46 protein-coding genes, 1 tRNA gene and 1 rRNA gene (1 of these 48 cut by a window edge) are annotated in these 57238 nt (G+C 72.2%); 17 read left to right on the top strand and 31 right to left on the bottom strand.

Annotated features, from left to right (window positions below):
• Nucleotides 1–217, bottom strand: the start of a protein-coding gene (locus tag ACZ4MU_RS24935) for a diaminobutyrate--2-oxoglutarate transaminase family protein (RefSeq protein ID WP_467880565.1). 1193 nt of this gene lie to the left of the window's left edge; the window shows 217 of its 1410 coding nt (coding positions 1–217); it begins with the start codon at nt 215–217; its stop codon lies beyond the left edge, outside the window.
• Nucleotides 218–611: 394 nt separating this feature from the next.
• Here ACZ4MU_RS24935 and ACZ4MU_RS24930 point away from each other — a divergent pair, with 394 nt between their 5' ends.
• A complete protein-coding gene (locus tag ACZ4MU_RS24930) occupies nt 612–1835 on the top strand; it encodes a trypsin-like serine peptidase (RefSeq protein ID WP_467880563.1) in 1224 nt (407 codons plus the stop codon).
• A gap of 206 nt (nt 1836–2041) precedes the next feature.
• Nucleotides 2042–3211 (top strand): trypsin-like serine peptidase, encoded by a 1170-nt coding sequence (locus tag ACZ4MU_RS24925; RefSeq protein WP_467880560.1) that lies wholly within the window; start codon nt 2042–2044, stop codon nt 3209–3211.
• Between the two features lie 103 nt (nt 3212–3314).
• On the opposite strand, the gene hflX is transcribed toward ACZ4MU_RS24925, so the two are convergent.
• The 6 genes from hflX to miaA all read right to left on the bottom strand — a co-directional run bounded on the left by hflX (nt 3315) and on the right by miaA (nt 11370).
• Nucleotides 3315–4820, bottom strand: a complete 1506-nt coding sequence (gene hflX, locus ACZ4MU_RS24920) for a GTPase HflX (RefSeq protein WP_467880557.1) — start codon at nt 4818–4820, stop codon at nt 3315–3317.
• Between the two features lie 178 nt (nt 4821–4998).
• Nucleotides 4999–6468, bottom strand: coding sequence for a M1 family metallopeptidase (locus ACZ4MU_RS24915; RefSeq protein ID WP_467880554.1), 1470 nt, complete (start codon nt 6466–6468; stop codon nt 4999–5001).
• Between the two features lie 80 nt (nt 6469–6548).
• Nucleotides 6549–8636, bottom strand: coding sequence for a RelA/SpoT family protein (locus ACZ4MU_RS24910; protein WP_467880551.1), 2088 nt, complete (start codon nt 8634–8636; stop codon nt 6549–6551).
• Nucleotides 8637–8776: 140 nt separating this feature from the next.
• Nucleotides 8777–9670 (bottom strand): diaminopimelate epimerase, encoded by an 894-nt coding sequence (gene dapF, locus ACZ4MU_RS24905; RefSeq protein WP_467880548.1) that lies wholly within the window; start codon nt 9668–9670, stop codon nt 8777–8779.
• A 70-nt stretch (nt 9671–9740) separates the two neighbouring features.
• Complete coding sequence (locus ACZ4MU_RS24900) at nt 9741–10325, bottom strand: hypothetical protein (protein ID WP_467880953.1); 585 nt, start codon at nt 10323–10325, stop codon at nt 9741–9743.
• Nucleotides 10326–10431: 106 nt separating this feature from the next.
• Nucleotides 10432–11370 (bottom strand): tRNA (adenosine(37)-N6)-dimethylallyltransferase MiaA, encoded by a 939-nt coding sequence (miaA, locus tag ACZ4MU_RS24895; RefSeq protein WP_467880545.1) that lies wholly within the window; start codon nt 11368–11370, stop codon nt 10432–10434.
• Nucleotides 11371–11553: 183 nt separating this feature from the next.
• Between miaA and ACZ4MU_RS24890 the strand changes: the two genes are divergently transcribed.
• The gene (locus tag ACZ4MU_RS24890) at nt 11554–11817 is read left to right on the top strand and encodes a hypothetical protein (RefSeq protein WP_467880543.1); all 264 of its coding nucleotides are present in this window, start codon (nt 11554–11556) and stop codon (nt 11815–11817) included.
• A gap of 253 nt (nt 11818–12070) precedes the next feature.
• Here ACZ4MU_RS24890 and ACZ4MU_RS24885 read toward each other — a convergent pair whose 3' ends face one another.
• On the bottom strand, nt 12071–12790 hold the full coding sequence (locus ACZ4MU_RS24885) for a class III extradiol dioxygenase subunit B-like domain-containing protein (RefSeq protein ID WP_467880542.1): 720 nt from the start codon (nt 12788–12790) through the stop codon (nt 12071–12073).
• Between the two features lie 229 nt (nt 12791–13019).
• Entirely contained in the window at nt 13020–14516 is a 1497-nt protein-coding gene (gene miaB / locus ACZ4MU_RS24880) for a tRNA (N6-isopentenyl adenosine(37)-C2)-methylthiotransferase MiaB (protein WP_467880539.1), read from the bottom strand.
• Nucleotides 14517–14613: 97 nt separating this feature from the next.
• Here miaB and ACZ4MU_RS24875 point away from each other — a divergent pair, with 97 nt between their 5' ends.
• Entirely contained in the window at nt 14614–15609 is a 996-nt protein-coding gene (locus ACZ4MU_RS24875) for a TAXI family TRAP transporter solute-binding subunit (RefSeq protein ID WP_467880536.1), read from the top strand.
• A 27-nt stretch (nt 15610–15636) separates the two neighbouring features.
• On the opposite strand, the gene ACZ4MU_RS24870 is transcribed toward ACZ4MU_RS24875, so the two are convergent.
• Nucleotides 15637–17037, bottom strand: a complete 1401-nt coding sequence (locus ACZ4MU_RS24870; RefSeq protein WP_467880534.1) for a sensor histidine kinase — start codon at nt 17035–17037, stop codon at nt 15637–15639.
• Nucleotides 17038–17052: 15 nt separating this feature from the next.
• On the bottom strand, nt 17053–17757 hold the full coding sequence (locus tag ACZ4MU_RS24865) for a response regulator transcription factor (RefSeq protein WP_467880532.1): 705 nt from the start codon (nt 17755–17757) through the stop codon (nt 17053–17055).
• A gap of 252 nt (nt 17758–18009) precedes the next feature.
• Here ACZ4MU_RS24865 and ACZ4MU_RS24860 point away from each other — a divergent pair, with 252 nt between their 5' ends.
• From ACZ4MU_RS24860 to ACZ4MU_RS24825, 8 genes are all read left to right on the top strand, one after another.
• A complete protein-coding gene (locus ACZ4MU_RS24860; RefSeq protein ID WP_467880530.1) occupies nt 18010–18795 on the top strand; it encodes an amino acid ABC transporter ATP-binding protein in 786 nt (261 codons plus the stop codon).
• A 98-nt stretch (nt 18796–18893) separates the two neighbouring features.
• Entirely contained in the window at nt 18894–19814 is a 921-nt protein-coding gene (locus tag ACZ4MU_RS24855) for a glutamate ABC transporter substrate-binding protein (RefSeq protein ID WP_467880527.1), read from the top strand.
• A gap of 141 nt (nt 19815–19955) precedes the next feature.
• Complete coding sequence (locus ACZ4MU_RS24850; RefSeq protein ID WP_467880525.1) at nt 19956–20603, top strand: amino acid ABC transporter permease; 648 nt, start codon at nt 19956–19958, stop codon at nt 20601–20603.
• On the top strand, nt 20600–21514 hold the full coding sequence (locus ACZ4MU_RS24845) for an amino acid ABC transporter permease (protein WP_467880522.1): 915 nt from the start codon (nt 20600–20602) through the stop codon (nt 21512–21514). The genes ACZ4MU_RS24850 and ACZ4MU_RS24845 overlap by 4 nt, the downstream gene beginning before the upstream one ends.
• A gap of 143 nt (nt 21515–21657) precedes the next feature.
• Entirely contained in the window at nt 21658–23262 is a 1605-nt protein-coding gene (locus tag ACZ4MU_RS24840) for an FAD-dependent monooxygenase (protein WP_467880519.1), read from the top strand.
• A complete protein-coding gene (locus ACZ4MU_RS24835; RefSeq protein WP_467880516.1) occupies nt 23169–23381 on the top strand; it encodes a putative leader peptide in 213 nt (70 codons plus the stop codon). The genes ACZ4MU_RS24840 and ACZ4MU_RS24835 overlap by 94 nt, the downstream gene beginning before the upstream one ends.
• Before the next feature lie 79 nt (nt 23382–23460).
• Nucleotides 23461–24021 (top strand): cupin domain-containing protein, encoded by a 561-nt coding sequence (locus tag ACZ4MU_RS24830; RefSeq protein WP_467880513.1) that lies wholly within the window; start codon nt 23461–23463, stop codon nt 24019–24021.
• Nucleotides 24018–24416, top strand: a complete 399-nt coding sequence (locus ACZ4MU_RS24825) for a rhodanese-like domain-containing protein (protein WP_467880510.1) — start codon at nt 24018–24020, stop codon at nt 24414–24416. The genes ACZ4MU_RS24830 and ACZ4MU_RS24825 overlap by 4 nt, the downstream gene beginning before the upstream one ends.
• Nucleotides 24417–24582: 166 nt before the next feature.
• Here ACZ4MU_RS24825 and recX read toward each other — a convergent pair whose 3' ends face one another.
• The 4 genes from recX to ACZ4MU_RS24805 form a co-directional block, all read right to left on the bottom strand.
• Nucleotides 24583–25239 (bottom strand): recombination regulator RecX, encoded by a 657-nt coding sequence (gene recX / locus ACZ4MU_RS24820; protein WP_467880506.1) that lies wholly within the window; start codon nt 25237–25239, stop codon nt 24583–24585.
• A gap of 3 nt (nt 25240–25242) precedes the next feature.
• A complete protein-coding gene (recA, locus tag ACZ4MU_RS24815) occupies nt 25243–26364 on the bottom strand; it encodes a recombinase RecA (RefSeq protein WP_467880503.1) in 1122 nt (373 codons plus the stop codon).
• A 232-nt stretch (nt 26365–26596) separates the two neighbouring features.
• Nucleotides 26597–27967: an AI-2E family transporter gene (locus ACZ4MU_RS24810; protein ID WP_467880500.1), complete on the bottom strand. Its 1371-nt coding sequence runs from the start codon at nt 27965–27967 to the stop codon at nt 26597–26599.
• A 52-nt stretch (nt 27968–28019) separates the two neighbouring features.
• Nucleotides 28020–28214, bottom strand: coding sequence for a DUF3046 domain-containing protein (locus tag ACZ4MU_RS24805; protein WP_467880497.1), 195 nt, complete (start codon nt 28212–28214; stop codon nt 28020–28022).
• Between the two features lie 79 nt (nt 28215–28293).
• Between ACZ4MU_RS24805 and ACZ4MU_RS24800 the strand changes: the two genes are divergently transcribed.
• Nucleotides 28294–29244, top strand: a complete 951-nt coding sequence (locus ACZ4MU_RS24800) for a hypothetical protein (protein WP_467880494.1) — start codon at nt 28294–28296, stop codon at nt 29242–29244.
• A 75-nt stretch (nt 29245–29319) separates the two neighbouring features.
• Here the strand turns inward: ACZ4MU_RS24800 and ACZ4MU_RS24795 are convergent, their stop codons facing one another.
• Genes ACZ4MU_RS24795 through ACZ4MU_RS24785 form a run of 3 tightly spaced genes read right to left on the bottom strand, consistent with a single transcriptional unit; the run spans nt 29320 to nt 31335 of the window.
• The gene (locus ACZ4MU_RS24795) at nt 29320–29628 is read right to left on the bottom strand and encodes an AzlD domain-containing protein (protein ID WP_358834141.1); all 309 of its coding nucleotides are present in this window, start codon (nt 29626–29628) and stop codon (nt 29320–29322) included.
• A complete protein-coding gene (locus tag ACZ4MU_RS24790) occupies nt 29625–30470 on the bottom strand; it encodes an AzlC family ABC transporter permease (protein ID WP_467880491.1) in 846 nt (281 codons plus the stop codon). The genes ACZ4MU_RS24795 and ACZ4MU_RS24790 overlap by 4 nt, the downstream gene beginning before the upstream one ends.
• A gap of 25 nt (nt 30471–30495) precedes the next feature.
• Complete coding sequence (locus tag ACZ4MU_RS24785) at nt 30496–31335, bottom strand: AraC family transcriptional regulator (RefSeq protein ID WP_467880489.1); 840 nt, start codon at nt 31333–31335, stop codon at nt 30496–30498.
• A 56-nt stretch (nt 31336–31391) separates the two neighbouring features.
• Here ACZ4MU_RS24785 and ACZ4MU_RS24780 point away from each other — a divergent pair, with 56 nt between their 5' ends.
• The 3 genes from ACZ4MU_RS24780 to ACZ4MU_RS24770 all read left to right on the top strand — a co-directional run bounded on the left by ACZ4MU_RS24780 (nt 31392) and on the right by ACZ4MU_RS24770 (nt 38218).
• Entirely contained in the window at nt 31392–36041 is a 4650-nt protein-coding gene (locus ACZ4MU_RS24780; RefSeq protein WP_467880487.1) for an ATP-dependent helicase, read from the top strand.
• A gap of 513 nt (nt 36042–36554) precedes the next feature.
• The gene (locus tag ACZ4MU_RS24775; RefSeq protein ID WP_467880484.1) at nt 36555–37349 is read left to right on the top strand and encodes an Fpg/Nei family DNA glycosylase; all 795 of its coding nucleotides are present in this window, start codon (nt 36555–36557) and stop codon (nt 37347–37349) included.
• A 104-nt stretch (nt 37350–37453) separates the two neighbouring features.
• On the top strand, nt 37454–38218 hold the full coding sequence (locus ACZ4MU_RS24770; RefSeq protein ID WP_467880481.1) for an SDR family NAD(P)-dependent oxidoreductase: 765 nt from the start codon (nt 37454–37456) through the stop codon (nt 38216–38218).
• Here the strand turns inward: ACZ4MU_RS24770 and ACZ4MU_RS24765 are convergent.
• From ACZ4MU_RS24765 to ACZ4MU_RS24720, 10 genes are all read right to left on the bottom strand, one after another.
• On the bottom strand, nt 38166–38381 hold the full coding sequence (locus ACZ4MU_RS24765) for a hypothetical protein (protein WP_467880951.1): 216 nt from the start codon (nt 38379–38381) through the stop codon (nt 38166–38168). The two genes, ACZ4MU_RS24770 and ACZ4MU_RS24765, sit on opposite strands and share 53 nt — an antisense overlap.
• A gap of 199 nt (nt 38382–38580) precedes the next feature.
• Nucleotides 38581–39051, bottom strand: coding sequence for a Dps family protein (locus ACZ4MU_RS24760; protein ID WP_467880478.1), 471 nt, complete (start codon nt 39049–39051; stop codon nt 38581–38583).
• A gap of 249 nt (nt 39052–39300) precedes the next feature.
• Nucleotides 39301–39684, bottom strand: coding sequence for a helix-turn-helix domain-containing protein (locus ACZ4MU_RS24755; RefSeq protein WP_067165033.1), 384 nt, complete (start codon nt 39682–39684; stop codon nt 39301–39303).
• Between the two features lie 109 nt (nt 39685–39793).
• Nucleotides 39794–40303, bottom strand: coding sequence for a CinA family protein (locus ACZ4MU_RS24750; protein ID WP_467880475.1), 510 nt, complete (start codon nt 40301–40303; stop codon nt 39794–39796).
• Nucleotides 40300–40989 (bottom strand): CDP-diacylglycerol--glycerol-3-phosphate 3-phosphatidyltransferase, encoded by a 690-nt coding sequence (gene pgsA, locus ACZ4MU_RS24745; RefSeq protein WP_467880473.1) that lies wholly within the window; start codon nt 40987–40989, stop codon nt 40300–40302. Before pgsA ends, ACZ4MU_RS24750 begins: the two co-directional genes overlap by 4 nt.
• Nucleotides 40986–42461, bottom strand: coding sequence for a 30S ribosomal protein S12 methylthiotransferase RimO (gene rimO / locus ACZ4MU_RS24740; RefSeq protein ID WP_467880470.1), 1476 nt, complete (start codon nt 42459–42461; stop codon nt 40986–40988). Before rimO ends, pgsA begins: the two co-directional genes overlap by 4 nt.
• A 94-nt stretch (nt 42462–42555) precedes the next feature.
• A complete protein-coding gene (locus ACZ4MU_RS24735; RefSeq protein WP_467880467.1) occupies nt 42556–43416 on the bottom strand; it encodes a helix-turn-helix domain-containing protein in 861 nt (286 codons plus the stop codon).
• 256 nt (nt 43417–43672) lie between these two features.
• Entirely contained in the window at nt 43673–46474 is a 2802-nt protein-coding gene (locus ACZ4MU_RS24730; protein WP_467880464.1) for a DNA translocase FtsK, read from the bottom strand.
• Between the two features lie 183 nt (nt 46475–46657).
• Entirely contained in the window at nt 46658–47338 is a 681-nt protein-coding gene (locus ACZ4MU_RS24725) for a response regulator (protein ID WP_467880461.1), read from the bottom strand.
• A 274-nt stretch (nt 47339–47612) separates the two neighbouring features.
• Entirely contained in the window at nt 47613–53072 is a 5460-nt protein-coding gene (locus tag ACZ4MU_RS24720; protein WP_467880458.1) for a HAMP domain-containing protein, read from the bottom strand.
• A gap of 300 nt (nt 53073–53372) precedes the next feature.
• On the opposite strand from ACZ4MU_RS24720, the gene ACZ4MU_RS24715 reads away from it, so the two are divergent.
• The gene (locus ACZ4MU_RS24715; RefSeq protein ID WP_467880456.1) at nt 53373–56075 is read left to right on the top strand and encodes a SpoIIE family protein phosphatase; all 2703 of its coding nucleotides are present in this window, start codon (nt 53373–53375) and stop codon (nt 56073–56075) included.
• A gap of 112 nt (nt 56076–56187) precedes the next feature.
• On the opposite strand, the gene ACZ4MU_RS24710 is transcribed toward ACZ4MU_RS24715, so the two are convergent.
• The 3 genes from ACZ4MU_RS24710 to rrf all read right to left on the bottom strand — a co-directional run.
• A tRNA-Thr gene (locus ACZ4MU_RS24710) sits at nt 56188–56260 on the bottom strand.
• 112 nt (nt 56261–56372) lie between these two features.
• Nucleotides 56373–57050, bottom strand: a complete 678-nt coding sequence (locus ACZ4MU_RS24705) for a DegT/DnrJ/EryC1/StrS family aminotransferase (protein ID WP_467880453.1) — start codon at nt 57048–57050, stop codon at nt 56373–56375.
• A gap of 97 nt (nt 57051–57147) precedes the next feature.
• Nucleotides 57148–57238: ribosomal RNA gene (gene rrf / locus ACZ4MU_RS24700) — 5S ribosomal RNA — on the bottom strand; the annotation flags it as partial.

Raw genomic sequence — 57238 nt, 5'->3', positions numbered from 1 at the left:
CCGCGAGGCAGTCGAGGTAGCGCCGCCCGTCGGCCCCCTCGATGGTCAGCCCGCGGGCGCGCACGGGCACGATCGGCAGCGAGCGGGCGTACGTCCGGGCCGCCGACTCGCGCAGGGACTGGCGCCGCAGGATCCCTTCCTGGGTGGGCGGGGTCCGCGGCGATGTGGTCGGAAGCTCGGCCGGCGGTGGCACCGGCGCGGATTCGGTCACGGCCACGAGTTCTGGTCCTCCCACGGTGCGCGCTGCGCTGTGCGTGCCAGCCGTGCCGGGAGCCTGTGACGGTTCCGTGGCACGTCCGTTGCCCGGTGCGAACGGCGGGGCTGAAGGCTGGCGCGGTGTCCCCCGTACGTACCAACGACGCCGGGGCCGGAGGATCACGGGCAACCGCGAAGATCCTTGGCGGAGGAACCGCGGCCCTGCCGCAGACCGTCCCCACCGGCACCGGCATAGTGGGGGCCGCGCTTCGGCCAGTGGTTTCCGGCCGGGGCGGGGTGGACCGACGGCTTCCAGCAGGCCGGCGGTTCGCCGTGGTAATGGCTGGCGGTGCGGCAACGGTGGCTGCACCGCGCATCAGCACTTTCAGTACCGAAGTCCCAGGGGGATCAAGAACATGCGACCGATACGTCCGAATTCCGCGGCACGTGGCGGGAGGGGCGCGCAGCGGCGCACCTCCCCGGTGCTGGCCGCGCTCGGCCTCACGGCCGCTCTCGCCCTGACCGCCACCGCGTGCGGTCCGGGCGGTGACGACAAGGCCGACGCCAAGCCGACCGCTTCGGCGACCGCCGGCGACGACGGCCTCCAGATCCCGGACGACATCAAGGACCGGCTCAAGAAGCACGGCATCGACCCGGACAAGTGGAAGAACGGCGAGTGGAAGAACTGGGACAGGTCCAAGTGGCTGCGTGAGGCCAGGGACTTCGTCAACCCGATCATCCAGGACCTGTGGGACCCGGACCGGATGCGCAAGGCCGAGAAGCCCCCGCAGAAGCCCGTCCCCAATGACATCTCCGGCGACAAGGGCGTGACGGACCCGACCCCGAAGCCGGTCAAGGCGCGGGCCCAGAAGGCTCCGTACCACGAGAGCCTGCCGGAGCTCGGCAAGCTCTTCTTCGACGGCCCCCAGGGCTCGATGGTCTGCTCCGCGACCGTGGTGAAGGACCCGGCGCACCCCGGCAGGTCGAACATGGTCTGGACAGCGGGCCACTGCGTCCACGCGGGCGCGAAGGGCGGCTGGTACCGCAACATCGCCTTCGTCCCCTCGTACAACAACGCCGACATGCCGCTCGCGCAGTTGCGCAAGGCGACCCGTCAGCAGATAGCACCGTACGGCGTGTTCTGGGCGGACTGGGCGCAGACCTCCAAGCAGTGGATCCAGGGCGGCGGCCCGACCGGTGGCCAGGGCGCGCCGTACGACTTCGCGGTGCTGCACGTCACCCCCGAGAAGGGCAAGGGCGTCAAGTCCCTGGAGGAGACCGTGGGCGCGGCCCTGCCGGTGGAGTTCAACGCCCCGGCCGTGCCGAAGATCGCGAGCATGACGGCGAACGGCTACCCGGCCGCGCCGCCGTACGACGGCCAGAAGCTGTACCAGTGCAAGGACAGGCCGGGCAGGCTCTCGCTCGACGCCGGCGCCCCGACGATGTACCGCCTGGGCTGCACCATGACCGGCGGCTCCTCCGGCGGCGGCTGGATCGCGGCGGGCGCCGACGGCAAGCCCGCGCTGGTCTCCAACACCTCCATCGGCCCGGTGACGGCCGGCTGGCTGGCGGGTCCGCGCCTGGGCCCGGAGGCCAGGGGCGTGTACGACTCGGTCAGCACCAAGTACGCGGGCCGGTAGAACCCAGGGGTCCGGGGGCCCTCCACGAGAGCCCCCGGACCTGTGTGCGAGATCCCCATGTGCGACCGGCATAGTGGGGGCCGGGGAAACGGCGGTCCCGGAAGACCCCGTTTCCCTGCATGACATGCCCATGGCGGTACGCCGTTCCGGTGTGCCGCCATGGGCTGCTGGACACGGCACGAGCAATCTCAGGGGGAATCGTTTCCATGCGATCCATACGTCCGCTGCTGGCCTCCACCGGCCTCGCGGCGGCACTCGCGCTGACGGCCACCGCTTGCGGCCCCGGCGACGACGGCGCGGACAGCAAGCCGTCCGCGACGAGCACCGCCCCGGACGAGGGAGGCCAGGGCCTTCCCGACGACGTCGCCGGCGCCCTGCGCAAGCACGGCGTCGACCTCGACCAGTGGAAGAACGGCGAGTGGAAGAACTGGGACAGGTCCAAGTGGCTGCGTGAGGCCAAGGACTTCGCCAACCCGGTCATCGCCGGACTGTGGAAGCCCGAGCGGATGAAGTCCGCCAAGGACCCGCAGAAGACCATGGCCGCCGGTGACGCCGGCGGCGCACCCGGCCTCAGCGACCCGGAGCCCGCGCCGGTCAGGGCCCGCGCCGAGAGCCTGCCGTACCACGACTACGCCGCCCCGGTCGGCAAGGTCTTCTTCGACTCCCCCAAGGGCTCCATGGTGTGCTCGGGCACGGTCGTGAAGGACCCCGCCCACCCCGGCAGGTCCAACCTCGTGTGGACGGCCGGCCACTGCGTCCACGCGGGCGCGAAGGGCGGCTGGTACCGCAACATCGCCTTCGTCCCGGCCTACAACGACCGGGGCAGGTCGGCCGCGCAGCTGCGGACCGCCCCCTCGCGGGAGATCGCTCCCTACGGGGCGTACTGGGCCGACTGGGCCTCCACCTCCGGTGAGTGGATCAACGGCGGCGGTCCCACCGGCGGCAGCGGCGCCCCCTACGACTACGCCGTGCTGCACGTGAAGCCGGAGCGGGGCACCAAGTCGCTGGAGGAGACCGTCGGCAACGCGCTGACCGTCAACTTCTCGACGCCCGCCGCGCACTCCCTGTCCGCGATGGGCGCCTGGGGCTACCCGGCGGCGCCGCCGTACGACGGTCTGAAGATGTTCAAGTGCGTCGACCGCCCCGGCCGGCTCTCGATCGCCCCCGGCACGCCCGCGATGTACCGCATCGGCTGCACCATGACCGGCGGCTCCTCGGGCGGCGGCTGGTTCGTCACCGGCAGCGGTGGCAAGGCGGAGCTGGTCTCCAACACCTCGATCGGCCCGGTCACCTCGGGCTGGCTGGCCGGACCGCAGCTCGGCGCCGGCGCCCGGCAGATCTTCACGCAGATGAGCCAGAAGTACGGCGGCCGGTAGGACCGCCGGCTCCCACGACGCACACGGCCCGGCCCCTCGTGCGAGGGGCCGGGCCGTGTGGGTTGTGCGCGCGGGCCGGTCGGTGCCCGGCCCGCGCGCGCCGTCAGTGCTTGGCCGGGACGTACGGAGCGAGCTCCGCCGCCAGTACCTCGTGCACCCGCGCCTTGAGCAGCGTGCCCTCCGGGGTGTGCTCCTCGGAGATCACCTCGCCCTCGGCGTGCGCCCGCGAGATCAGCTGTCCCTGCGTGTACGGCACGAGGGCCTCGATCTCGACCTCGGGGCGCGGCAGTTCGGCGTCGATGATGCCGAGCAGCTGCTCGATGCCCATGCCCGTACGGGCGGAGACCGCGATGGAGTGCTTCTCGATCCGCAGCAGGCGCTGGAGGACCAGCGGGTCGGCCGCGTCCGCCTTGTTGATCACCACGATCTCGGGCACGTCGACCGCGCCCACGTCGCGGATGACCTCGCGCACGGCAGCCAGCTGCTCCTCCGGAGCCGGGTGCGAGCCGTCCACCACGTGCAGGATCAGGTCGGAGTCGCCGACCTCCTCCATGGTGGAACGGAACGCCTCGACCAGGTGGTGCGGCAGGTGCCGGACGAACCCGACGGTGTCGGCCAGGGTGTAGAGCCGTCCGCTGGGGGTCTCGGCCCGGCGCACGGTCGGGTCGAGGGTGGCGAACAGCGAGTTCTCCACCAGCACGCCCGCGCCCGTGAGGCGGTTGAGCAGCGAGGACTTGCCGGCGTTGGTGTAGCCCGCGATGGCGACCGAGGGGACCTTGTTGCGACGGCGCTCCTGGCGCTTGATGTCGCGGCCGGTCTTCATCTCCGCGATCTCCCGGCGCATCTTCGCCATCTTCTCGCGAATGCGGCGCCGGTCCGTCTCGATCTTGGTCTCACCGGGGCCACGGGTGGCCATGCCGCCGCCGGACGAACCGGAGCCGCCACCACCCATCTGCCGGGACAGCGACTGGCCCCAGCCGCGCAGCCTGGGCAGCATGTACTGCATCTGGGCCAGCGAGACCTGCGCCTTGCCCTCCCGGGACTTGGCGTGCTGGGCGAAGATGTCGAGGATCAGGGCGGTCCGGTCGACCACCTTGACCTTGACGACGTCTTCCAGATGGATCAGCTGGCCGGGGCTGAGCTCACCGTCGCAGACGACGGTGTCGGCGCCGGACTCCAGGACGATGTCCCGCAGCTCCTGCGCCTTGCCGGAACCGATGTAGGTGGCCGGGTCGGGCTTGTCACGACGCTGGTAGACGCCGTCGAGCACCATGGCGCCCGCCGTCTCGGCGAGGGCCGCGAGCTCCGCGAGCGAGTTCTCCGCGTCCTTGAGGGTCCCCGTGGTCCAGACGCCCACCAGCACCACGCGCTCCAGGCGCAGCTGGCGGTACTCGACCTCGGTGACGTCTTCCAGCTCGGTGGAGAGGCCCGCCACGCGCCGCAGAGCGGCGCGCTCGGAGCGGTCGAACTGCTCGCCGTCCCGCTCGCCGTCGATCTCGTGGCTCCAGGCGACGTCCTCTTCCATCAGGGCATCGGCCCGAAGGCTCTCGGTGCGGTTCTTCTCCGCGAAGCTCTGCTCGTCCTGGGAAGGGGATGAAGAGGAGGTCATTGGATCCTTACGTCGTTGGAATTGCGGTTGTGCCGGTCACAACGCGTAGTGGACCCGAAAGATTCCCGCACGGGGATCCGGCCCTGGCGGCGCCGCCGACCCGACGATGGTCGCACGGTGCCGCCGGGGCCGTCATCCCGGTTTTCCGGGGGTCCGCCGCCAGGCCTTGTCCGGCGCCCTAGGGGCGGGGCGCGGGCACACGCTCCGCGACCGGCGCGGCCGCGTGCCAATCCGGGTGCCCGGGCATCGCCGGCGTCTTCGTCCCGTACAGCCACTCCTGGAGGAACGGCGCCAGATCGCGTCCGGCGACCTCGGACGCCAGGCGGACGAAGTCGGCGGTGGTCGCCGTCCCGTCCCGGTGCTCGCTCACCCAGCGCCGCTCCACCTCGCCGAAGGCGGGCACCCCGATCTCCTGGCGCAGCGCGTACAGCGCCAGCGCGCTGCCGTCGTAGACGACCGGCCGGAAGATGCTGATCTTCTGCCCCGGAGCCGGCGGCCTGGGGGCGGCGGGCGGTCCGCCCGCGGCGCGCCAGCCGTCGGACTGACGGTAGGCCTCGCGCATCCGCGCCTCCATCGACCGGTTGCCGTGCTCCTGCGCGTACAGCGCCTCGTACCAGGTGGCGTGCCCCTCGTTGAGCCAGAGGTCGGACCACGCGCGCGGGGAGACGCTGTCGCCGAACCAGTGGTGCGCCAGCTCGTGGACCATCACCGAGTCCACGTACCACTCGGGGAAGCCCGGGCGGACGAAGAGCGAGCGCTCGAAGAGCGACAGCGTCTGCGTCTCCAGCTCGAACCCGGTGTCGGCGCCGGCGATGAGGACGCCGTACGTCTCGAAGGGGTACGGGCCGACCTGCTTCTCCATCCAGGTGATCTCGGCGGGCGTCTTGCGCAGCCAGCGTGCCAGCCGCTGCCGGTCGGCGGCCGGGACGACGTCGCGCAGGGGCAGCCCGTGCGGCCCCTCGTGGCGCACCACCGCGGAGCGGCCGATGGAGACCTGGGCGAGCTCGGTCGCCATCGGGTGTTCGGTGCGGTACGTGGAGACGACGCGGGCGCCCGTCCGCGTCCGGCCGGCCTCCAGCCCGTTGGCGACGACCGTGTACTCCTGGGGCGCGTCCACCCGGATGGTGAACATCGCCTTGTCGGAGGGGTGGTCGTTGCAGGGGAACACGCGGTGCGCGGCGTCGGCCTGGTTGGCCATGACGAGGCCGTCGGTGGTGCGCACCCAGCCGCCGTCCTCGCCCGCGCGCGGGTCGCTGGTGTGCCGGACGGTGATCCGCAGGTCCTCTCCCGGGTACACCGGGCGCGGCGGGGTGATCACCAGGTCCTCGTCGGCAGGGGCGAACTCGGCCTTCTCCCCGTTGACCTCGACGCTGTGGACGGTGCCGCGCGCGAAGTCCAGGTTGATGTGCTCCAGCCAGCCGGTGACGCGCGCGTCGATGGTGGTCACGGCCTCCAGCGGCTTGCTGTTGTCGCCCTGATAGGTGAATCCGATGTCGTACGCGAGGACGTCGTACCCGGGATTGCCCAGACGCGGGAAGAGCGGGTCGCCGATTCCGGCCGGGGTGGGCGGCGGCGGGGCGGCGGCCAGGACACAGGCGGCCGCGGCGGCCAGCAGAGCGGCACGCACACGGCGTGAGGAGAGCAGCATGCCCTACCGCTACCAGCCCGCCGCGCGAGGGCGGGGCCGACGCGCACCGCCTCCACCCGAACGAGCGTCGGCCCGCCGCCTCAGCCCGCCGCGGCCGGGTGCTGCGCGCGGCTCACGTCGTAGACCCCGGGCACGTCGCGCATCACACGCATCAGGGCGGGCAGTTCGGCCGCGTCGGCCAGCTGGAGGGTGTAGGTGTGCCGCACCCGCTGCTCGTTGGGCGGCTCCACGGTGGCGGAGACGATCGCGGCGCCCGCGGTGGCGATGGCCTCGGTGAGGTCGGCGAGCAACCGGGGGCGGCCGAACGCCTCGGCGACCAGCGTGACCCGGCAGGCGGCGGCGTCGCCCCAGCGCACCCCGACCCTGGCCCGGCCGAGGGTCGTCATCCGGTCCACCGCCGGGCACTCCTCGCGGTGCACGGTCACGGCGCCGCCGCGCACCGCGAAGCCGGTGACGGCGTCCGGCGGCACCGGCGTACAGCATCCCGCGAGCCGTACCGTCGCGCCCGGCAGGTCGGTGACGGCGTTGGCGGCGCTGCGCCGGTCGGTGGTGACGGACATCTGCGGGCGGGGCGCGGCCGCCGGGACCTTGACCCCCTCGGGGTGGGCGGCGAGCCAGCCGGTGATGGCGATCCGGGCGGCCGGGGTCCTGGCGTGGTCGAGCCAGTCCGGGGAGGGCCCGGAGGCGGCGTCCTGGGCGAGGAGCAGCTGCACGGTGTCGCCGTCGCTCAGGACCGTGCTGAGGGTCGCCAGACGGCCGTTGACGCGCGCGCCGATGCAGCCGTGGGCGTCCTCGCCGTACTGGGCGTACGCGGCGTCCACACAGCTCGCCCCGGCGGGCAGGACGAGGGTGCGGCCGTCGGCGCCGAAGACGGTGATCTCACGGTCCTGCGCGAGCTCCTCCCGCAGGGAGGACCAGAAGGTGTCGGGGTCCGGCGCGTTCTGCTGCCAGTCCAGGAGGCGGGAGAGCCAGCCGGGGCGGGTGGGGTCCTCGCGCTCGTCGGCCGCCGGGTCGGCGCCGTCGCCGGGCCCACCCCCCGCGTACGGATTGCCGAGCGCGATGACGCCGGCCTCGGCCACCTTGTGCATCTGGTGGGTGCGGATGAGGACCTCGGCGACCGCGCCGTCGGTGCTCGCCACCGCCGTGTGCAGCGACTGGTACAGGTTGAACTTGGGAGCGGCGATGAAGTCCTTGAACTCGGAGATCACCGGGGTGAAGCAGGTGTGCAGCTCGCCCAGGACCGCGTAGCAGTCGGCGTCCTCGGCAACCAGGACGAGCAGCCGGCCCAGGTCGGTGCCGCGCAGCTCCCCGCGTTTGAGCTGGACGCGGTGGACGGAGACGAAGTGCCGTGGCCTGATCATGACTTCGGCACTGATGCCCGCCTCGCGCAGGACGGCCCGGACGCCGTCCGCGATGGTGGTCAGCGGGTCCTCGGTGCCCGAGTTGGCGGCGATCAGCGCGCGCGTGCGTTCGTACTCCTCGGGGTGGAGGATGGCGAAGACCAGATCCTCCAGTTCGGTCTTGAGGGCCTGCACGCCCAGCCGTTCGGCCAGCGGGATCAGCACGTCGCGGGTGACCTTCGCGATCCTCGCCTGCTTCTCCGGGCGCATCACGCCCAGGGTGCGCATGTTGTGCAGCCGGTCCGCGAGTTTGATCGACATCACGCGGACGTCGTTGCCGGTGGCGACGAGCATCTTGCGGAACGTCTCGGGCTCGGCCGCCGCCCCGTAGTCGACCTTCTCCAACTTGGTGACGCCGTCGACCAGATAGGTGACTTCCTCGCCGAACTCCGCGCGGACCTGATCGAGCGTCACCTCGGTGTCCTCGACGGTGTCGTGCAGCAGCGAGGCGGTCAACGTGGTCGTCTCGGCACCGAGTTCGGCGAGGATCAGGGTGACGGCCAGCGGATGGGTGATGTACGGCTCGCCGCTCTTGCGGAACTGGCCGCGGTGGGACGTTTCCGCCAGGACGTACGCACGCCGCAGCACCGCGAGGTCGGCGTCGGGGTGGTGGGCCCGGTGCGCCTCGGCGACGTGCCCGATGGCGTCGGGCAGCCGGTCACGGGATGCGGGGCCCAGCAGGGCGGCCCGGCCCAGCCTGCGGAGGTCGATCCTGGGGAGGCCGCGTCGGCGACTGTGCGCGTCAGGATTCGTGGCCTCTGCACTCATGGGGGCACCTCCGGCAGCATCGACCGGCGGTGGAAAGGCAGGCGTGCCCTCCGGGCCGGTGCTTGATGCTACCGACCCCACCACGTGGCGCAGTCCGGCTCTCGCCCAGCGTGAACCGGATCACCCATTCGAGCGAAGGTTCAGGCCACAGCCGTTTCAACCGTGGCGAGGAGCACCGGGTCGATCACGCCTTCCGCGACGATCACGGCCGGCCCGGTCATCTCGATCCCGCCGTCGGGGAACTCCGTGATGGTCAGAGTCCCGCCCGGCAGATCGACCCGGTACGTCACGGGGGCGCCGGTGACGGCGGGGTCGGCGCCGTCCCTGCGCGCGGCCGCCACGGCCACCGCGCACGCGCCCGTGCCGCACGAGCGGGTCTCGCCTGAGCCGCGCTCGTACACCCGCATCGCCACGTGGCCGGGGCCCCGGTCGACGACGAACTCGATGTTCACGCCCTCCGGGTAGACGGCGGCCGGGCTGTAGGGCGGCACCGAGCGCAGCTCGCCCGCGTGGGCGAGGTCCTCGACGAAGGCGACCGCGTGGGGGTTGCCCATGTTGACGTTGCGGGCGGCCCAGCTGCGGCCGTCCACCTCCACGGTGACGCTCTCCTCGGGCAGCCGTGCGCGGCCCATGGAGACCGTGATGTCGCCGCCCTTGGCGATGTGGACCCTCTTGACCCCGCCCCGGGTGGCGATCGAGAGGTCGCCCCGCTCGACGAGTCCGGCACGCCGGAGGTAGCCGGCGAAGACCCGCACGCCGTTGCCGCACATCTCGGCGATCGACCCGTCCGCGTTGCGGTAGTCCATGAACCACTCGGCCTCGCCCGCCATGTCCCTCGCCTCGGGGTGGGCGGCGCTGCGCACGACGTGGAGCAGCCCGTCGCCGCCGATGCCGGCCCGGCGGTCGCACAGGCGCGCGACGGTGGCGGCGGGCAGGTCGACCGCGTTGTCCGGGTCCGGGAGGATCACGAAGTCGTTCTCGGTCCCGTGGCCCTTGAGGAAGGTGAGAGGCGAGGTGGTGTTCACGCCGCCCATCGTACGGGGGACCTCGGACAACGGGCCGGGCGCCGGGGAGACGGGCCCGGGGCGGGAGCGCGGTGGCGTTTCAGCGCAGCCGGGCGACGCGCCAGACGGCCAGGGCCACGACCACGGCCAGGCCCGCCACGTACAGCCCGATGACACGCCAGTCGGGGCGCTCGCCGGAGCCGCGCACGGGCAGCCCCGGCCAGGTGTAGCCCACCCGGCGGGCGGCCATCATGCCCCAGCCGGCGGCGCAGCAGCTGATCAGGAGGCCGAGCATGGCCACGACCGGACCGCCGTCGCCGAACTCGAAGGCGAGCGGGAAGGCGAACATCAGCGAGCCCATGGCCGCGAGCACCACGATCGGCGCGAGCTGCCAGATCCGCAGCCTGCGCTGCGGACGGATCTCGACCTCGACCTCGCCGCCCTCGGCGAGCACACCGTCGTCCTGCGGTCCGTCGGGGGTGAGCCCCAGGGCGCCCGGGACGGTCGGGCCCAGGGCACCGACGCTCAGCTCGGCGGGGCTCGGCTCCGGGGCGTCGCCGTGGGCGGGTTCCCGTCCGGCGTCGCTCACGTCCGGCCCTTCCGACACTGCCGTCACTTCCGAAGGGCCCGGTCGCGCGGACTCGTCCCGCGTTCCGTGCTCTCTGTCGCGAGGGCCGGCCTCCATCGCCACGCGCCCTCCCCACTCGGACTCCACTGGTCGATCGAGGTCGATGATGGCACGCGCGCGGGTGCCTCAATGACCGGCGGTGCGTCCCGATGCCATCACGTGATCAGGCTGTAACCGCTCGTTCGACCAACGTCAGCGCCTGCCGCGGGAGTTCCCCGCGGTGCTCGGCGGCGCCGCTGAGCCAGTGCACACGCGGGTCCCTGCGGAACCAGGAGTCCTGGCGGCGCGCGAAGCGCTTGGTGGCGCGGACCGTCTCGGCGCGCGCCTCCTCCTCGCTGCACTCCCCCGCGAGCGCCGTGAGCACCTGCTGGTAGCCCAGCGCGCGCGAGGCGGTGCGTCCCTCCCGCAGTCCCTTGGCCTCCAGCGCGCGCACCTCGTCCACCAGGCCCGCCTCCCACATCCGGTCGACCCGGACGGTGATCCGCTCGTCGAGCTCGGGACGGCCCACGTCGACACCGATCTGCACGGTGTCGTACACCGAGTCGTGGCCCGGCAGGTTGGCCGTGAACGGCTTGCCGGTGATCTCGATGACCTCCAGGGCCCGCACGATCCTGCGGCCGTTGCTGGGCAGGATCGCGCGCGCGGCCTCGGGGTCGGCCTCGGCGAGGAGCCGGTGGAGCGCGCCCGGCCCGTCCTGCTCCAGCTCGCGCTCCAGCCGCGCCCGTACCTCGGGGTCGGTGCCGGGGAAGTCGAGCGCGTCGATCGCGCCGCGCACATAGAGGCCGGAGCCGCCCACCAGGACGGGGGTGCGGCCCTCGGCGAGCAGCCGGTCGATCTCGGCGCGGGCGAGCCTCTGGTACTCGGCGACGCTGGCGGGCTCGGTCACGTCCCAGATGTCCAGGAGGTGGTGGGGCACACCGCCGCGCTCCTGCGGCGTCAGCTTGGCGGTGCCGATGTCCATCCCCCGGTAGAGCTGCATCGAGTCGGCGTTGACGACTTCGCCGCCGAGCTGCTGGGCCAGGAAGACACCCAGATCGGACTTTCCGGCCGCTGTCGGACCGACGACGGCGATGACCCGCGGTGCGGGAGCTGCAGTTCTCACGGTCACAGTCTCGCAAACCTCGGCCGCCGTCCCCGAACGAGCTACGTGACGTGGCGCATCCGGGTTCGTTGCCTGTTGCGAGGTTCCGACCGCCGGTCTGCCGAACCGGTGCCCCCGGCCGCCGCAATGAGGCGCTCCGGATGGGGTGGGATTTCGCCCACACGAGTACGCTATGGAGTTGATATGGGCGTTTTTTCGAGGTTTCGCCGTAAGGCGGTAGAGGCGTCGACCGAGGAGGCCGCGTCCGCCACCAGGAAGGCCGAGGCCGAGGAGGCCGTCGAGGCCGGGCCGGAGGCCACCACTTCCACGGACAAGCCCGAGCCCGCCGCGGAGGCCGCGCCGGCGGACACGGCCGAACCGTCCGCCGCCGAGGGCATGGAGATCCCCAAGCAGCAGTCGGCGGAGGAGGCGGCGGACAACGAGGCGGGCGAGAGCGCCCGGAAATAGCGTGGCGTACGAGGACGGCGGCGGCATCCCGCCCCCGTCGCCCTGACCGCCTCGGGGACGGCCGTGGAGCAGTCGCGCTCCACGGCCGTCCCCGTGTGCGCCCCATGACGGCGCGCCCTCGTCGGGGAACCCGCTCGGTGCCGCTCGCCGCTCTGGTCACGCGTCTCCGTGTGGCCCCCGCACAGGCCACGCGCGGCCCCGGCACGGGCGCCCGCGCCGGTGCGGCCCTCGTCCGAGCATCCGCGTCCCGCCCTCAGGACCAGACGGCCACGAAGTACCCCACCCCGTACGGCGCGTCCTCGTACAGCAGGCGGCCCTCCAGTCCCGCGTCTTCGGCGGCGCCCGCCAGCACCTGCCAGGGGGCCCGGCCCGCCGCCTTCAGCTCGTACGCGAGTTCCGCGTCCAGCTCCAGCAGCGTGCGCGTGTCGGCGGTGCCCAGCGCGTTCGCCACGCCCTCGTCGAAGGCCGCGGCGCGCTCGTCGAGGTAGCCGGGGGCCTTCAGGGTGCGACAGGCGCTGCCGTCGCCCATCACCAGGAGGGCGACGCGGTCGGCCCGGGCGGGCAGGCCCCGGCCCACGTCGGCGCAGCGCGCGGCCTCCAGGGGCTCACCGACCCCGAGGCCCTCGACCGGGGCGTCCGACCAGCCGGCGCGTTCCAGCAGCCACGCGCCCACGGCGAGGGAGGGCGGCAGTTCGCGCGCGTTGCCGTCCGGTTCGCCCGGCGCGGGGCCGAGCGTCACGCGCAGGTCCACACCGAAGGGCGCGAAGGACCCGGGCGCGCCCTGGAGGTGCGGGCCGCGGGCCGCCTGCTCGGCGGGGCCGACCACGACCAGCAGATCGGGCCGGGAGGCGGCCAGCAGGCCCACGGCGTCGGCGCAGGCGTCCCGCGCGGCATCGAGTTCCGGCGCGGCGCCGGAGGCGACCGCGGGCACCAGCAGCGGCGGACAGGGGCAGACGGCGGCGGCTACGAGCATGATCCGCAGCGTAGTGGGTGGGTCCGGCCGCGGCCCCGCACGGGCACCGCGAACCGGCCACGCGTGGGCGGGCGCGCGGCAGCCGCCTCGTACGGCGTTTTCGGCTCGAACGGCGGCTTCGGCTCGAAACGGCCACACGCGCGCGGCCGGGCCGCCCGCCCCCGGCGCCGCCACGCGCGCGTGGCGGCGCCGGGGACGAACAGCCGCGCTACGCGCGCGTGGACCCGCGTCAGACGACGCTGCACCCGCCCGTCGCGGCCGGCAGCGGCTCGGGGACGCCGATCTTCGGCAGGCCGAGCAGGACTCCGGCGGGCTGGGCGGGGGCCGCGTTGCGCTTCTCCCAGGCGTCGCCCGCGCGGGTGCGGCGCACCGCGGTGGTGGGGCCCTCCGCCAGCAGGTGGTGCGGGGCGGCGTAGGTGATCTCGACGGTCACCACGTCTCCCGGGCGCACGTCCTGCTCCGGCTTGGTGAAGTGCACCAGACGGTTGTCGGGGGCGCGGCCGGAGAGGCGGTGGGTGCTGCCGTCCTTGCGGCCCTCGCCCTCGGCGACCATGACCTCCAGGGTGCGGCCGACCTGCTTCTTGTTCTCCTCCCAGGAGATCTCCTCCTGGAGGGCGACCAGACGCTCGTAACGCGCCTGCACGACCTCCTTGGGGATCTGCCCCTCCATGGTCGCCGCGGGGGTGCCGGGGCGCTTGGAGTACTGGAAGGTGAAGGCGTTCGCGAAACGGGCCTCGCGGACGGTGTGCAGGGTCTGCTCGAAGTCCTCCTCGGTCTCGCCGGGGAAGCCCACGATGATGTCCGTGGAGATGGCCGCGTGCGGGATGGCGGCGCGGACCTTCTCGATGATCCCCAGGAAGCGCTCCTGGCGGTAGGAGCGGCGCATCGCCTTCAGGACGGTGTCCGAGCCGGACTGGAGCGGCATGTGCAGCTGCGGCATCACGTTCGGCGTCTCGGCCATCGCGGCGATGACGTCGTCCGTGAAGTCGCGCGGATGGGGCGAGGTGAAGCGGACCCGCTCCAGGCCCTCGATCTTCCCGCAGGCGCGCAGCAGCTTGGAGAAGGCCTCGCGGTCGCCGATGTCCGAGCCGTACGCGTTGACGTTCTGGCCGAGCAGGGTGATCTCGCTGACGCCCTCGGCGACCAGCGCCTCGACCTCGGCGAGGATGTCGCCGGGACGGCGGTCCTTCTCCTTGCCGCGCAGCGCGGGGACGATGCAGAAGGTGCAGGTGTTGTTGCAGCCCACGGAGATGGAGACCCAGGCCGCGTACGCGGACTCGCGCCGGGTCGGCAGCGTCGAGGGGAACGCCTCCAGCGACTCGGCGATCTCGACCTGCGCCTCTTCCTGGATACGGGCGCGTTCGAGGAGCACCGGCAGCTTGCCGATGTTGTGCGTGCCGAACACGACGTCCACCCAGGGCGCCCGCTCGACGATGGTGTCGCGGTCCTTCTGGGCCAGGCAGCCGCCGACGGCGATCTGCATCCCGGGCCGCTTCGTCTTCATCGGGGCGAGCCGGCCGAGATTGCCGTACAGCTTGTTGTCGGCGTTCTCGCGCACCGCGCAGGTGTTGAAGACGACGACGTCCGCGTCCCCGTCGCTGCCCTCGGGCGCGCGGACGTACCCCGCGCCCTCCAGGAGGCCGGACAGCCGCTCGGAGTCGTGCACGTTCATCTGGCACCCGTAGGTGCGCACCTCGTACGTTTTCAAACCCTCTACCTCGCTCATCTCGTACACCAGGGTACGAGGTCGCACCGACAGACCGTTCCGCCTTCGCCGACCCCGGGCCTGGTCATCACGGGGAGTGAGCTGGCAGGATCGCGCCATGCTCCAGGCCCTCCCCCGCGTCAGCCGCCGCCGTGCCCTCCAGGGGGCGGTCGCGGCCCTGGTGGCGTTCGGGCTGCTGCTGTGGTGGCTGCTGTCGCTGGGAGCCTCGCGGCCCTCGGGGACGATCACGTTCAGTACTGGCGTGCGGACCGGCGTGTACCAGCGGTACGGCGAGCTGCTGGAGCGGGCGCTCGCCGACGACCTGCCCGAGGTGGACGTCCGGCTCCAGACCAGCGAGGGGTCGCAGCAGAACCTCAAGCGGGTGGCCACCGGCCGGGCGGACTTCACCATCGCGACCGCCGACGCGGTCGCCAAGTACCTGCGCGACGGCTCCACGGGCGCCGACCGGCTGCGCGGCTGCGCCCGGCTCTACGACGACTACGTCCAGCTCGTGGTGCCCCGCGACTCCGCCGTGCGCACCACGGCCGACCTGCGCTCCAGGCGCGTCGGCATAGGACAGCCGGGGTCGGGCGTGCGGCTGCTCGCGGAGCGGCTGATGACCGCGGCCAAGCTGGATCCGGCCCATGACATCACCCCGGTGTCGGCGGGCATCGACACCATGCCGGAGCTGCTGCGGACCGGGAAGATCGACGCGTTCTTCTGGTCGGGCGGCCTGCCCACCACCGCGGTGCTGCGGCTCTCCGAGCAGGACCAGATCCGTCTCGTACCGCTGGGGGACCTGGTCCCCGCGCTGCACGCCGCGGACGGCCTGACCGGTTTCTACCGGGCGGCGACCATGCCCGCCGACGCCTATCCGCAGGCGCAGCGGGGCGTTGCCGTGCCGACCATCGCCGTGGCGAACCTGCTGGTCACCACGGACCGTACGGACCGGGGCCTGACCGAGGAGTTCACCCACACGGTGATCCGCAGCCGGGACGCCATCGGCCGCGAGGTGCACGCCGCGCAGCTGGTGGACCTGCGTACCGCGATCTACACGGAACCGCTGCCGCTGCACGAGGGCGCCCGGCGCTACTACCTGTCGACCAAGCCCTGAACCGGGCCGTGGGACCGGGCCGTGCCCTCAGCCCGTCGGTGAGGTCCGCGGCACCCTGAGCGTCACCCGCAGGCCGTGCGGCGCGTGGTGGGCGTACGTGATGGCGCCGCCGCCCGCCGCCAGCAGGGTCCGCGCGATGGACAGGCCCAGGCCCGAGCCCTTGACGTTCTGGTGCCGGCCCGCGCGCCAGAAGCGGTCCCCGACCCGGCTCAGCTCGTCGTCGGTCAGACCGGGGCCGCGGTCGGTGACGGTGATCTTCGAGTGGTCACCGTCGGCGGCGACGGCGACCGTGACCTCCTCACCCTCGGGGGTGAACTTCAGCGCGTTGTCGATGACGGCGTCCAGGGCGCTGGAGAGGGCCACCGGGTCCGCCCAGGCGGTGACGGCGGCCCGCTGCCCGGTGAGCCGCACGCCCTTGTCCTCGGCGAGCGGACGCCAGGCCGCCACCCGCTCGTCCGCCAGGGCGCCGATGTCGGTGAGGCGCAGGTCCGCCTCGGTGTGCTCGGCCAGCGCCAGGCCCAGCAGGTCGTCGAGGACCTGGGCCAGGCGCTTGCCCTCGGTGCGCACCGAGGCGATCTCCTCGTTTCCCTCGGGCAGTTCGAGGGCGAGGAGCTCGATGCGCAGCAGCAGGGCGGAGAGCGGGTTGCGCAACTGGTGGGAGGCGTCGGCGACGAAGGCGCGCTGCTGCTCCAGCACGTCCTCGACGTTGTCCGCCATCTCATTGAACGACCGGGCCAGCCTCCTGAGTTCCGGGGGCCCGCCGGCGGCCGCGACCCGTGACTTCATGCGCCCGGTCGCGATGTCGTGGGTGGCCGCGTCCAGAACGCGTACGGGCCGCAGCACCCAGCTGGTGAGCCGGAAGGCCGCGCCGACCGCGAGCAGCATCGCCGCCACCTCGCCGGCCGCGATCAGCAGCCAGCCGCGCAGCACCGCCGAACGCATGTGCCCGGTGGGCGAGTCGGTGACCACCACGGCGATCACATCGCCCTCGCGCACCACCGGGGAGGCCACCACGAGCCGCCCGCGCTGCCAGGGCCAGACCTGGGGCGGATCGTGGCTCCTGCGGCCCGCCAGCGCCTCTTGGAAGGCGTCACCGCCCTTGCTGTCGTCCGGCACGCCCCAGCCCGTGGGGGCGCTCGCCATGGCGACGCCGTTGCGGAAGAAGACGCCCGCGCGGATCCCGTACAGCTCGTGGTAGCGGGCGAGTTCCTCCTCCAGGGTGTCCAGGCGCTCCTTGCTGCTGGTGTCCTTGTCGTCGGCGGCGGTGACGAACTGGGCGAGCGCGGCGAAGCGCGCGGTGTCGTCGATCCGGTCGACGACGACCTTCTGCTGCTGCGCGGAGGCCACGCTGATCGCGAGCGGGAAGCCCAGCGCCACCAGGACGAGGGCGAGCAGGAAGATCAGCAGCGGCAGGAGTCGCGTACGCACCTGGGGTGTCGGGCCTTACAGCGCGGCCGGGGCGACGAGCCGGTATCCGACGCCGCGCACGGTCTCGATCAGGGCGGGCATCCGCAGCTTGGAGCGCAGCGAGGCGACGTGCACCTCCAGGGTGCGCCCCGTGCCCTCCCAACTGGTCCGCCACACCTCGCTGATGATCTGCTCGCGCCGGAAGACCACTCCGGGCCGCTGGGCGAGGAGCGCGAGGAGGTCGAACTCCTTGCGGGTGAGCTGGACACTCTCACCGGCGACGGTGACGCGCCGGGTGGGCAGCTCGATCTCCACGGGCCCGAGCCGCAGGGCGACCGCGGGGATCGCCCCGCTGTCCTCGCCCGCGGTGGTGCGGCGGCTGACGGCGTGGATACGCGCCAGCAGCTCCCCGGTGTCGTAGGGCTTGACCACGTAGTCGTCCGCGCCGAGGTTGAGGCCGTGGATGCGCGAGCGCACGTCCGCGCGCGCGGTGACCATGATCACCGGCGTGGCGGTCCGCTTGCGGATCTTCCCGCAGACTTCGTAGCCGTCCTGGTCGGGCAGTCCGAGGTCGAGCAGGACGACACCGAAGGGCTCCTTGGGGGCGCGGTCGTCGGGCAGCAGCGCCCGCAGCGCCTCCTCGCCGTTGCGCGCGTGCACGACGGCGAAGCCGTGTCTGGCGAGCACGGCGGACAGGGCCGCGGCGACGTGGTCGTCGTCCTCGACGAGCAGCAGTCTCATCGTCCCCCTTCCGTAGTCGTCGCCAGGCATGTACTCCCGCATCCACGCCCATGCCGCGGGGGTGCGTCAAGGGGACACCCACCGGAGCGCGGCATCCGTTACGGAGCCGGTATTGCGCCGTGCGCCCCCTTCACGGAGAGTGCCACCCCGCTACCGGATCGTGATGCTCAATTCTCGCTCAGATGTAATGACGCTGGTCGTAGCGGCGCACTACGTTCCTCCCCAACCGAGGAAGAGCGGAGCTGGAAGCCGATGAGCGGAGTATCAGTGACCAAGGACGTCCAGGACGCGGCACCCGCGTCGGGCGACCTGGTCGTGCTGAGCGGCGTCAACAAGCACTTCGGCGCGCTGCACGTGCTCCAGGACATCGACCTGACGATCGCGCGCGGCGAGGTCGTGGTCGTGATCGGGCCGTCGGGGTCCGGGAAGTCCACGCTGTGCCGCACCATCAACCGCCTGGAGACCATCGACTCCGGGGCGATCACCATCGACGGGAAGCCGCTGCCCCAGGAGGGCCGCGAACTGGCCCGGCTCCGCGCCGACGTCGGCATGGTCTTCCAGTCGTTCAACCTCTTCGCGCACAAGACCGTGCTGGAGAACGTCATGCTGGGCCAGACCAAGGTCCGCGGGACGGAGAAGAAGCGGGCCGAGGAGAAGGGCCGCGCCCTGCTCGACCGGGTCGGCGTGGGCAGCCAGGCCGACAAGTACCCGGCGCAGCTGTCCGGCGGACAGCAGCAGCGCGTCGCCATCGCGCGCGCGTTGGCGATGGACCCGAAGGTCATGCTCTTCGACGAGCCGACCTCCGCGCTCGACCCGGAAATGATCAACGAGGTCCTCGAGGTCATGCAGCAGCTGGCGCGCGACGGCATGACGATGGTCGTCGTCACCCACGAGATGGGCTTCGCCCGCTCCGCCGCCAACCGCGTCGTCTTCATGGCCGACGGCAGGATCGTCGAAGAGGCCGCGCCCGACCAGTTCTTCAGCAACCCGCGCAGCGACCGGGCCAAGGACTTCCTGTCGAAGATCCTTCACCACTGAGGCCGGCGAGGACCGGGAGCGGCCGCCGCGCGCCGCTCCTCCCCGACGGGCCGACGGCCCCCCATCTGAGCGATTCAAGCGATACGAGGGATGTTCACATGAAGCTCCGCCAGTCCGCCGCCTTCGCGGCGATCGCTGTGCTCGCGCTGACCGCGACCGCCTGTGGCGGCAAGTCGGGTTCCGCGGGCGACAAGCAGGCCGCCAAGCCCGGCCAGTCGGGCGCCCCGCAGCTGCCCACGTACACCGTCGCCAAGGACGTCGCCCTCGACTCCCCGACGTTCAAGTCCGCCAAGGCGCGCGGCAAGCTCATCATCGGCGCCAAGGCCGACCAGCCCTACCTGGGCTTCCAGGACCAGGCGACCAACGAGCGCTCCGGCTTCGACATCGAGCTCGCCAAGATGATCGCCGCCGACCTGGGCTTCTCCAAGGACCAGATCGAGTGGAAGACGGTCGACTCCGGCGTCCGGGAGACCGCGATCTCCAAGGGCCAGGTCGACTACTACGTCGGCACCTACACGATCAACGACAAGCGCAAGAAGCTCGTCGGCTTCGCGGGCCCGTACTACAAGGCCGGCGCCGACCTGCTGGTCCGCAAGGACGAGACGGCGATCACCGACAAGAACACGGTCAAGGGCAAGAAGGTCTGCTCGATCGTCGGCTCCACCCCGCTCCAGGAGATCAAGAAGCCGGAGTACGGCGCGAAGGTCGTCGAGCTCGCCAAGTACTCGGACTGCGTCCAGCAGCTGCTGACCAAGCAGGTCGACGCGGTCACCACCGACGACTCCATCCTCAAGGGCTACGCGGCCGCCAACTCCGGCAAGCTCAAGGTGACCGGCCACCCCTTCACGCAGGAGCCGTACGGCATCGGCATGAACAAGGACGACAAGGCGCTGCGGGACTTCGTCAACGACGCGATCGAGAAGCACGTCAAGGACGGCACCTACAAGAAGATCTACGAGGCGACGCTCGGCCTGTCCGGCGCCGGCTACGTCGACCCGCCGGCCGTCCAGCGCTACTGATCCGCTGCCACCCGTCCGGGTGGCACCGCGTCGGCGCGGCGACCGCGCCGCCGCCGACCCAGCCGGCCGAGCCGCCCTCCACGCGCGCGTGGAGGGCGCTCCCGGCCCTGCCCGCCAGCCGCCCGCCGACGCGGAGACCTCATGAACGTACTGCTCGACAACTTCTCGGAATTCCGTGACGGCTTCATAGGAACCGTGGAGATCACCGCCGTCAGTTCGGTCATCGCCCTGGTCCTCGGGCTGCTGCTGGCCGGATTCCGGGTCTCGCCGGTGCCGCCGCTGCGCTTCTTCGGCACCGCCTGGGTGACGCTGCTGCGCAACACCCCGCTGACCCTGCTGTTCCTCGTCTTCTTCTTCGTGGTCCCGGAGATCCTCTTCCCCGGGATGAGCCCCTTCCTGCTGGGTTCGCTCGCCCTCGGCTTCTACACCGCCTCCTTCGTCTGCGAGACGGTCAGGTCCGGCATCAACACCGTCCCGCTGGGCCAGGCCGAGGCCGCCCGCTCGCTCGGGATGTCGTTCACGCAGACCCTCCGCCTGATCGTGCTGCCGCAGGCCACCCGGACCGTCATTCCGCCGCTGAGCTCGATCTTCATCGCGCTCACCAAGAACTCGGCGATCGCCGGCGCCTTCAGCGTCACCGAGCTCTTCGGCTGGCAGAAGCTGATGAGCGACCAGGGTTACGACATCGTCCCCGTCTTCGTCTGGGTCGCCCTGGGCTACCTGGTCGTCACCTTCGCCATCAGCGGCGCCTTCCGTCTGCTGGAGAGCCGTATGGAGGTCGCCCGATGAGCGCCAATGTCCTCTACGACGCCCCGGGCCCCAAGGCCGTCGTACGCAACCGGATCTACGCCGTCCTCGGCTCGCTCGCCATCCTCGCGCTGCTCGCCCTGAGCATCGTGCGGCTGTCGGACAAGGGCCATCTCGCCCCCGAGATGTGGGACATCTTCAACTACTCGGGCATCCGGCAGAACATCGCCGACGGCGTCGTCGCCACCCTGAAGGCCTTCGGCCTGGCGGCGGTCGGCTCGCTGGTCCTCGGCGTCCTGCTCGCGGTCGCGCGCCTCTCCGACCACAAGCCGGTCCGCTGGGCCGCGACCGGCTTCGTCGAGCTGTTCCGGTCGATCCCGCTGCTGATCACGATCTACGCCGTCTGGGTCGGTTTCCTCACCGACTACTCGATGTGGGCGCTGGCGCTCGGCCTGTCGATCTACAACGGCTGCGTCCAGGCCGAGGTGCTGCGCGCGGGTGTCAACTCCGTGCCCAGGGGCCAGCGCGAGGCGGCGTACGCGCTCGGCATGAGCAAGACCCAGGTCATGACCAGCGTGCTCATGCCGCAGGCGGTCCGGGCGATGCTGCCGACGATCATCAGCCAGCTGGTGGTCACCCTCAAGGACACCTCGCTCGGCTTCATCATCCTGTACCCCGAACTGCTCCAGACGGCCCGTCTGATCGCGAGCAACACGCAGGTCAACGGCCAGTACCCGTACGTGTCGACGATCGTCGTCATCGGCGCCATCTACGTGGCGATGTGCATGGCCCTCTCCGGTCTCGCCACCTGGATCGAGCGGCGCGGCAGGCGCGCCAAGACCGGTATCCCCGTGGCCGAGGCGGCCGCCCCGCTGACCGCCGCCGACCCGGTCGGCGCGGTCGCGGGAACGGGCGGCGAAGCCACCGACCGGCGTGACGATACGACAAACTGACGATGTATGAGGCAGTGGCGCTCGCGTCACTGCCTCCGTCACTTGACGCAAGCACCCGCAGTGGGTTGCATACGTTCTGTGATCGTGCACCGGGTCCTCAGCGCCACCTGCCAGTCGTCCCGCCGGGCCCAGGGAGCCACGCCGTGGACCCGGTGATCGTCGTCGGCGCCGGTCCGGTCGGACTCGCGCTCGCCCTCTCCCTCGCCGCCCAGAAGGTGCCCTCCGTCGTCCTGGACGAGCAGCCGGGCGGCGAGGAGCCCCGCCCGGTCCGTACGGCCGTCCTGCGGCCCGACACGGCCGCCTTCGTGGAACGGCTGGGCTGCGCCGCGGTACGCGACGAGGGGGCCCGCTGGACGGGCTGGCGGGGCATGCGGCGCACCGCCCCGCAACGCCAGGTCTCCTTCGGCGACGGCCTCGACGGCGGCCCCTCGCCGGTCCATCTGCCCCAGCACGCCCTCACCCGCGGCCTGCGGGACGCGGCGACCGCCTCCCGGCTCGTCCGGCTGGCGCCCGCGGGCCGTCTGGACGCCCTGGAACAGGACGACGACGGCGTCGCCGCCCACACCACCGGCCCCGACGCCACCTGGTGGCGCGGCAGCTATCTGGTGGGCTGCGACGGCGCGCGCTCCACCGTGCGCAAGCTCCTCGACGTCCGCTTCGCCGGGCGTACGGCGGTGGAGCGCCACGCCGTCGTGGCCCTGCGCACCGAACTCCCCTGGCCCGGCGAGGCGTTGCTGCACCGACTGCCCCCGTGGCGTACCGCGGGAGAGGAGGTGACCGCCCGTCCGCTGCCCGAGGGGGCCTGGCGCATCGACTGGCTGCTGCCCCACCGCGCCGAACTGGTCACCCCGGACGCGCTGATGGGCCGGCTGCGCGACACGCTGGCCGGGTGGTGCGGCACGACTCCCCCGTACGAGCTGCTGGACACCGGTGTGTACACGCTGCACCACCGCCTCGCCCGGCGCTGGCGGGTGCGCCGCGCCTTCCTCGCCGGGGACGCCGCCCATCTGCTGGGCGCCGTGGGCATCCAGGGTCTCGACGAGGGGCTGCGGGACGTCTCCAACCTGGCCTGGAAGCTGGCACAGGCCTGGCACCACGGCGCCTCCGAAGTGCTGCTCGACAGCTACCAGACGGAGCGCCGCGCGAGTGTCGCCGCCCGGCTGCGCGCCGCCGACCAGGCGATGCAGGTGCTGCGCGGCGGCGGAGGGCTGCGCGCGTACCTCCCGGGCGCCGCGCGCGGCCACGACGCGCTGCTCGCCGACGGCCATCTGGGGCGAGGCCCGCTCGGCGCGCCCCCCTCCTACCCGCACTCCCCCCTCGCGCCCCCACCCGCCGAGGCGCACACACCGGTCGGCACGGAAGCGGGCGCACCGGTCGACGACGTCCCGGTCACGGCGCCGGACGGGTCGGTGGTGGCCCTGCGGGACCGGCTGGGCCGGGGCCGGCTCCTGGTGGTCCTGGTGGCGCCCGGCACCGGCGTCTGGGACCGGCGCCACTGGCTGACCGCGGGGGTGATGCCGCGTCTGACGGCCGCGGTCAACAACCTGCCCGCCGAGGCCGAGTTGCTGGTGGCCGAGGCGTATCCGGGAGCGGCGGCCCACACCGTGCTGCTCGTACGCCCCGACGGGCACCTGGTCGCGGCGTTCGCCGGGGTGTGGCCGGGCGAGCTGTACACGGCCGCCGACGCGGTGCGCGGCGGTGCCGTCGTCCACGCGCGCGCGCAGGACCGCACCGCGGACATCAATTGACCCGCCCAGGCGCACATGGTGTACTCCGGAACGTGACCGACACCGATGTGCGCCTGTGGCGGAGGGTCCATATGGACCTCGTCCGCTACGCGGGCTGCGTGTGTCGCCCGTCCTGCTGATTCGCCCCCCTGCTCCTCGCGCCGCCGGGCCGCTGTCCGGCGTACGCGCGCACACGCGAACTCCCCAGGACGGCTCCTCGTGTCATCTTCCACGCACCCCTCCACGCCCAACCCCCACGTCTCCGCCCCCGGTTCCGCCTCCCCCGCCGCGCCGAGCCAGGCGGATCTGCTCGGCTTCGTCCGCCGCACCGCCGCCGACGCCTCGCTCGTCTCCTCCCTGCCGCTCGACCCGCACGGCAGGACCTGGATCCGGCTGGAGGGGCCCGGCGGCAGCGAGGCCTGGCTGATCGGCTGGCCGCCGGGCACCGGCACCGGCTGGCACGACCACGGCGGCTCCCACGGCGCGTTCGCCACGGCGGCCGGAACGCTCACGGAGGACTCCCTGGCCGCCAGGCTGCCGACGGAGGGGTGGAAGACCCTGGAACTCGCCGCGGACATCGACCGTTCACGCAGTGTGGAGACCGGGGACGGGCGGGCCTTCGGACCCCACCATGTGCACGAGGTCAGGAACGAGTCGACGACACAGCACACGATCTCGGTCCACGCCTACTACCCGCCGCTGCCCCTGATCCGGCGCTACAGCCGTACGGGCGCGCTGCTGCGGCTCGAGCACGTCGAGCGCCCGGAGGACTGGCAGTGAGCGGACGCCCGGTGGGCATCGACGAGTTGCTGGACCGCGTCCGCGAGGGCCTGGACCGCGTCGGGCCGCGGGAGGCGCACCACGCCGCGCGGGCGGGCGAGGCGCTCCTGGTCGACATCCGGTACGCGGCGCTGCGCGAGCGCGACGGCCTGATCCCGGGGGCGCTCGTCGTCGAGCGCAATGAGCTGGAGTGGCGGCTCGACCCACGGGGCAGCCACCGCGCCCCGGAGGCCACCAGCCACGACCTGCGGATCGTGGTGATCTGCAACGAGGGCTACGCCTCGTCCCTCGCGGCGGCCTCCCTGCACCAGCTGGGGCTGCACCGGGCTACGGACCTGGTCGGCGGATTCCAGGCGTGGCGCGCGGAGGGGCTGCCGGTGACGGCACCCGTGTGAGGGCCGCTGCCGGTCGGCGGGTGAACGCCTGCGACCGGCGGCCCCGCTCTCTGCCCCAGCGGCACACCTCGTCGGCGCGGCCGCCGGAACGCCCCGCCACGACGTCCGGGTCCGTACGCCCCCGTCCGTACGCCCGATCCGACCCGTGTCCGTCCTGTCCGTTCCCTCAGAACGTCTCGTAGAGGTCGTCCGCCGTTTCGCCCTCGGCCTCCAGGGCCTGGCGGACGACCCTCAGGGCCATGCCTTCCGGGTAGCCCTTGCGGGCCAGCATCCCGGCGAGGCGGCGGATGCGGCGGTCGCGGTCCAGGCCCCGGGTGGAGCGGAGCTTGCGGGCCACCAGCTCCCGCGCGGTCTCCTCCTCCTGGTCGGAGTCGAGCTGCCCGACGGCCTCGTCGACGACCGCCGAGTCCACACCCTTGGTCCGGAGCTCCCGGGCGAGCGCCCGGCGCGCCAGGCCGCGCCCGTGGTGGCGGGACTCGACCCAGGCGTCCGCGAACGCCGCGTCGTTGATCAGTCCCACCTCCTCGAAGCGGGAGAGGACCTCCTCGGCGACCTCGTCGGGGATCTCGCGCTTCTTGAGGGCGTCGGCCAGTTGCTTACGGGTCCGGGGCGCCCCGGTGAGCAGGCGCAGGCAGATCGCCCGCGCCCGCTCGGCCGGGTCCTGCGGCGCCGGGTCCTTCTCGGCCCCCGGCGAGCCGGCACCGTCGCCGAATCCCTCCGGGCCGGCCCGTCGGGAGCCGGCCCGCTTCGGGCCCGGCCGCGCGGACCGGGCCCGGTCGGGGCCCGGCCCGTCCGGCTCGGCCCATTCGGTCCTGCGTGTCATGGTCTAGCTCTTGGCAGCGGCGGCCTTGGCCGTCTTGGCCTTGGTGGCCGGGGCGGGCACGGATGCCGCCTCCGCCTCCGGGGCCGCACCGGCCGCGTCCGCGCCGGGCTCTGCCTTCGGCTCCTCCGGCCGGACGCCGACGCCCAGCTTCTCCTTGATCTTCTTCTCGATCTCGTTGGCGAGGTCGGGGTTGTCCTTCAGGAAATTGCGGGCGTTCTCCTTGCCCTGGCCGAGCTGGTCGCCCTCGTACGTGTACCAGGCGCCGGCCTTGCGGACGAAGCCGTGCTCGACGCCCATGTCGATCAGGCCGCCCTCACGGCTGATGCCCTGGCCGTAGAGGATGTCGAACTCGGCCTGCTTGAAGGGCGGCGCGACCTTGTTCTTGACGACCTTGACGCGGGTGCGGTTGCCGACCGCGTCGGTGCCGTCCTTCAGGGTCTCGATACGGCGGATGTCCAGGCGCACCGAGGCGTAGAACTTCAGGGCGCGGCCACCGGTGGTGGTCTCCGGCGAGCCGAACATCACACCGATCTTCTCGCGGAGCTGGTTGATGAAGATCGCGGTGGTCTTGGACTGGTTCAGCGCGCTGGTGATCTTCCGGAGCGCCTGGCTCATCAGACGGGCCTGGAGGCCCACGTGGGAGTCGCCCATCTCACCCTCGATCTCCGCGCGCGGCACCAGGGCCGCGACGGAGTCGATGACGATCAGGTCGAGCGCGCCCGAGCGCACCAGCATGTCGACGATCTCCAGAGCCTGCTCGCCGTTGTCCGGCTGGGACAGGATCAGGTTGTCGATGTCGACGCCGAGCTTCTTCGCGTACTCGGGGTCCAGGGCGTGCTCGGCGTCCACGAAGGCCACCTGGCCGCCGGCCTTCTGCGCGTTCGCCACCGCGTGCAGGGTCAGGGTCGTCTTGCCGGAGGACTCCGGGCCGTAGACCTCCACCACGCGGCCGCGCGGCAGACCGCCCACGCCGAGCGCCACGTCGAGCGCGGTCGACCCGGTGGGGATGACCTCGATGGGCTCATTCGGCCGCTCGCCCAGGCGCATCACCGCGCCCTTGCCGAATTGCCGTTCAATCTGTGCGAGCGCGGCGTCGAGCGCCTTCTCGCGGTCGGTTCCTGCCATGGGTTCCACCCGGTTTGCTTGAGTCGATCGCTTCACGTCAAAGACGCTAACCCCTGCCACTGACAATGGGCCCCCGAGTCCCTCCCGCCTGTGGATAACCCCCACCGGAAACCCGGCGGAACCCAGGTGAACCCAGGGCCGCGCTTCCATATGAATGGATGTTCGATTTTGGTGTCAAGCGCACCACGCGGCCCGCGCCCGGGCATCGCGACGGCGTCCCGGGGGCGGGCGGCTACTGTGCCCGGTTCCCGCGCAGCGCCCGCCGCAGGCGCACCAGGGCGGAGTCCCCGGCCCGCTCGCGCCGGCCGTGGACGCGCGGGTCGTCCATCACGTCGTACCGCTTCACATAGGCGCCCAGGAACGCCTGGAGCGTCGCCACCGCGGGGATCGCGATCAGCGCGCCGACCGCCCCCATCAGGGCGGTACCCGCGATGACCGAGCCGAAGGCGACCGCGGGGTGGATGTCGACCGTCTTGGCGGTGAGCTTGGGCTGGAGCACGTAGTTCTCGAACTGCTGGTAGATCACCACGAAGCCGAGCACCCACACCGCGTACCAGGGGTCGACGGTGAAGGCGATCAGCATGGGCAGCGCGCCCGCCAGATACGTGCCGATGGTCGGGATGAACTGGGAGACCAGCCCCACCCAGACCGCGAGCACCGGGGCGTACGGCACGCCCAGGATCTGCAGCAGGACGTAGTGCGCGACCCCGGAGACGAGCGCCATCAGGCCGCGCGAGTAGAGGTAGCCGCCGGTCTTGTCGACCGCGAGCTCCCAGGCGCGCAGCACCTCGGCCTGGCGGGACGGCGGCAGCAGGGAGCAGACCGTGCGCCGCAGCCGGGGCCCGTCGGCCGCGAAGTAGAACGAGAACAGGAAGATCGTCAGCAGTCGGAAGAGGCCGCCCAGGACGGTGGCCGAGACGTCGAGCACACCGCTCGCGCTGTTCTGCACGTACTTCTGGAGCCAGTCCGAGTGCAGCAGGCTGTCCTGCACCTCGACCCGGGAGAGTTCGGTGTGGAAGTTCTGGTTGACCCAGCTGATCACCGAGTCGAGGTACTTGGGGAAGTGCTCGACCATGTCGACGATCTGGCCCGCCAGCATCGAGCCGAGCAGCACGATGAACCCGGCCGTCACGAGGAAGACCGCGAAGAAGACGATGAAGGTGGCGAGGCCCCGGCGCATCCCGCGAGCCGACATCCGCCCGACGGCCGGTTCCACCGCCAGGGCGAGGAAGAACGAGATCAGCACATTGATGAGCAGCCCGATGAGCTGGTGGAACGCCCAGTTGCCGAGCTGGAAGCAGGCGTAGAGCGCGAGCGCGAGCACCATGGCGCGCGGCAGCCACCGGGGCATGCGCACGGCGCCGCCGGTCCCGGGCACGGCGGGCGGCGGTCCGGCGGTCCCGCCGCCCGGAGCCGCCCCGGGCGCGGTGGGGACGTCACCCGCGCCCGCGTGCGGGGCCGCGCCCCCGGCCTCGGGCGGGCGCCCGCTCGCGGAACGCGCCCCGCTCGCGGAACGCGCCTCTCCGCCGGGTCCTCGGTCGTCCCGGGCCGGGCCGTCGGCCGGGCGGTCTGTCTGGGTGTCGCTCTCGTCAGTGGGTGCCACACGGCAAGTCTCGCCCATGCCCCGCACAGCGCGGGCCGTCAGCCCCGGATCGTCACCGCTTGTGCGCGGGCACGTCCATGGCGGCGCACACCGCCCGCCAGACGTCCTTGGTCTCCCAGCCCGCGTCGAGCGCCTCGTGCACGGTGCGATGGCCGAGCTCGGCGATCACGTGGTCGCGCGCGAAGGAGTCGGCGTAGGCGGCGCCGAAGTGCTCGGCCATCCGCTCCCAGAAAATCGTCAACCGCATGACACCAGTATCCCGCCCCTGAGAGTGCAGCCGAGGCCGTCCGGCTCGCGCGCGGCGCCGCGCGCCCTACGGTCGGACCATGGCCGGATCCGGAACATCACCCGCGACTGTCCGCACGTCGCGCGCGCCCCGCACACCGCTCGCCCGAGCCGAGCACTTCGTGTGGCTGACGGCCCGTGTGCTGGAGCAGCGGCGGTTCGCGCACCACTTCCTCGGCGGCGGCGCCGACCCCGTGGAGACCGCACTCGCCGCCTACCAGAACGACGACGGGGGCTACGGGCACGCGCTGGAGCCCGATCTGCGCGGCCCCGTCAGCCAGCCGCTGCACACCGCGCACGCGCTGCGCGTCCTGGACTCCGTCGCGCGCGTGAGCGGCCGGGGGACGGAACGGGTCTGCGGCTATCTGACGGCGGTCTCGACGCGGGACGGCGCCCTGCCCGCGCTGCACCCGTCGGCGCGCGGCTACCCCGTCGCGCCCTTCGTGCGGATCGTCGACGACCCGCCCAGCGAACTGCTGGCCACCGGCCCGGTGGTCGGGCTGCTCCACCGCAACGAGGTGTGGCACGCCTGGCTCTTCCGGGCCACGGACTTCTGCTGGGCGGCCGTCGACGCCCTGGAGAAGTCGCACCCGTACGAGATCGAGGCGGCGGTCGCCTTCCTGGACGGGGTGCCGGACCGCGCGCGGGCCGAGGCGGCGGCGGCCCGGCTCGGGCGCCTGGTGCGCGAGCAGCGGCTGGCGGTGCTCGATCCGGACCGGCTCGGGGACTTCCCGGTCGCGCCCGGATACGCCCCGGCCGAGCACCACTTCCCGCACGACTACGCGCGCGTACCGCAATCCCTGGCCCGCCGCTGGTTCACGGACGAGGAGATGGCGCGCTCGCTCGACCACCTCGCGGCCGAGCAGCGGGAGGACGGCGGCTGGCCGATCCACTGGCGCGAGTGGGCGCCGGGCACCGCTCTGGAGTGGCGGCCGGTCGTGACGATCGAGGCGCTGCGGACCCTGCGCGCGCACGGCCGCGCGATCGACTGAGGCGGAGCTCCGGAACACCCGCCCGCCCCGGTACGGGACGGGCGGACGCCTCGCGTACGGACCTCGGGGACGCCCTCAGCCGCCCAGGGCCCGCACCGCGGCGGTCACCAGGACGGCGGCGGCGACGATGACCAGGAAGGGGGCGCGCAGCATCAGGGCGACGGCCGCGGCCGCCAGCCCCGCTCCCCTGGCGTCGAGGACCAGGGCGTGGCCGCTGCTGAAGGTCTGCTGGGCGGTGAGGGCGGCCAGCAGGGCGACCGGGAGCAGGGCGGCGAGCCGTCGCACCAGGGGCCGCTCCAACGCCCCGGCGGGGACCAGGAGGCCGAGGAGCTTGACCAGGTAGCAACTGACGGCGGTGGCGGCGATGGCGAGCCAGATGTTCAACGCCCCGCCCCCTTCGTGGAGTTCCCGCCGGCCGGAGCGGAGTCCGGGCCGGTCCCGCCGCTCTTCTTCGCCGCGTCCGCGCGCCCCTTCAGGAACAGCACGACGGGCGCGGCGAGGGCGGCCACCAGGACCGGCGCCCCGGCGGGCAGCACCGGCAGGAGGCCCAGGGCCAGCAGGACCGCGAGCCCGGCGGTGATCCGTTCCGTGGCGGTGGTGAGCATCGGCGCCAGCAGTGCCAGGAAGACGGCGGGGCTCGCCGCGTCCAGCCCCCACGCGTCCGTGTCCCCGATCGCCTCCGCGCCTAGGGCCCCGGCCAGGGTCGTCAGGTTCCACAGCACATAGAGCGTGAGTCCGGTGACGGTGAAGCCGATCCGCGCGGCCCGCCGGGTGGGCTGGGCGAGGGTCACGGCGGTCGTCTCGTCGATGACCCACTGGGCGGCGAGGGGCCGCACCGCGCGCGGGAGCGCGAGCAGCTGCGACAGCCGCAGTCCGTAGAAGGCGTTGCGTACGCCCAGGAAGAAGGCTCCGGCCGCCGCGGTGAACGGGTTGCCGCCCGCCGCGAGCGCCCCCACCAGGGCGAACTGCGAGGCGCCGGTGAAGACCAGAAGGCTGAGCGCGCACGTCTGAAGGAGGGTGAGTCCCGAGCCCGCCGAGGTCACCCCGAAGGCGAAGCCGGAGAGCCCGACGGCGATGCCGACGCCGAGGGCGTCCCTGACCACGGCGGAGTCGGGCTTGTGCTCGCCCGCGACGGCGGGGTCCGGCCCGGCACCCCTGCCGGGGGAGCTTTCGGACCCCGCGTCCTCGGGGCGTATGTCTGGGAATGCTGACTGTTCTCCTGCCACGTCCCGGACGCTACGCGGGGAGGGCTTACGCGTTCTTGTACGTTCTTGCGCGCTCCCTGCGGTACACCCCCGGCGTCACGCCCACGATGCGGGTGAAGTGGCGGTTGAGGTGCGGCTGGTCGGTGAAGCCCACGGCCACGGCGGCCTCCGCGGGCGCTGTCCCGGCCTCCAGGAGCAGCCTGGCGCGCCGGACGCGCTCGCCGGTGAGCCAGGTGTGCGGGGGCAGTCCGTAGGCGCCCTTGAAGGCGCGCAGCAGGGCGAACGGGCTGGTCCCGAGGCCGTGGGCGAGCCGCTCCAGGGACGGCGGGTCGGTGAGGCGCTCCTCCAGGAGGGCCCGGGCGGCCGCAGCCGTTCGGGCGCCCGCCGATCCGGTGGTGCGCGCGGGCAGGGAGCGTCCGTGGCGGCGCAGCAGCCGGGCGACGACGATGCGGAACACCGTGTCGGCGGCGAGCGCGTTACCCTGTTCGGCCGCCCGGTGCACCTCGTGGATGAGCAGCGCGGTGTCCGGGTCCTCGACGATGGTCTCGGCGAACCCCACGCTCCCGCGCAGGGTGGTGACCTCGGCGGCGAGGTCGGCTATGAGCCGCGAGGACGGGTAGAGCGTGGCGTACGTCCAGCCCTCGGGGACACCGGCGTGGGCCGAGTGCGGCACCTCGGGGTTGATCATGACAACAGTGCCCGGGCGCGCCCGTACGGTCTCGCCGGGCAGCACGACGTCCTCGATCCCGCCGCGCACCGCGCCGAGGACGAAGCCCTCGTGGCTGTGGCGGGAGAAGGAGTGGCTGACGTAGCGGGCGTGCAGCAGTTCGAGGCCCGGCAGCCCCGGGTACCGCCAGTGCCGTGCCCACTCCTCGGCCGCGCTCATATCCGTATTCTCGCAGCTCCGGGCCATTGTCAGTGGGTGGGTGCACGATGGGGACCATGGCAAGGACAGCGCTGGACTCCTTCTCTCCCGCGACCAGGAGCTGGTTCACGGGTGCCTTCACCGCGCCCACGGCCGCTCAGGAAGGGGCCTGGCGGGCGATCTCCGAGGGGTCGGACGTGCTGGTGGTGGCGCCGACCGGCTCGGGCAAGACCCTCGCCGCGTTCCTGGCCGCGCTGGACGGGCTGGCCGCCGCTCCACCGCCCGCCGAGCCGAAGAAGCGCTGCCGCGTGCTGTACGTGTCGCCGCTGAAGGCGCTGGCGGTGGACGTCGAGCGCAATCTGCGTTCCCCGCTCACCGGCATCCGCCAGGAATCGGTGCGCCTGGGGCTGCCGGAGCCGGAGGTGCGGGTGGGGATCCGGTCCGGTGACACCCCGCCCGCCGAGCGCCGCGCCATGTCGACCCGGCCGCCGGACATCCTGATCACCACCCCCGAATCGCTGTTCCTGATGCTCACGTCCTCCGCGCGCGAGGCGCTGTCGGGCGTGGAGACGGTGATCCTGGACGAGGTGCACGCGGTGGCGGGCACCAAGCGCGGAGCCCATCTGGCCCTGTCCCTGGAGCGGTTGGACGAGCTGCTGGCCCGGCCGGCCCGCCGGATCGGCCTGTCGGCGACCGTCCGCCCGGTGGACGAGGTGGCGCGCTTTTTGTCGCCGCAGCGCAAGGTGGAGATCGTCCAGCCGCGCTCCGCCAAGGAGTTCGACCTGTCGGTGGTCGTGCCGGTGGAGGATCTGGGCGAGCTGGGCGGCGCCCCTGCGGCCGACGCGGCCGAGGGCGCGGAGAAGCCCTCGATCTGGCCGCATGTGGAGGAGCGCATCGTCGACCTGGTGCAGGCGCACCGCTCGACGATCGTCTTCGCCAACTCCCGCCGGCTCGCCGAGCGGCTGTGCAACCGGCTCAACGAGATCGCGCACGAGCGGGCCACGGCCGCCGCGCTGGAGGCGGGCGAGTCCGTCGTGCCGCTGGGGGAGGCCCACTCCCCCGCCGAGGTGATGGCCCAGTCGGGAGCGGCCAAGGGCGCGCCGCCCGTCCTCGCGCGCGCCCATCACGGCTCGGTCTCCAAGGAGCAGCGCTCCCTGGTCGAGGAGGACCTCAAGGCGGGCCGGCTGCCCGCCGTGGTCGCCACCTCCAGCCTGGAGCTGGGCATCGACATGGGCGCGGTGGACCTGGTCGTCCAGGTCGAGTCGCCGCCCTCGGTCGCCTCCGGCCTCCAGCGGGTGGGCCGCGCCGGCCACCAGGTGGGCGCCGTCTCCACGGGAGTGGTCTTCCCCAAGTACCGGGGCGATCTGGTGCAGTCGGCGGTGGTGACCGAGCGGATGCGTTCGGGAGCCATCGAGTCGCTGCGGATCCCGTCCAACCCCCTGGACGTCCTGGCCCAGCAACTGGTCGCGATGACGGCGCTGGACAGCTGGCAGGCGGACGACCTGCTGGCCCTGGTCCGCCGGGCGGCTCCCTTCGCGGCCCTTCCGGAGTCGGCGTTCACGGCCGTCCTGGACATGCTGGCGGGCCGCTATCCCTCGGACGCCTTCGCCGAGCTGCGCCCGCGCGTGGTCTGGGACCGCGTGGCGGGTACGGTCACGGGCCGCCCCGGCGCGCAGCGCCTGGCGGTGACGTCCGGCGGCACCATCCCGGACCGCGGCCTCTTCGGCGTCTTCCTCGCCGGATCCGACCCCAAGAAGGGCGGCGGCCGGGTCGGCGAGCTCGACGAGGAGATGGTCTACGAGTCGCGCGTGGGCGATGTGTTCACGCTGGGCACCACGTCCTGGCGGATCGAGGACATCACCCGCGACCGCGTACTGGTCTCCCCCGCCCCCGGTGTGCCGGGCAGGCTGCCCTTCTGGAAGGGCGACCAGCTGGGCCGCCCGCTCGAACTGGGGCGCGCGCTGGGCGCGTTCCTGCGCGAGGTCGGCTCCCTCAGCGCCGAGGACGCGCGGCTTCGGCTGCTGAGCGCGGGCCTGGACGCCTGGGCCGCGGACAACGTGATCGCCTACCTCGACGAGCAGCGCCGCGCCTGCGGCCATGTCCCCGACGACCGCACGATCCTCGTCGAGCGGTTCCGCGACGAGCTGGGCGACTGGCGGGTCGTCATCCACTCCCCCTTCGGCGCCCAGGTGCACGCGCCCTGGGCACTGGCCCTCGGCGCCCGCCTCGCCGAGCGGTACGGGATGGACGCCCAGGTGATGCACGCCGACGACGGCATCGTGCTGCGGCTGCCCGACGCCGATCTGATGGGCCTCGACCTGCTCGACCGGGACCCGGGCCACCTGGACTCGACGTTCGACAGCGAGCAGGCACCGGTCGGCGCCGCGGACGCCGTCTTCGACAAGGGCGAGATCGAGCAGATCGTCACCGAGCAGGTCGGCGGCTCGGCGCTGTTCGCCGCCCGCTTCCGTGAGTGCGCCGCGCGCGCGTTGCTGCTGCCGCGGCGCAACCCCGGCAAGCGGACCCCGCTGTGGCAACAGCGCCAGCGCGCGGCCCAACTGCTCCAGGTGGCGAGCGAGTTCGGCTCGTTCCCGATCGTCCTGGAGGCCGTCCGCGAGTGCCTCCAGGACGTCTTCGACGTACCGGGTCTGACCGAGCTGATGGGCGACCTGGAGGCCCGCCGGGTCCGCCTTGTCGAGGTGACCACGCCCGAGCCGTCGCCCTTCGCGCGTTCGCTGCTCTTCGGCTACGTCGCCCAGTTCCTGTACGAGGGCGACTCGCCGCTGGCCGAGCGGCGGGCCGCCGCCCTCTCGCTCGACTCGCATCTGCTGGCGGAGCTGCTCGGCCAGGCGGAGCTGCGCGAGCTGCTGGACGCGGAGGTCCTCACCGAGCTGGAGCAGGAGCTCCAGTGGCTCACCGAGGACCGCCGCGTCAAGGACATGGAGGGCGTCGCCGACCTGCTGCGGGTCCTGGGCCCGCTGACGGACGAGGAGCTGGTCGCGCGCGGGGCCGAGGCACAGTGGTCCCAGGAGCTCGCGTCCGCCCGCCGCGCCATCCGGGTCCGGCTCGGCGGCGCCGAGCACTGGGCGGCGATCGAGGACGCCGGCCGGCTGCGCGACGCGCTGGGCACGGCGCTGCCGGTCGGCGTGCCCGAGGCGTTCATGGAGCCGGTCAAGGACCCCCTCGGCGACCTCCTGTCACGGTACGCGCGCACGCACGGCCCGTTCACCTCGGCCACGGCCGCCGCCCGGTTCGGCCTCGGCACGGCCGTCACCGAGGGCGCGCTGCAACGGCTGGGGGCGAGCGGACGGGTGGTGCAGGGCGAGTTCCACCCGGCGGGGCTCGGGCAGGAGTGGTGCGACGCGACGGTGCTGCGCAGGCTGCGGCGCCGTTCCCTGGCGGCGCTGCGCCACGAGCTCGAACCGGTACCACCCGCGGCCCTTGCCACCTTCCTGCCCCAGTGGCAGCACCTGGGGAGCAACAGCCTGCGCGGTATCGACGGACTGGCCCGGGCCGTCGAGCAGTTGCAGGGCGCCGCCGTGCCCGCGTCTGCCCTGGAGAAGCTGGTGCTGCCGTCCCGGATCTCCGACTACGGACCGGGCATGCTCGACGAGCTCACCACCACCGGCGAGGTCCTGTGGGCCGGGGCGGGCGCCCTTCCGGGCAAGGACGGCTGGGTCTCGCTGTTCCTCGCGGACGCGGCGCCCCTGCTGCTTCCGGCGCCGCACCCCCTGGAGCTCACCGCGCTGCACGAGTCGGTGCTGACCGCCCTCGCTCCCGGGTACGGGCTGTTCTTCCGCCAGATCGCCGACCAGGTCCGCGCGACCACGCACCCGGAGGCGACCGACCTCCAGCTGGCCGACGCCGTGTGGGACCTGGCGTGGTCGGGGCGGCTCACCAACGACACGCTGGCGCCCCTGCGGGCGCTGCTGGGATCGGGCCGCACCGCCGGGTCCACGGCGCACCGGGCCAAGCGGACCGTTCCGCGCGGGCGGTACGGGTCGCTGACGGCGGCGGCGCGGTCCGCCTCGCGCACCGGGCCGCCGACGGTGTCGGGGCGCTGGTCCCTGCTGCCCGCCCGCGAGCCGGACCCCACGCACCGGGCGCACGCCCTGGCCCGGACGCTCCTCGACCGCCATGGTGTGGTCACCCGGGGCGCCGTCGCGGCCGAGGGGGTCGAGGGCGGCTTCTCGGCCACGTACCGCATCCTGGCGGCGTTCGAGGACAGCGGGCAGGCGCGGCGGGGCTATGTGGTCGAGGGGCTGGGGGCGGCCCAGTTCGCGATGGACGGGGCGGTGGACCGGCTGCGGGCGGCGGCCACCGCGCGCGACCGCGCGGAGGCGCGCCCGGTGCCGCGGGGGGTGGTGCTGGCGGCGGCAGACCCCGCCAACGCGTACGGGGCGGCTCTTCCCTGGCCAGAGCCGCCGTCGGGGGCCGGGCACAAGCCGGGCCGCAAGGCGGGGTCGATGGTGGTCCTGGTCGACGGTGAGCTCACGCTCTACATGGAGCGCGGCGGCAAGTCCCTGCTCGTCTGGCCGTCCGAGCCCGACGATCCGGCGCTGCTGGCGGCGGTGGAGTCGCTGGCGGGTGCGGCTCGGGCGGGGCGGCTGGGGACGGTGATGCTGGAGCGGGTCAACGGCGAGGCCGCGCTCACGGCGCCGATGGCGGGGGCGCTGGAGGGGGCGGGGTTCGTGCCTACGCCGCGGGGGTTGCGTTTGCGGCCTTGATCCCCCACCCCGCCCCTTCCCCAAACCCCTCCGGGGGCGGGGTGGGGTGGGGGTGGGGGTGGGTGAAGATTCCCCCGGGGCCAAGCCACGGGCGCTGCGGGCTACGCCCAGGACCACGCTTTCGTCTGCGGACCGTGCTGGGCCGCTCGCGCAGTTCCCCGCGCCCCTGAGGGGTTCCGCCGCCCCCGGGAACCGACGCTCGGCCCGAACTTCTAAAGGCCGCAAGAAACCGCACGAGCAGCCCCCAGCGCCCCACAGACGAACAGAACGGTTCACCGCGAGGCACAGGGGCCCCAGCGCCACCCCCACAGACCCACCAACCCCAAGGGGCGCGAGGAACTGCGCAACCAGCCCCCACCACCCCGCAGCCCAACACAACCCAGACACCGCCGCCCCCACCCCACCCCCAGGGGCGCGGGGAACTGCGCAAACAACCCCCACCACCCCACAGACGCACCCACCCGCAAAGCCCCGCCCCCAGCCCGCCCCGCCCCTGCCCTGCACAATGGCTTCATGCCCGAAGGAGACACCGTCTGGCAGGCCGCCCGTCGGCTCGACGCCGCGCTCGGCGGATGCGAGCTGATCCGGTCCGATCTGCGCGTGCCCCGGCTCGCGACCGTGGACCTGACGGGGCGCACCGTCCTGGACGTCACCCCGCGCGGCAAGCACCTGCTCACCCGTATCGAGGGCGGCCTCACCCTCCACTCCCATCTGCGCATGGAGGGCACCTGGCGCATCTTCGCGCCCGGGGAACGCTGGCGGGGCGGCCGGAGCGACCAGATCCGGGCGATCCTGGGCACCCAGGAGCGTACGGCGGTCGGATACCGGCTGGCCGTCCTGCAACTGCTCCGCACCCGCGACGAGCACCGCGTCGTGGGCCACCTCGGCCCCGATCTGCTCGGCCCGGACTGGGACCCGGAGCTCGCCCTGAGCAACCTGCTCCGGGACCCCGCCAGGCCCCTCGGCGAGGCACTGCTCGACCAGCGCAACCTCGCGGGCATCGGCAACATCTACAAGTCCGAGATCTGCTTCGCGGTCCGGGCGGTGCCCTGGCTGCCCGTGGGCGACGTCGCCGACCCCGTCCGCATCGTCGTCGCCGCCAAGAAGATCATGGAAGCGAACCGGGAGCGTACGTCCCGGCAGGTGTACGTGTACGGACGCGGCGGGCGCCCCTGCCCCCGCTGCGGCACCGCCCTGCGCGCCACCACCCTGCGCGACCCGGCCGGCAGCGAGCGCCCCACCTACTGGTGCCCCCGGTGCCAGCCCAGCCCGCCGGTGTCCGCCCGGGCCGAACGCACCGGCGGCTGACGCGGAAGCCCGGCACGGCGGCGGTGCGGGACCGCGGCCGGGGGCGGGGGCCTCCCCGCACACAGCAGTTGACGCCCCGTCAGCTCCCGCCGTACCGTCCCCGCATGCCCCTCTCGGCGTACGACCTCACCGACCGGACCGCCTTCGTGACCGGCGCCGGCGGCGGTATCGGGCGGGCCAGCGCCGTCCTGCTCGCGGAGGCGGGCGCTGTCGTGCACTGCGCCGACCTCGACGAGCAGGGCCTCCAGGGCACCCGCGAGCTGATCGCCAAGGCGGGCGGCACCGCGCACACCCATGCGCTCGATGTGACCGACCGCACCCGGCTGCGCGCGGCCGTCCGGGGCGCGGGCCGCATCGATGTCCTGGCCGCCGTCGCCGGGATCATGCACACCAGCACGGTCCTCGACACCGACGACGCCGACCTCGACCGCGTTCTCGCGGTCAACTTCAAGGGTGTGCTGCACTCCTGCCAGGAGGCCGCCCGCGTGATGATCGAGAACGACACGCCCGGCAGCATCATCACCATGGCGTCCGGAGCCGACGACTCCGCCGGCGCCGGGCTGTTCTGCTACAGCGCCTCGAAGGCGGCCGTCGTCCAGCTGACCAAGACCCTCGCCACCGAGCTCGGCCCGCACGCCATCCGCGTCAACGCCATAGCGCCGGGCTGGGTCCGTACACCGATGACCGAGCGCCACTCCACCGAGCACCAGCGGCGGATCGAGTCGACGATGGTCCGGCTCTCCCCGCTCGGGCGGGTCGGCGAGCCCGAGGACATCGCGCACACCGTGCTTCACCTCGCCTCGGACGCGTCCTCGTTCACGACGGGTCAGATTCTGCGTCCGAACGGCGGCGTCGCGATGCCCTGGTGACCGCGGGGCCCGTGACATGGACCGGCAGGAGGCTCAGGCCCCAGCCGCCCGCCGCCACGGTGCCTTCCAGCACCCCGGCCTCGTCGGGCGCCGCCAGCAGGCGCACCACCGCCCACCACCACAGCGCCCCCACCACGAGCGCCGGCACCCATCGCACCGCCACTGCCATGGCCGCCTCCTCGGGCCGACGCTAGACCGCTCCCCCGTTCACCGGGAGGGCGCACCGGGTACCACCCCGGCGCGCATGCCGCCCCACACGCCCCGCGAGCCGGCCCGGGCTCTCGGGCCCGTCAGCCGTGGCCCATCAGCCGTGGCCCATCAGCCGCCGACCAGTCGGCCGGCGGCCCGTCACCACTCGCCCGTCAGCCGCTCTCCGCCTGGAACATCCACGCGTGCTTCTCCAGGTCCGCCGTCAGCCCGATGAGCACGTCCTGGCTGACCGGGTCCGGGTCGCCGGTGACGTCGATCCGCTCACGCATCTTCGCCACGACCGCGCCCAGCGCGTCGACCAGGGTCCGTACCGCGTCCCCGTCCTTGATCCAGCCGGTGGGCACCTTGCCGATCGCGCTCGTCGAGGACACGGTCGCCGCCCGGCCGTCCGGAGTGACCCCGAGCGCCGCGGCCCGCTCGGCCACGGTGTCGGAGTGGAGCCTGGCGGTGTCGACCACGTCGTCGAGCTGGAGGTGCACGGAACGGAAGCGCGGCCCGACGACGTTCCAGTGGACCTGCTTGGCGACCAGCGCCAGGTCCACGAGGTCGACGAGCGCGCCCTGCAGAGCGTCACCCACCACCTTCAGGTCGGTCTCGGACAGCGAGCTCTTCACGACAGACATGCGTGCACTCCGTTCCGTATGCGGTGGCTTGCCTCTGCACGGGCTCACGTCCGCATCGGCTCCCCGCGCTTCCCACCCACCTTTACACACAACCCTCAAAGGGGGCATTCCGGGAATTCGGTACAGGAGTGGGGCCCGGCAGGGCCCAGCGGGAGGGAAGCCCCGCACAAGAAGCGCCGGAAGCGCGAAAAGAAGCCCCGGCCGGTCAACAGACCGGCCGGGGCCACTCGCAGAAAGAGCCCGACAGCGTCAGGCCGCGACGACGTCCACCGCTTCCGCGGGCGCCTTGATCGTCACACGCTCGGTCGGGACGCCGGTCACCGACGTCACGGAGATCGAATTGAGCATCGGACGTACCGGTGCAGGCACCGGGTCGCTCGCCGCCGCCGAGGCAGCGAGCTCGGCAAGTGCCAGCTCGTCGCTCACTTCTCGCATGAGCTCGGACATCCGTACGTCAAGCGCGTCGCAGATGGCGGAGAGCAGCTCGGAGGAAGCCTCCTTCTGCCCCCGCTCCACCTCGGAGAGATAGCCGAGTGAGACTCGGGCGGACGAGGAGACTTCGCGCAGAGTACGGCCCTGGCGCTGGCGCTGCCGACGCAGCACGTCACCCAGCAGGCGACGGAGCAGAATCATCGGTGGCTCCCTCCTCGGACCGCGTAGCCGCATCCTTCACGCCCCACCGTACCGCCTCGCGCTGCGGCCGTGCGGGGAGCGATGTCGTGTTCACTCAGGGCTGCAAACATCAATTCCCCCCGTTCTGTTCCGTATCCTGTGCCCGCGCATCTTCGCGGAGTTCACCGGCGAGCAGGTCGAGCACGCTCCGTACACTCTCCCTACGGATTTCCTCCCTGCCGCCGTTCAACCGCAGAGCGACACTTTTCCCGGTCCCGTCCGGCCCCTCGACCGCCACGTGGACCGTCCCCACGGGCTTGCCGTCCTGGGGCTCGGGGCCCGCGACGCCGGTGGTCGACACACCCCAGTCGGCGCCCATCAGCCGCCGCACACCCGCCGCCATCTGCCGCGCGACCTCGCCGTCCACGGCTCCGCGCTCCGCCAGTAGGGCCGCGTCGACGCCCAGGACCTTCTGCTTGGCCTCCGTGGCGTAGGCCGTCACCGAGCCGAGGAAACCCGCCGAGGCGCCCGGGGCCTCGGTCAGCTCCGCGGCCACCAGGCCGCCGGTCAGCGACTCCGCGGCCGCGACCGTCTGCTCACGTTCCGTGAGCAGTTGCATGATCCGCGCAGCTTCTTTCACCGGCCCGGTCCCTCCACGGCGGCCTCGGCGGCGCGCGCCGCGCGCTGTGCGGCGAGCCCCTTGCGCCTCAGTACGACCGCCTGTCGCACGTAGTCCAGTCCCGTGACGACCGTCAGCACCACGGCGATCGCCATCACCCAGAAGCGCAGGGTCGCCAGTGGACCCGTCAGCGCCAGTACATACATACCCGTCGCCGTGCCCTGGGCGAGGGTCTTCAGTTTCCCACCGCGGCTGGCGGGAATCACGCCGTGCCTGATGACCCAGAAACGCATGAGCGTGATCCCGAGTTCCCGGAACAGGATCACCCCGGTCACCCACCACGGCAGATCGCCCAGCGAGGAGAGGCAGACCAGCGCGGCGCCCATGATCGCCTTGTCCGCGATCGGGTCCGCGATCTTCCCGAAGTCGGTGACCAGGTTGTACGTCCGGGCCAGATGGCCGTCGAAGATGTCCGTGATCATGGCGACGGCGAACGCCGCCCACGCCCAGGCCCGCCAGGCCGGGTCGTACCCGCCGTCCTGCAGCATCAGCACCACGAAGCCCGGCACGAGTACCAGCCGGGCCATGGTGAGGAGGTTCGCGACGTTCCAGAGGCTCGCCTGGTTGACGGCCGCCGCGCCCAGCTTGCCGCCGGGCGCCGGCGCCCGGCCGGTACCGCCCGCTGCGGATGCCGGGACTCCGGTCATCTGGCCGCCTCCTCAGGGATGTCGAGACTGGTCACCACCAGGTCGACGCCCTCGGCGGCGACGACCTTCGCCTCGACGATACGGCCCGGCGTCAGTCCGGCGCCCTGCGTGAACCGCACTTGACCGTCGGTCTCCGGCGCCTGGTGCTCGGCGCGGCCGATCACCCCGTCCTCGCCGTCGACCGACTCGACCAGCACCCGGACGGTGTCGCCGACGCGCTCCTCGGCGCGCTGGGCGGTGAGCTCCTCGGCGAGCCGCGACAGGTGGTCGAGCCGCTCCGCGATCACCTCGGCGTCCAGCTTGTTCTCGTAGGTGACGGCCTCGGTGCCCTCCTCGTCGGAGTAGCCGAAGACGCCGATGGCGTCGAGGCGGGCAGCGGTGAGGAAGCGTTCCAGCTCCTGGAAGTCGGCCTCGGTCTCACCGGGGAAACCGACGATGAAGTTGGAGCGGACACCCGCCAGCGGGGCCTTGGCGCGGATCGTCTCCAGCAGCTCCAGGAAGCGTTCGGTGTCACCGAAGCGCCGCATGGCCCGCAGCACCCCGGGGGCGGAGTGCTGGAAGGAGAGGTCGAAGTACGGGACGACCTTGTCGGTCGAGGTCAGCACGTCAATCAGGCCGGGGCGCATCTCGGCGGGCTGGAGGTAGCTGACGCGCACCCGCTCAATGCCCTCGACGGCCGCGAGCTCGGGCAGCAGCGTCTCCAGGAGGCGGATGTCACCGAGGTCCTTGCCGTACGAGGTGTTGTTCTCGGAGACCAGCATGACCTCCTTGACGCCCTGCTCGGCCAGCCAGCGCGTCTCGCCCAGTACGTCCGAGGGGCGGCGCGAGATGAAGGAGCCGCGGAAGGACGGGATGGCGCAGAACGAGCAGCGGCGGTCGCAGCCGGAGGCCAGCTTCACCGAGGCGACGGGGCTGGTGTCGAGGCGGCGGCGCAGCGGGGCGCGCGGACCGGACGCGGGGGCGACGCCCTCGGGCAGGTCCTCGGGGGCGCTCTCCTGGGCCTCCTGGGCGTGGCCGGGCAGCGCCACGGCGGCGCCCTGGCGCTCGACGGGGCTCAGGGGCAGCAGCTTGCGCCGGTCGCGCGGGGTGTGCGCCTCCACGCTCCCGCCGCTGAGGATGGTCTGGAGGCGGCCGGAGATGTCGGCGTAGTCGTCGAAGCCGAGCACGCCGTCGGCCTCGGGAAGCGCGTCGGCGAGTTCCTTGCCGTACCGCTCGGCCATACAGCCGACCGCGACCACGGCCTGGGTCCTGCCGTGATCCTTGAGATCGTTGGCTTCGAGGAGGGCGTCGACGGAGTCCTTCTTGGCGGCTTCGACGAACCCACAGGTGTTGACGACGGCGACATCCGCGTCCGCGGCGTCCTCGACGAGCTCCCAGCCGTCCGCTGCCAAGCGGCCTGCAAGCTCCTCCGAGTCCACCTCGTTACGGGCGCAGCCGAGAGTGACAAGGGCGACGGTACGGCGTTCGGGCATGGACTCAAGACTACTTTGTCCCGGCCCGGGTCCCCGCCGCGAGGGCTGATCAAGGAACCCGCGGCCGTACGGCGCCGGGGCGCGGCGCCCCCGGTCAGCCGACGACCGGGTCGCCCTTGGTGTAGGTCAGCCGCTCGACCTGGCCGTCACCGAACTGGTCCTCGACCTTCTTGCCGTTGACGTAGAGCTCGATCGCCCCGGCGTTGCCGAGGATCAAGTCGATCTTCTCGCCGTCCACGAAGGTCTTCGACTCGCCCTTCTCCAGGAGGCCGTCGTAGAGCACCTGACCGTTGTGCGCCTTGGCGGAGATCCAGCTCTTGTCGGAGATGGCGCTCAGCTTGACGGTGACCTTGTCCTGCGGGGCCGCCGCGATGGCGCTGTCGGAGGGGACCGGGGGCTTGGACACCGGCGGGCTGGGGACGGGCTTGGGGCTCGGGCTGCGCTGCTGCGTCTGGGTGGGCCCTTCGGCCACCTGGGTGCCCCTGCTCTTGGCGTCGCCGTCGCCGCTGAACATCGTGAAGCCGACGAAGCCGACGACCACCACGATCGCGGCGACCATGGCGGCGGTCCAGTTCGGCCGGCGCCGCTCGGGCCGGATCCGCTCGGCCTCGAACATGGGTGCGGCGGGCGTGGGCTCGGGACGGCCGCCGTGGTCGGCGTCGTACTGCGCGACCAGGGGCTCGGGGTCCAGGTGGACGGCCCGCGCCACGGTGCGGATGTGTCCGCGCGCGTACACATCGCCGCCGCAGCGGGAGAAGTCGTCGTCCTCCAGGCCGTGGACGATCGGGATGCGCACTCTTGTGATCGAACTGACCTCGTCCACGGTCAGTCCCGCCGCGATACGGGCCTGCTTGAGCGCGTGCCCGATCGTCGGCCGGTCGTCGTCAGCAAAGGAGGGCCGGTCGTCGTCGCCGAGGGAAGGCCGGTCGTCTTCGGGGAAGTTGCCGATGGACACGGGGGCGCCTTTCGAGCGTGAGCCACCTGCTGGAGGTTCAGTCTAGGGGGGGTACGAAAGGGTGGGGCAACCGGGAGGGTGGAGTTTGTACGCCATAGGAATGGCCTCCTCCCTTCCTCCTAACGGGTCAGGAGGGGGGCATGTTCCTGGTCTTCCCTCAACTGGACGTACGACCGGGGAAAACGGTTGCCCCACGCTCCCCTGCGCGTGCTCCATTCGGCCGCGTGACCGACCCCTTCGGGCCCGCCCGGGGCCATCAGGGAGCCTCCCCCCGGATGACCGCCAGCACACCGTCGAGTTCGTCCGGTTTGACCAGGACGTCGCGCGCCTTGGAGCCCTCGCTGGGGCCCACGATCCCGCGCGACTCCATCAGGTCCATCAGCCGGCCGGCCTTGGCGAAGCCGACCCGCAGCTTGCGCTGGAGCATCGAGGTCGAACCGAACTGAGTGGAGACCACCAGCTCCGCGGCCTGGCAGAGCAGATCGAGGTCGTCGCCGATCTCCTCGTCGATCTCCTTCTTCTGCTTCTGGCCGACCGTCACGTCCTCGCGGAAGACCGGGGCCATCTGGTCCTTGCAGTGCTGGACGATCGCCCCGATCTCCTCCTCGGTGACGAACGCGCCCTGGAGCCGGGTCGGCTTGTTCGCGCCCATCGGCAGGAACAGTCCGTCACCCTTTCCGATGAGCTTTTCGGCGCCGGGCTGGTCGAGGATGACCCGGCTGTCGGCGAGCGAGGAGGTCGCGAAGGCGAGCCGGGACGGCACGTTCGCCTTGATCAGGCCGGTGACGACGTCGACCGAGGGCCGCTGGGTGGCCAGGACCAGATGGATGCCGGCGGCGCGGGCCAACTGGGTGATGCGCACGATCGCGTCCTCGACGTCACGCGGCGCCACCATCATCAGGTCCGCGAGCTCGTCGACGATCACCAGCAGATACGGGTACGGGGTCAGCTCCCGCTCACTGCCCTCGGGCAGCTTGACCTTGCCGTTGCGGATCGCCTCGTTGAAGTCGTCGATATGGCGGAAACCGAACGCCGCCAGGTCGTCGTAGCGCAGATCCATCTCGCGCACGACCCACTGGAGCGCCTCGGCCGCCCGCTTGGGGTTGGTGATGATCGGTGTGATCAGATGCGGAATGCCCTCGTAGGCGGTGAGTTCGACCCGCTTGGGGTCGACGAGCACCATCCGTACGTCCTCGGGCGTGGCGCGCACCATGACCGACGTGATCAGGCAGTTGATGCAGGACGACTTGCCGGAGCCGGTCGCGCCGGCCACCAGGACGTGCGGCATCTTCGCCAGGTTGGCCATCACATAGCCGCCCTCGACGTCCTTGCCGAGCGCGACGAGCATCGGATGGTCGTCCTCGGCCGCGTCCGCGAGGCGCAGCACATCACCGAGGTTGACCATCTCGCGGTCGGTATTCGGGATCTCGATGCCGACCGCCGACTTGCCGGGGATCGGCGAGATGATCCGTACGTCCGGGCTGGCCACCGCGTACGCGATGTTCTTGGCCAGCGCGGTGATCTTCTCGACCTTGACGGCCGGACCCAGCTCGATCTCGTAGCGGGTGACGGTGGGGCCCCGGGTGAAGCCGGTGACGGCCGCGTCGACCTTGAACTCCGTGAAGACGTTGGACAGCGCGTCCACTATGGCGTCGTTGGCGGCGCTGCGCGTCTTGCCGGGCCCGCCGCGCTCCAGCAGGTCCAGGGAGGGCAGCGCGTAGGTGATGTCACCCGCGAGCTGGAGCTGCTCGGCGCGCGTGGGCATCTGCGAGTGCTCCGGCGGCGCCTTCGTCAGATCCGGTACGACGGCGGGGGCGCCCGGGGTCGCCCTGGGCGCCGCGCCGGTCGCCTCGGGCTTGGCGGCGGCCCGTGATCCGGCCGTGCCCGCCGCCCCGCCTCGGGCGGTGGGTACGGGCGTGGTGCTCTCCCGCTCCCGCTCGGCTGTGACGCCCTGGGTGAGGTCCGCGACGACCGGGGAGGGCGGCAGGCCGTTCAGTACGGCGCCGTCGAGGGCCGCGGCCGCGGCGGCGGCCACGTCGACCGGGTCCATCGCGGTGTCGAACGCCGGTTGCATGGAGGCGCGCCGGGGTTTGCGGCGCTGCGCGAGCGCCGCCTGCTCGGCCTCGCCCGGGGCGTACTCGTCGCCCGGCGTGATCCGGCGCCCGGGCGTGCGCCGGGCGCGTGGTGCGGGCTCCGGTTCGTCGGCGGCACGCCAGTCGTCCTCGTACAGCTCGTCCTCGACCAGCTCCCCCGGCAGCGGCTCCAGGACGCCGAGCCGGACGCACAGGGCCCGCAGGCGCTGCGGGATCGCGTTGACGGGCGTCGCGGTGACCACGAGCAGCCCGAAGACGGTCAGCAGCACCAGCATCGGCACCGCGAGCACGTCTCCCATGAGGAATTCCAGCGGCTTGGACGCGCCCCAGCCGATGAGCCCGCCCGCGTCCTGCATCGCGCTGGTGCCGTCGTCGCGGCCCGGTGAACCGCAGGCGATGTGGACCTGGCCGAGCACACCGAGCACCAGCGCGGAGAGGCCGATCACGATCCGGCCGTTGGCCTCGGGCCTCTCCGGGTAGAGGATCAGCCGGACGGCGATCGCGCCGAGCAGCAGCGGTACCAGCAGGTCGAGCCTGCCGAACGCGCCGGTCACCAGCATCTCGACGAGTTCACCGACCGGGCCGCGCAGCTGGGACCAGGTGCCGGCGGCGACTATCAGCGCGACCCCGAGCAGCAGCAGGGCGACGCCGTCCTTGCGGTGGGCCGGGTCGAGGCCCTTGGCACCGCGCCCCACGCTGCGGAACATCGCCCCGACGCCGTGGGCGGCGCCCAGCCAGAGGGCGCGCGCGATCCGGTACACGCCCCCGGTGGGTGAAGGGGCCCGCCTGGGCGCGGGCTTGGGGGGCATCGCCTTCTTGGCGGGCGCCCTTTTGGCGGGTGCCTTCTTCGCGGGCGCGACGGTCTTCTTCGCGGGCGCCTTCTTGGCGGGCGCCGCGGTACGGCCGGTGCGCTTCGCGGTGCCCGCCGTGCCCTGGGAACCCTTGCCGGACGTACGTGAGGCCATGGTGCTGAGGTTACCGGTGCGGACGGCCGTCGACACGGCGGCCGGTGCTTCACCCGTTCGTGTCGTACCGAAAGACGACACGCACGTACGCGCACCACGCGTGCGTGGAAGGGACCGGCGTGCGCACTACGGGGACTGACGCCTCATCAGCGACGGGTGGCGGGCCGCTCGCTTCCGTACCGCTCAGTTCTGCGAGGGGACGGCCGCCGTGCCGCTGCCCGTGCCCGGCTCCAGGGCGTCGAGTGCCCGGCGCAGGCCGGTCAGTTTGCGCTCCAGATGGGCGGCGGTGGCCACCGCCGCCGCGTCCGCCGACTCGTCGTCGAGCTGTTTGGAGAGCGCCTCGGCCTGCTCCTCGACCGCCGCCAGCCGCGCGGACAGCTCGGCGAGCAGTCCCGCGGGCTCCTTGGGGTCGCCGGCCGCCTGGCCGCCGCCCTCCAGCTGGAGCCGCAGCAGCGCGGCCTGCTCGCGCAGCTGACAGTTCTTCATGTAGAGCTCGACGAACACCGACACCTTGGCGCGCAGCACCCAGGGGTCGAAGGGCTTGGAGATGTAGTCGACGGCTCCCGCCGCATAGCCCCGGAAGGTGTGGTGGGGCCCGTGGTTGATCGCGGTGAGGAAGATGATCGGGATGTCCCGGGTCCGCTCCCGCCGCTTGATGTGCGCGGCGGTCTCGAAACCGTCCATGCCCGGCATCTGGACGTCCAGCAGGATCACTGCGAAATCGTCCGTCAGCAGCGCTTTGAGCGCTTCCTCCCCTGACGATGCCCGCACCAGCGTCTGATCGAGCGCAGAGAGAATGGCCTCCAGCGCCAGCAGATTCTCCGGCCGGTCATCGACCAGGAGGATCTTGGCCTTCTGCACCATGGCCCGTCCTCCTCGCCCCGGCTTGGGGCCTCCCCTGTCCGAAGGACTTGGGGAAGCACCTGGCGCCGCCCCAGGGGACGACTCCCTTGCGCCGCCCGTCCTTGTGCCGGTCATGGTAGCCGCACCCCGCCTGTCGCCACACCCTGTCACCGCGATGTCACTGTGCACGTAGCAGAAACGTAGTGAGAGACCAGAAGGTTCCCCGAATACCGCCCTCTCACACGCCTTCGGCCACCGTCAGTCAGCAACGCGCGGCGGACCGCCCGGCCATCGGTCACTTCTCCCGCATCCACTGCTCCATCACCGAGAGCAGATGGTCGGGGTCGACCGGCTTGGTCACATAGTCGGACGCGCCGGACTCGATGGCCTTCTCCCGGTCGCCCTTCATCGCCTTCGCGGTGAGCGCGATGATCGGCAGCCCCGCGAACTGTGGCATCCGGCGAATCGCCGACGTCGTGGCATACCCGTCCATTTCCGGCATCATGATGTCCATCAGCACGACGGCCGTGTCCTCGTGCTGTTCCAGGACCTCGATCCCCTCACGGCCGTTCTCCGCGTACAGCACCGAAAGCCCGTGCTGCTCCAGCACGCTGGTGAGCGCGAAGACGTTCCGTACGTCGTCGTCGACGATCAGCACCTTCTCGCCGCCGAAGTGGAAGGTGCGCGCGGGCGCGTGCTCCGGCCCCTGGGCCGCCCAAGTGTCCGGCTGCGCCTCTCCCTGCTGCCCGGGAAGCACCGTCGCGGGCTCCGCGGCGAGCGCCTTGCGGCGGCGCCGGAACAGCCCGGCCGTCCCCGTCTGGGCCTCGCTCGGGGCGAGCGTCGCCGTCTCGTGCGGGACCGGGTCCTGCCGTCCCGCGTCCGCCTGCCCGCCCTCGCTGCCCGTCTCACCGCCGGGCGGCAGCTGCGGGTAGCCCTGCGGCGGCAACTCGCTGGGGTGCAGTGGCAGATACAGCGTGAAGGTGGAGCCGCGGCCGGGCTCGCTCGCCGCGTGGATCTCCCCGCCGAGCAGCCGGGCGATCTCGCGGCTGATCGACAGCCCGAGGCCGGTGCCGCCGTACTTGCGGCTCGTCGTGCCGTCGGCCTGCTTGAACGCCTCGAAGATCACACGCATCTTGCTGGCCGCGATACCGATACCGGTGTCGGTCACCGAGAACGCGATCAGATCGGCGTCCGCGTCGCGCAGCGAGCCCGCCTCCAGGAGCTGTTCGCGGATCGCGTGCGGCACATCGGCGTGCGCGGGCCTGATCACCAGCTCGACGGCGCCGCTGTCGGTGAACTTCACCGCGTTCGACAGCAGGTTGCGCAGCACCTGCAGCAGTCGCTGCTCGTCGGTGTGCAGCGTGGCGGGGAGCTCCGGCGAGACCCGTACGGAGAAGTCGAGCCCCTTCTCCGCGGTGAGCGGCCGGAAGGTCGCCTCCACGTAGTCGACGAGCTGCACCAGGGCGATCCGGGTCGGGCTGACGTCCATCTTGCCCGCCTCGACCTTGGACAGGTCCAGGATGTCGTTGATCAGCTGGAGCAGGTCCGAACCCGCACCGTGGATCGTTTCCGCGAACTCGACCTGCTTCGGCGAGAGGTTGCCCTCGGCGTTGTCGGCGAGCAGCTTGGCCAGGATCAGCAGGGAGTTGAGGGGCGTACGCAGCTCGTGCGACATGTTCGCCAGGAACTCGGACTTGTAGCGCATCGAGACGGCGAGCTGTTCGGCGCGCTCCTCCAGGACCTGCCGGGCCTCCTCGATCTCGGTGTTCTTCACCTCGATGTCGCGGTTCTGCTGGGCGAGCAGCTCGGCCTTCTCCTCCAGCTCCGCGTTGGAGGCCTGGAGCGCCTTCTGCCGGTTCTCCAGCTCCGCCGAACGCTCGCGCAGCTGCTCGGTCAGCTCCTGCGACTGCTTGAGCAGCACCTCGGTCTTGGAGTTGACGCTGATCGTGTTGACGCTGGTCGCGATCATCTCCGCGATCTGGTTGAGGAAGTCCTTCTGGATCTGGGTGAACGGCTGGAAGGAGGCCAGCTCGATCACCCCGAGGACCTTGCCCTCGAAGAGGACCGGCAGCACGATCACATGCGCGGGCGGCGCCTCCCCGAGCCCGGAGGAAATCTTGAGATAGCCCGGCGGCACGTTCTCCACCAGGATCGTGCGCTTCTCCTCCGCCGCCGTCCCGATCAGCGTCTCACCGGGCCGGAACGAGGTCGGCATCGAGCCCGCCGAGTACCCGTAACTCCCGCGCATCTTCAGCTCGTACGGGCTGTCCTCGTCCCCGCCGACCTCGTTGGAGCCGCCGGTCGGCAGCGCCAGGAAGAACGCGCCGTGCTGCGCCGAGACCACCGGCGTCAGCTCGGTCATGATCAGGGAGGCGACGTCGTCGAGGTCGCGACGGCCCTGCATCAGGCCGGAGATACGGGCGAGGTTGCCCTTGAGCCAGTCCTGCTCCTTGTTGGCGACCGTGGTGTCGCGCAGGTTGGCGATCATCGTGTTGATGTTGTCCTGGAGGGCCTGGATCTCGCCCGCCGCGTCCACGTCGATCTTGAGGTTGAGATCGCCGCGGGTCACCGCGGTGGCGACGGCCGCGATGGCGCGCACCTGCCGGGTCAGGTTCCCGGCCATCTCGTTCACGGACTCGGTCAGGTCGCGCCAGGTGCCGTCCACGTCGCGTACGCGCGCGTGGCCGCCGAGCTGGCCCTCGGTGCCGACCTCGCGCGCGACCCGGGTGACCTCCACGGCGAACGAGGAGAGCTGGTCGACCATCGTGTTGATGGTGTTCTTCAACTCCTGGATCTCACCGCGCGCGTCGATGTCGATCTTCTTGGTGAGGTCGCCCTTGGCGATGGCGGTGGTGACCGTGGCGATCTGGCGCACCTGGCCCGTGAGGTTGTCGGCCATGGAGTTCACCGACTCGGTGAGGTCCTTCCACGTACCGGAGACACCGGGGACACGGGCCTGGCCGCCCAGGATGCCGTCGGTGCCCACCTCGCGCGCGACCCGGGTGACCTGGTCGGCGAAGGACGACAGGGTCGTCACCATGGTGTTGACCGTGTCGGCGAGCTCCGCGACCTCGCCGCGCGCCTCGACCGTCACCTTCTTGGTGAGGTCGCCGTTGGCGACGGCGGTGGAGACCCGGGCGATGTTGCGCACCTGGTAGGTCAGGTTCGCGGCCATCAGGTTGACGTTGTCGCTGAGGTCCTTCCAGATGCCGGTGACCCCGCGCACCCGGGCCTGGCCGCCGAGGATGCCCTCGGTGCCGACCTCGCGCGCGACCCGGGTGACCTCGTCCGCGAAGTTCGAGAGCTGGTCGACCATCGTGTTGACGGTGGTCACCAGCTCCAGGATCTCGCCCTTGGCGTCGACGGTGATCTTCTTGGAGAGGTCGCCCTTGGCGACCGCCGTCGTGACCTCGGCGATGTTGCGCACCTGGAAGGTGAGGTTGTTCGCCATGAAGTTGACGGACTGCGTCAGGTCCTTCCAGGTGCCCGAGACGCCCTGCACCTCCGCCTGGCCGCCCAGGATGCCCTCGGTGCCCACCTCGCGGGCGACCCGGGTCACCTGCTCCGCGAAGTTCGAGAGCTGGTCGACCATCGTGTTCAGGACGTTCTTGAGCTCCAGGATCTCGCCGCGCGCGTCCACGTCGATCTTCTGCGACAGGTCGCCGCGCGCCACCGCCGTGGCGACCTGGGCGATGTTGCGGACCTGGGCGGTGAGGTTGCCGGCCATGCCGTTCACCGAGTCCGTCAGGTCGCGCCACACCCCGGCCACGCCCGGCACCTGCGCCTGGCCGCCCAGACGCCCGTCGGTGCCCACCTCGCGCGCGACCCGGGTCACCTGCTCGGCGAAGCCGGACAGCTGGTCGACCATGTTGTTGATGGTGTTCTTGAGCTCAAGGATCTCGCCGCGCGCGTCCACGTCGATCTTCTGCGACAGGTCGCCGCGCGCCACCGCCGTGGTCACCTGGGCGATCTGGCGCACCTGGGAGGTGAGGTTGCCCGCCATGAAGTTGACGGAGTCGGTGAGCTCCTTCCAGGTGCCCGAGACGCCGTCCACCCGGGCCTGACCGCCGAGGCGCCCCTCGGTACCCACGTCCTGGGCCATCCGCGTCAGCTGGGCCGCGAACGACGCCAGCTGGTCGACCATCGTGTTGACGGTGTTCTTCAGCTCCAGCATCTCGCCGGAGACATCCACCGTGACCTTCTGCGACAGATCGCCGTTGGCGACGGCCGTGGTCACCTGCGCGATGTTGCGCACCTGACCGGTGAGGTTGCGGAACGCGTTGTTGACGGAGTCGGTCAGGTCCTTCCAGGTGCCCGCGGCGCCCGGCACCTCCGCCTGCCCGCCGAGACGCCCCTCGACGCCGACCTCCCGGGCCACCCGGGTCACCTCGGAACCGAACGACTGCAGCTGGTCGACCATCGTGTTGACGGTGTTCTTCAGCTCCAGCATCTCGCCCGCGACGTCGACCGTGACCTTCTGGGTCATGTCGCCGTTGGCGACCGCCGTGGTCACCTGCGCGATGTCCCGCACCTGCGTCGTCAGGTTGCGGAAGACCGTGTTCACCGAGTCGGTCAGGTCCTTCCAGGTACCCGCCGCGCCCGGCACCTGCGCCTGCCCGCCGAGCAGGCCCTCGGCGCCGACCTCGTTGGCGACCCGGGTCACCTCGTCGGCGAACGTCCGCAGCGTCTCGGTCATCTGGTTGATCGTCTCGGCGAGCTGGGCGACCTCCCCGCGCGCGTTGACGGTCACCTTCTGCGACAGGTCGCCGTTGGCGACCGCCGTCGTCACCTGCGCGATCCCGCGCACCTGTGCGGTGAGGTTGCCCGCCATCAGGTTGACGGAGTCCGTGAGGTCCTTCCACACACCCGCGACGCCGGGCACCTGCGCCTGCCCGCCGAGCTCGCCCTCGGTGCCCACCTCGCGCGCGACCCGCGTCACCTCGGACGAGAACGAGGAGAGCTGGTCGACCATCGTGTTCACGGTGTTCTTCAGCTGGAGCATCTCACCGGCGACATGCACGGTCACCTTGCGCGACAGATCACCCTTGGCGACCGCCGTCGTCACGAGAGCGATATCACGTACCTGGGCGGTCAGCCGGTACGCCATCGTGTTCACGGAATCCGTGAGGTCCTTCCACGAACCGGACATTCCACGCACCTGGGCCTGGCCGCCGAGCTTGCCCTCGGTGCCGACCTCCAGTGCGACCCTGGTCACCTCGTCGGTGAACGCCGACAGCTGGTCGACCAGGTTGTTGACGGTCCTCCCCACCTTGAGGAACTCGCCGCGCAACGGCCGCTCGGCGTTGTCCGCCCCGTGCGAGCGCAGGTCCATGCGCTGCTCCAGATCGCCCTCCGCGACCGCCGACAGCACCCTGCCGACCTCGGAGACCGGCCTGGCCAGATCGTCCACCAGCGCGTTGGAGGCGTCGATGGCGGCCGCCCAGGAGCCCTCACAGGCCCCGGTCTCCAGCCGCTCGGTCAGCTTCCCCTCCCGGCCCACCATCCGCCGCACCCGGGCGATCTCACCGGTCAGATGCAGATTGCGGTCGGCGACCTCGTTGAAGACCGCGGCGATCTCGGCCATCATCCCGTCCCCGGAGACGGTCAGCCGCTTGCGGAAATTGCCGTCCCGCATCGACGCCAGTGCGGCGAGCAGCCGCTGCAGCGCAGCGGTGTCCACCTCGGTCGTCCCCTTGCCGCGGGTCCGTCCTTTCGCGCGCGTGCTCTTGCCACGCGCCGCCACGCCAGACTCCACCGTGTCCCTCCCGCAGGGGTCGACCGCCCTCGTCGGGCTTTGCTCGAAGCCTTCCCAGTGTTTCACCATGGCCGGACCCGGCCATAACAGTTCGGCAGCTTCGCATACCGTCCCCGCCCACGGAGGGCGGAAACACTGGTGACCGGCATCCGCCAGGACAGTGAAGGTAAGTAACCTGGCTTCCGGCTGTCCAACCGCCCCGGTCCGTCCGAAGGCGGCGGCGCCCTGTGCTCCTGTGAGCCCGGGGAGCCGCAGGGGCCACCAGGACGACCACGGGACACCGGAGGGGGCGGGCCACACATGGGAGTGTTGATTCCCGGGGGGCACCTTCCCGGGCCCCGGCAGGGGAAACCGGGCGTCGAGACGCGTACGAGGAGTTCTGTGATCACCGCGCGGGCGGAAGCCAGCTTCGAACCCGTCGGGCGGTCCGTCGCGACCGCCCGCGCCTTCGTCCGCGACACCCTCCAGGGCTGGGGGTACGCGGACGTCGTCGACGACGCCGTCGTCCTCACCAGCGAGCTGGTCACCAACGCGGTCGTCCACGCGGGCACCGCCGCCGACGTGCTGTGCCTGCGCTCCGAGGACGGCGTCCGCGTCGAGGTCGCCGACCACTACCCCGAACGTGAGGTTCCGCTCCACGCCTCGCCTGCCGAGGTCGCGGGCCCCGACCGCGAGAACGGCCGCGGCCTGCTGCTGTGCGCCGCCATCGCCTCCCGCTGGGGCGTCGAGTACACCCCCACCCGCAAGCACGTCTGGTTCCAACTCGACCTGCCCGCCCGCCGGGTGGGCACCCGCTCGGCCGGCCCCGCTCTCCCTCTGGACCTGCTGCCCGTCACCGACGGCCGGGTCCGCGTCGCGGTCATCCAGATCGACAGCACCGGCGCCGTCCGCGCCTGGAACGAGGACGCCGAGGAGCTGTTCGGCTACCCGGCCGAGAAGGTCACCGGCAAACCCCTCACCGACTTCGCGGCCTGGCCGCACACCCCCGGCACCTCCACCGGGATCGTCGAGGCCCTCCAGCTGTCGCGCTGGGAGGGCAGTTACGGCATCCGCGGCGCCGACGGCCGCGTCCTGCCCGTCTACGCCTCCCATCTGCGCGTACGGGACACCCACGGCGAGCCCTCCACCGTCTGCCTGCTGGTCCGCGACGACGAGCGCGCCGTCCTGCAGACGCCCGTGCGCGCCCCCGCCGGCGACCCCGCGGCCATGGGCGAGAGCCGCAACGTCGACCCGTTCGAGGTCTTCATCGGCTCCCCCGCCCCCGACGACCTGGACGGACTGCTCCAGCGCACCGTGGAGCGCGCCCGCGACATGCTCGACGGCGACGCCGCCTTCCTGCTCCTGGCCACCGACGACGAGACCGAGCTGGAGGTCCGCGCCACCACCGGTCTGCCCTCCGCCCGCCAGCGCTTCGCGCGCGTGCCGGTCGAAGCGGGCACCGGCCGCTACGGCTCGGCCAGGATGCCCGCCGTCCACGAGGACCTCGCGGCCCTCCCCGGAGCCGTCCCCATCCTCGGCGGCTCCGGCATGCGCTCGGTCGTCACCGTCCCGCTCAAGGTCGAGGGCCGCCTCACCGGCTCCCTCGGCGTCGCGGCCGAGTCCGCCGGGCGCTACTCCAACGAAGAAGCGCTCCGCCTCCAGTTCGCCGCCGACCGCATCGCGCTCGCCGTCGAGTCGGCGCGCCTCGGTGAGCTCGAACGCCTCCGCCGGGGATCGCTGAGCTTCCTCGTGGAGGCCTCGGACCTGCTCGCGGGAACCCTGGACCGGGACCAGACGTTGGCCCTGATGGCACAGATGACCGTCCCCACCCTCGCCACCTGGTGCGCCGTCTACACGATCGCGGACCAGGCCTCCGACCCCTACCTGTCCTACGTCCTGCACGAGGACGAGGAGCGCATCGACGGCCTCAAGGCGCTCCTGTCCAAGATCGACCCGCCGGAGCCGGTCCCCACCCCGGGCGCCCGCGTCTGGAGCGCCCCCGGCGAAGCAGCCCATCAGGCCGCGCTGCGCACGTCCATGCGCGACCTCGGCCACAGCAGCAGCCCGCACCTGGGCAGCGGCCTCGGCACCACGCTGTCCACGGCCGCCGCCGTCGGCGGCGAGACGGTCGTGCTGCCCCTGGTCGCCCGCAACCGCGTCATCGGCATGCTCACCCTCGGCAAGCCCTCCGACGACCACTTCCGCCAGGAGATCCTCGAACTCGCCGAGGACCTCTCCCGCCGGGCCGCGCTCGCCCTCGACAACGCCCGCCTCTACTCGGAGCGCACGGCCATCAGCCGCTCCCTCCAGCGCAGTCTCCTGCCCCCGGGCCTCCCCCAGATCCCCGGTGTCGAGGTCGAGGTCATCTACCGCGCGGCCGGCGAGGGCAACGAGGTCGGCGGCGACTTCTACGACCTCTTCCCCATCCGCGACGGCGCCTACGGCTTCGCCATCGGCGACGTCTGCGGCACCGGCCCCGAGGCGGCGGCCGTCACGGGCCTGGCCCGCCACGCGCTGCGCCTGCTCGCCCGTGAGGGCTTCGGCGGCCCCGCCGTCCTGGAGCGCCTCAACGCGGCGATCCTCGACGAGGGCGCCCGCAGCCGCTTCCTGACGCTCCTTTACGGCGAGCTGTGGCCCCAGGAGGACGGCAGCGCCGTCCTGAAGGTCGTCTGCGCGGGCCACCCGCTCCCGCTGCGCCTGCGCCAGGACGGCACGGTCGAGCCCGCCGCCGAACCCCAGCCGCTGCTCGGCGTCATGGAGGACCTGGAGCTCTACGAGGAGACGATCACCCTGGACCCGGGCGATGTCCTTCTCTGCGTAACGGATGGCATCACCGAGCGCCGGGAGGGTACCCGCATGTTGGGAGACGACGGTCTGACCGAAGTCCTCGCCACGTGTACGGGCCTGACCGCCGGCGCCGTTGCGGCCCGCGTCCTGCGCGCGGTAGAACGCTTCGCCGCCGAGCCCGCGTCCGATGACATGGCGATTCTGTCGATGCGTATCCCGGAACAGCCCCGGCATTAGCGGAGCCGGGGCACCGGGGCCCGACAGGACCAAGGGCCACCGCCCACCGGTGGTCGCAGGAACGCGAAAGGCCCCGCCCAAATGGGCGGGGCCTTTCATCGTCCTACTGCTGAGCCCCCATGCGGAATCGAACCGCAGACCTTCTCCTTACCATGGAGACGCTCTACCGACTGAGCTATAGGGGCCGGTTGTTGTTTCGGGGTTTCCCCCTCACCAACGAGATAAAGCATACCCTGAATCAGACGGTGTTCCGAACCACGCCCGCCCGTTCCTCCGACGCCCCGCCAGGCACCCCCGTCAGGCAGGCTGAAGCAACCCCCCGAGCGCGTTGCAGACCGACACCAACTTCCGTACGCCCGCGTCGGAAAGCCCGTCGAGGCGGGGCAGCGCGAGCGTCTCGTCCACGGCCCGCTCGGTCTCCGGCAGCACACACCCGACCCGCCTGAACTCCCGCGTCCGGTGTACGGGCGTGAGCACGGGCACCTCGCACGCGACCCCGCGCCGCCGCAGCAACCGCGCGAACGCGTCCCGGTCGGGCCGCCCGTTCCCCGGCACCCGTACGACATAGCGCTGGTACGCGTGCCCGGGGGCCGGCACGGGCGTCCGTACGCCCACGAGCCGCCGGTCCAAGTACCCGGCCCGCTCCCGGCGTTGTACGACGTCACCGCCCAGGCCGCCGTCCTCGTCCGTCTCCACCAGCAACAGCCCGAGCCGGTCAGCGAGTTGCTTCAACTGGCCGGCGTCGCCCGGGTGCCCGAAGCGGTGTACGAGGACGAGCCCGGCCGTCCGCGAGGACACGACGGCCTCGATGCCGCCGACCTTCAGGCAGTACGTCTGAGGGTCTATGTCCGCGAAGACCGGCAGGGCGCCGACCGCCACGACGGCCCGGGCCACGGCGCCGTCGTCATAGGCCGGCACGATCACTTCGTCCCCCGACGTGAAGCGCGCGGACTCCAGCTTTCCGATGATCCCCATAGCTGGGCATGGTGCTCGCAGCACATGAACAACAGGTGATCGGGCATAAAAAAACGCGGGTCCCCGAGCCGAAGCTCGGGAACCCGCGTGAAAAATTGTTCGGCGGCGTCCTACTCTCCCACAGGGTCCCCCCTGCAGTACCATCGGCGCTGAAAGGCTTAGCTTCCGGGTTCGGAATGTAACCGGGC

It is taken from the genome of Streptomyces sp. NPDC026377, assembly GCF_055567715.1.
The sequence above is the reverse complement of the archived record's forward strand: the minus strand, read 5'-3'. Positions and strand labels throughout refer to the sequence as shown.

What these genes read in the sequence shown, in the direction of transcription:
- ACZ4MU_RS24930 (WP_467880563.1), top strand. Translation starts at nt 612, where the DNA reads ATGCGACCGATACGTCCGAATTCCGCGGCACGTGGCGGGAGGGGCGCG.
- ACZ4MU_RS24925 (WP_467880560.1), top strand. Translation starts at nt 2,042, where the DNA reads ATGCGATCCATACGTCCGCTGCTGGCCTCCACCGGCCTCGCGGCGGCA.
- hflX (WP_467880557.1), bottom strand. Translation starts at nt 4,820, where the DNA reads ATGACCTCCTCTTCATCCCCTTCCCAGGACGAGCAGAGCTTCGCGGAG.
- ACZ4MU_RS24915 (WP_467880554.1), bottom strand. Translation starts at nt 6,468, where the DNA reads ATGCTGCTCTCCTCACGCCGTGTGCGTGCCGCTCTGCTGGCCGCCGCG.
- ACZ4MU_RS24910 (WP_467880551.1), bottom strand. Translation starts at nt 8,636, where the DNA reads ATGAGTGCAGAGGCCACGAATCCTGACGCGCACAGTCGCCGACGCGGC.
- dapF (WP_467880548.1), bottom strand. Translation starts at nt 9,670, where the DNA reads ATGGGCGGCGTGAACACCACCTCGCCTCTCACCTTCCTCAAGGGCCAC.
- ACZ4MU_RS24900 (WP_467880953.1), bottom strand. Translation starts at nt 10,325, where the DNA reads ATGGAGGCCGGCCCTCGCGACAGAGAGCACGGAACGCGGGACGAGTCC.
- ACZ4MU_RS24890 (WP_467880543.1), top strand. Translation starts at nt 11,554, where the DNA reads ATGGGCGTTTTTTCGAGGTTTCGCCGTAAGGCGGTAGAGGCGTCGACC.
- ACZ4MU_RS24885 (WP_467880542.1), bottom strand. Translation starts at nt 12,790, where the DNA reads ATGCTCGTAGCCGCCGCCGTCTGCCCCTGTCCGCCGCTGCTGGTGCCC.
- miaB (WP_467880539.1), bottom strand. Translation starts at nt 14,516, where the DNA reads ATGAGCGAGGTAGAGGGTTTGAAAACGTACGAGGTGCGCACCTACGGG.
- ACZ4MU_RS24875 (WP_467880536.1), top strand. Translation starts at nt 14,614, where the DNA reads ATGCTCCAGGCCCTCCCCCGCGTCAGCCGCCGCCGTGCCCTCCAGGGG.
- ACZ4MU_RS24865 (WP_467880532.1), bottom strand. Translation starts at nt 17,757, where the DNA reads ATGAGACTGCTGCTCGTCGAGGACGACGACCACGTCGCCGCGGCCCTG.
- ACZ4MU_RS24860 (WP_467880530.1), top strand. Translation starts at nt 18,010, where the DNA reads ATGAGCGGAGTATCAGTGACCAAGGACGTCCAGGACGCGGCACCCGCG.
- ACZ4MU_RS24855 (WP_467880527.1), top strand. Translation starts at nt 18,894, where the DNA reads ATGAAGCTCCGCCAGTCCGCCGCCTTCGCGGCGATCGCTGTGCTCGCG.
- ACZ4MU_RS24850 (WP_467880525.1), top strand. Translation starts at nt 19,956, where the DNA reads ATGAACGTACTGCTCGACAACTTCTCGGAATTCCGTGACGGCTTCATA.
- ACZ4MU_RS24845 (WP_467880522.1), top strand. Translation starts at nt 20,600, where the DNA reads ATGAGCGCCAATGTCCTCTACGACGCCCCGGGCCCCAAGGCCGTCGTA.
- recX (WP_467880506.1), bottom strand. Translation starts at nt 25,239, where the DNA reads ATGACACGCAGGACCGAATGGGCCGAGCCGGACGGGCCGGGCCCCGAC.
- recA (WP_467880503.1), bottom strand. Translation starts at nt 26,364, where the DNA reads ATGGCAGGAACCGACCGCGAGAAGGCGCTCGACGCCGCGCTCGCACAG.
- ACZ4MU_RS24805 (WP_467880497.1), bottom strand. Translation starts at nt 28,214, where the DNA reads ATGCGGTTGACGATTTTCTGGGAGCGGATGGCCGAGCACTTCGGCGCC.
- ACZ4MU_RS24800 (WP_467880494.1), top strand. Translation starts at nt 28,294, where the DNA reads ATGGCCGGATCCGGAACATCACCCGCGACTGTCCGCACGTCGCGCGCG.
- ACZ4MU_RS24785 (WP_467880489.1), bottom strand. Translation starts at nt 31,335, where the DNA reads ATGAGCGCGGCCGAGGAGTGGGCACGGCACTGGCGGTACCCGGGGCTG.
- ACZ4MU_RS24780 (WP_467880487.1), top strand. Translation starts at nt 31,392, where the DNA reads ATGGCAAGGACAGCGCTGGACTCCTTCTCTCCCGCGACCAGGAGCTGG.
- ACZ4MU_RS24775 (WP_467880484.1), top strand. Translation starts at nt 36,555, where the DNA reads ATGCCCGAAGGAGACACCGTCTGGCAGGCCGCCCGTCGGCTCGACGCC.
- ACZ4MU_RS24770 (WP_467880481.1), top strand. Translation starts at nt 37,454, where the DNA reads ATGCCCCTCTCGGCGTACGACCTCACCGACCGGACCGCCTTCGTGACC.
- ACZ4MU_RS24760 (WP_467880478.1), bottom strand. Translation starts at nt 39,051, where the DNA reads ATGTCTGTCGTGAAGAGCTCGCTGTCCGAGACCGACCTGAAGGTGGTG.
- ACZ4MU_RS24755 (WP_067165033.1), bottom strand. Translation starts at nt 39,684, where the DNA reads ATGATTCTGCTCCGTCGCCTGCTGGGTGACGTGCTGCGTCGGCAGCGC.
- pgsA (WP_467880473.1), bottom strand. Translation starts at nt 40,989, where the DNA reads ATGACCGGAGTCCCGGCATCCGCAGCGGGCGGTACCGGCCGGGCGCCG.
- rimO (WP_467880470.1), bottom strand. Translation starts at nt 42,461, where the DNA reads ATGCCCGAACGCCGTACCGTCGCCCTTGTCACTCTCGGCTGCGCCCGT.
- ACZ4MU_RS24730 (WP_467880464.1), bottom strand. Translation starts at nt 46,474, where the DNA reads ATGGCCTCACGTACGTCCGGCAAGGGTTCCCAGGGCACGGCGGGCACC.
- ACZ4MU_RS24725 (WP_467880461.1), bottom strand. Translation starts at nt 47,338, where the DNA reads ATGGTGCAGAAGGCCAAGATCCTCCTGGTCGATGACCGGCCGGAGAAT.
- ACZ4MU_RS24715 (WP_467880456.1), top strand. Translation starts at nt 53,373, where the DNA reads ATGGGAGTGTTGATTCCCGGGGGGCACCTTCCCGGGCCCCGGCAGGGG.
- ACZ4MU_RS24705 (WP_467880453.1), bottom strand. Translation starts at nt 57,050, where the DNA reads ATGGGGATCATCGGAAAGCTGGAGTCCGCGCGCTTCACGTCGGGGGAC.